We start from the raw sequence: 57,399 nt of genomic DNA, 5'->3' as shown, positions 1-57,399 counted from the left end.
CCCTGTACACCAAATCTGCGCTGATTTTCAGCCACAGCACGCGCTTGAACAGCCGGTCTGGCTATTGGTTTATCGTGACCGGAAAGATGACGTTCGCTTTATGGAAATCAACGCGCCAACGGCGAGACTCTTGCAGTTGATTAATGAGTATCCTGAGGATACCGGTAAAGTGGCAGTGGCGCGCCTTGCCGAAGAAATGCAGTTTGCGGATGTGGCGGCCTTGGAGGTGTTTGCCCGTGATATTCTGCAACAAATGTGCGAGCGGGATATCCTTATAGGAGCTTCATCGAGTCGCCAGTAAAGGGGCCGCTGATGGCGGCTTTTACGGTGCTGAATCAGCCGGCATTACAGGGCTGAGCAAGGATAAGTGTGTAAAATCTGTCGATGTTCAGTAACCCTTTTTCAGGGCCTCTGTTTTGAGCTGCAGGGCACGGCTATACTACGGTAGTCCACTACTTTTTGGGGTGTTTGTGCGTTATCTATTGCTGAGCCTGCTGCTGTGTCTGCCATTGGCTGTTCAGGCGGAAGAAGACTGGGGAGATGGCTCCACCGCATTCGACTCGCCGGATAGCAAGCCCAATTATGAAGACCCTTGGGAAGACATCAATCGCAAGATTTTTGCCTTCAATGAAGCCTTGGATAAATATGGCCTGAAACCCGTCGCCAAAGGTTATAAGAGGGTCACGCCACAGTGGATGAACGACACTATTACCCGCTTCTATGAGAATCTTCGTGATTTCCGTAGCGGCTTGAATAATGTGTTGCAGTGGCGCTGGGGGCACGTGGGACAGAACTGGGGGCGGTTTGCGGTTAATACTACGCTGGGTATTGGTGGTTTGTTTGATGTGGCCAGCAAGGTCGATTTGGAGAAGCACAATAGCGACTTGGGGCTGACGTTAGCACACTGGGGAGTGCCAGAAGGCCCTTATATGGTGCTACCGTTCTTTGGGCCGTCCACAGGGCGGGACACTGCGGCCATCTTGCCGGAAGATTACATGCGCTTGCGACACTACATTTCCCACGATCGCACACGCTACAGTTTCACCGCGGCATATGTGGTGGATTTAAGAGCGGATTTGCTGGATCTGGAACGCAATATTGTTGGCGATCGTTATACCTTTTTGCGCAATGCGTACCTGCAACGTCGGCGCTTCGAAAGCGGTGATCGGCCGTCATTACGATTCCCTGAGATTGAGACCCGAGATTCAGAACTCAATGATGAGTATGAGGAGGACGGCTGGTAGAGGCTTGCCAGCCGCATGTGGTAGATCAAGCCTCGATGCGGGTGGCTTTGAGTTTTGCGCGAATATAATCTCCGTGGGAGACATAGAGCAGATCGCTAACCCGGCGGATCAAGTGCTCCTCGTGAACATCGGCCTTGCCGTCGGCAGCGGCCATGGCCCACATTTCATCGATCAGCGCTACTCGTTGTTCTGGCCCCCAGTGTTCACGTAGCGGCAGAGTGAACTCAAATAGATCGGTGGCTTGATCTACCCGGTTTTCCAGCTCAGAGACGATATCCTGCATTTCTTGGCTATCCAGCTGCCAGCGTTGTTTGACCGCGCTGACCAGACGTTGGGTTTCTGCCTGGTCCACGGTGCCATCGGTGCGCGCTACCTCCAATAGCAAGGCGGCAGCAGCGCGGTGCAAGTCGTGTTCGGAATACTTTGGTGTGTCGCTTTCAGGGCGAAACAATCGGTTCAGCCAGTTCAAATGACCCCCTCTTCAATGAGTAAGGTTTCCAGCGCGTGCTGGTCTTTAGCAAAACGGCGGATTCCGTCGGCGAGCAAGTCGCTGGCCATGGCATCGTCGTTGAGCTGCCAGCGAAATGCGGCTTCGTTCACCGGTACCCAGTCGTCCTGTGGGGCTACCAGTTCGGAGTCCAGTATGCGTTTGAGACCGCCGTTATCCGCTGCTAGTTCCTCAAGTAGGGAAGGGCTGAGTGTAAGCTTGTCGCAGCCGGCCAAGGCTTCGATTTGCCCAGCGTTGCGAAAGCTAGCGCCCATAACAATAGTATCCAGGCCACGTGCCTTGAAGGTTGAGAAAATATCTCGCACCGAGAGCACGCCGGGATCTTGTTCAGGGGTGTCGATGACCATGCCGTTTTTACGGTGCCAGTCGAAAATGCGGCCCACGAAAGGAGAGATTAGTGTGGCGCCAGCTTCGGCTGCTGCCAGTGCCTGGGTTTGGTTGAAGACCAGTGTCACATTACAGCGGATGCCTTCTTCTTCCAGAATCTCAACGGCACGAACCCCTTCCCAGCTGGCGGCGACCTTGATCAGGATGCGACTTGGGTCCACGTTGAGCTCGCGGTAAATCGCGATCAAACGACGCCCTTTTTCCACGGTGGCGCGGGTATCAAAAGAAAGGCGAGCGTCCACTTCACTGGAGACAAGACCCGGCACGCGTTCCAAAATGGCCTGACCGGCCAAGCAGGCATAAGTATCGGTGAGCCAGTCCATTTCACCTTGATGGCCCAAGGCGCGGCTGAGGTCGGCGGCCTGCTGCAACAGGTCACGGTAACGTTCGTCACGGGCGGCAGCGAGTAGCAGGGAAGGGTTGGTGGTGGCGTCTTCGGGCTGCAGTTGGGCGATCATTTCCAAATCGCCGGTGTCGGCAACTAACGAGGTCCATTGAGCGAGTTGTTCGCGTTTGTTCACGGTTTCGTTCCTTTCAGTGTCATGACGGGCGACAGGGTAGAGGCCAATGATGACAGGGAGTTTTCTGTGCCGTAGCGGGCAGCGTTTGAGCCGGGAACCGTTCTAGAAAAGTGTTCGCAGTCCGTTCGTGCTTAAATGCTGTTCTACGGGGATAAAGCGTACTGACAGGCTAAGGCAGTTGCGACAAGGCGTCCATGAGCACTTGCGGGGTTGTGCCTGGCTTGTGCATGTTTTCGCTGAGATGACGGCGGAAACGGCGCGCGCCGGGTTGGCCCTGAAACAGATTGAGGATATGCCGCAGTGAGTGCTTGGGCGCATGGCCAAGCGCATAGCGCCGCTCCACATAAGGTAGAAACTGCTCAGCAATAGTCTGGCGGCTGGGGATGGCGTGATCGTCGCCAAACACAACCCGGTCGGCCTCGGCTAGAAAATAGGGGTTTTGGTAGGCCTCGCGACCAATCATCACGCCATCCACTTCACCCATGTGTTCGTGTACTTCATTCAGGGTCTTTACGCCACCGTTGAGTATGATTTCGATATGTGGGAAAGCGTGTTTGATGGCATAGGCACGTTGGTAGATTAACGGCGGAATATCTCTGTTTTCTTTGGGCGAGAGGCCGCTAAGAATTGCTTTGCGGGCGTGGATGGTCAGGCTAGTGCAGCCTGAGGCTTCCATGCGATCAACAAAGCGGTAGAGAAAATCATAATCATCCTGGTCATCGATACCGATACGGGTCTTCACCGTAACCGGCACAGTAACCTCCGCCTGCATGGCCTCTACACAGCGTGCTACCAGCTCAGGTTCTGCCATAAGAATGGCCCCGATCTTGCCTTGCTGAACCCGGTCTGACGGACACCCCACATTCAGATTGATCTCGTCATAGCCGTAATCCCCGGCAATGCGCGTGGCTTGGGCTAATTGTTGTGGGTCGCTGCCTCCTAGTTGCAGGGCGACGGGGTGCTCTTCGTCGTTGAAATCTAAAAACCGGTCACGGTCACCGTGTAAAATAGCTTGGGCCACCACCATTTCGGTGTAGAGCAACGTATGGCGAGTGATCAGTCGGGCCAGAAAGCGGTAGTCGCGGGTTGTCCAGTCCATCATCGGGGCGACGCTGAGGCGGCGGTCCAATGGCTGGTGCGGTAGCTGAGTGGAGAGTGGGTTGCTCATTAACACGGTGTCGAACGGGTGATTGGGGTTTGCGGCGTGCGGGGGCAAACGAGAGTCCCTATTGTCGCATGTTGCGCGGGTGGCGCGTAGGGGGAAGAGTGGCAGCGCTGTTGCGCGGCAACCGAATAGCCGCTGCCTGTAATTACGGTAGCCGTTCTGTTAGAATCCGCGCCTTTATTTATTATACCGGTGTCTATGATGACCCAAACACGGCTGAGTCCGCCCTAGCAGGCTGTCGATCCCTCCCATGGCTTTGCCGTACGGTGCCTGTCGGTGCCGTTCTCCGTTTTTTACTGCTGCCGCTGCGCAGCGATGGTTTGTTATCTCCAAACACAGGATTGAATCCATGCTTCGAACGATTCAGCAGGACTGGTTCAGTAACGTCCGTGGTGACTTGCTGGCAGGGGCGGTTGTGGCGCTTGCGTTGATTCCGGAGGCGATTGCCTTCTCCATCATAGCCGGCGTGGATCCGAAAGTGGGCTTGTATGCCTCTTTTTGTATCGCAGTGGTGATCGCCTTCGTTGGTGGCCGCCCAGGGATGATCTCTGCGGCCACCGGTGCCATGGCGCTGGTAATGGTGACATTGGTCAAAGACCACGGGCTGCAATACCTGTTGGCGGCTACGGTACTGACCGGGGGGCTGCAGATCATTGCCGGTTTTCTGAAACTGGGGAACCTGATGCGGTTTGTCTCGCGTTCAGTGGTGACCGGTTTTGTGAATGCGCTGGCCATCTTGATCTTCATGGCGCAACTGCCAGAGCTGGTCGATGTGACTTGGCACGTTTATGCCATGGTGGCTGCGGGGCTGGGTATCATTTATTTACTGCCGTTGCTGACCACTGCGGTGCCCTCACCGTTGGTTTGTATCGTTGTGATTACCGGTGTGGCCATGTGGCTGGGGATGGACGTGCCCACTGTGGGTGACAAGGGCGACTTGCCCGATAGCTTGCCCATGTTCCTGCTGCCGGATATTCCGCTGAATCTGGACACCTTGAAAATTATTCTACCGTACTCGCTGGCATTGGCGGTGGTGGGGCTGCTGGAATCGATGATGACCGCCACTATTGTCGATGATCTGACCGACACGGATAGCGACAAGAACCGTGAGTGCAAAGGACAGGGCGTGGCTAATATCGCTTCCGGTTTTCTTGGCGGCATGGCCGGTTGCGCCATGATTGGCCAGTCTGTGATTAACGTGAAATCTGGTGGTCGCAAGCGCCTGTCTACTTTGTTTGCCGGTTGCTTCTTGCTGGTGTTGGTGGTGTTCCTGGGTAAGTGGGTGTCTCAGATTCCCATGGCCGCGCTGGTGGCGGTGATGATCATGGTATCTATTGGTACATTCAGCTGGGAGTCCATCACTAATATGGCAAAACACCCTGCCAGTAGTTCGGTGGTTATGCTGGCCACAGTGATTACTACCGTGGCGACGCATAATTTGGCCATTGGTGTAGGGGTCGGGGTGGTGCTGAGCGCGCTGTTCTATGCCAATAAAGTGGGTCGTATCTTCTACGTGAAAGCCACGCAAAGCCCTGAAGATGGGCATCGAGTTTACGATGTAGTGGGGCAGGTATTTTTCACCTCAGCAGATCAGTTCATCGCTGCGTTTGACTTCAAGGAAGCCATCGATAAAGTCACTATTGATGTTCACCGTGCGCACTTCTGGGACATTACCGCCATTGGCGCCCTGGATAAGGTGGTGATTAAGTTCCGCCGCGAAGGTACAGAAGTGGATCTTGTTGGACTTAATGAAGCCAGCGCGACTCTGGTGGACAAGTTCGGTGTGCATGACAAGCCCGCTGCTGTTGAAAAAATGATGGGTGGCCACTAAGCGTCGCAAACAATTGCCGCATTAAGCGACATAGGAGAACAACAATGACTAACGTCATCGCCTGTATCGACGGCTCTAACGCTGCCTCGGTGGTTTGTGATTATGCTGCCTGGGCCTCACAGCGCTTGGGTGCGCCGCTGACCTTGCTGCACGTGCTGGACCATTCCCGCTACCCGGTGAGTGCTGATTTCAGTGGCAATCTTGCCTTGGGTGGTCGCGAACATTTGATGGAAGAGTTGGCGGACCTGGATGCCAAGCGTAATCGTTTGGCGTTGGAGCAAGGGATGATAATGCTGGACGCGGCCTGCCAACGGGCCACCGCAAATGGCGTCACTGAGCCTCAGCAACGTCAGCGTCACGGTGATCTGGTGGATACCTTGGCTGAGCTTGAAGGCGATATGCGTTTGCTGGTTATTGGTAAGCAGGGCGAAGAACACGACGGTATCGGCGCTCAGGTGGGTGACAACGTGGAGCGTGTTATTCGCGCTCTGCAGCGCCCTATTCTCGTGACCGCCGGTGAGTTTCGTGCGCCGAAAACCATCATGCTGGCATTCGATGGTAGTGCCACCTCACGTAAGGGCGTAGGCATTTTGGCCGGTAGCCCTTTATTTCAAGGGCTGGATTGCCATTTGGTGACCGTTGGCAACAACAATGAAGGCTTGGATGCAGCGGCGCGACAGCTTGAGCAGTCCGGACACAACGTGCACACGGCTATCCTTGAGGGTGAGGTGGAGCCGGCTCTGCACCAGTACCAGCAAAGCCATAGCGTGGATCTGGTGGTGATGGGGGCCTACGGCCATTCCCGCATCCGTGAATTTTTTGTGGGCAGCACCACCAACAAGATGATTCGTGAGGCTAAAGTGCCGCACTTGTTGCTGCGCTAAGAGGTAAACCCCGCTGCACGCTGCACGCTGCACGCCAAAAATAAGGCGGAGATGCTTAGTGGTATTTCCGCCTTTTGCGCATCACAGCGCAATGACCTGATGTTCTCTACGACCTATCAATGCGCCATAAAAAACGCGGGCCTGTCTTTGCCAATCGGCAAAGACAGGCCCGCGTTTCTGGGTGGGGTGTTGTGTGGAATAGTGCGAAGCGTATGTTTTACTGCGCTTTTTATTCCACTGTAATGGTGATTTTTTCTGATGTGACCGGTGGCTGGTGGGGAACGTGGCGGTAATCGCCGAGTAGTAGCTGCAGGGTATGGGTGCCCGGTTCCAGTTCCAGCTCAGTTTCAGTTTGGCCCTTGCCAAAATGCACTACCTGGTCGTTGGCGGGCAGCGGCATGTCCATGTTCGGCATGGTATCCAAGTCGATGAGTAGGTGGTGGTGGCCACTGTTCTTTTGCTCGTTGCCAGCCGGTGCCACCTCCATGCCTTCCAAGCCAAAGACAACCTTCACGGGGCTGCTGACCGTCGCGCCATTGGTGGGACTGACAATTTCAGCAGCGGCGCCTTCCGGGGCCGGGCTGCGTACGATGCCGGTGGCGGCGGGCTTGGTGGCGCTGTCATCGGTGTTCATGTGATTGCTGTGATCGGCGGCGGCAGGAGCGTCTGCAGCAGGCGCTGCGGCCTCTTTGCCGTCGCTGTTGTCGGAGCATGCCTGTAGCAAGCCTGTGCTAGCAATCACCGCGACGAGTAGGGAGCGTTGGAACGGAATACGCATGGTCTTTTCCTTGATCAGTTGAATCCAATGAAGACCTGCTGCCGTGTCTGAGAATGTGGCAGCAGAGTGAACCGGAGTCATGTGGTCATTATAACCATAGCAGAAACCCTTGGCTTGATGTCTAGCGGCTTGTTGAAAAGCCCTCCAAGTTTACAGGTTCATTATTGCCCTTTTTGATGGCCGGACATGGGCCTTCAAAAGAGCGCTCTCTGACCCCCGAATAGGGTATAGATTGCGAACCAGGCTGAAAGCAAAAGTACGCAATGGGCTTTTTGACAGTCTGCTACATGGCAGCGGCTTTGACAGGTATAATCCGCGCCAGTTTGCACTACTGGAGTCAGTATGACTGTTCGTACTCGCGTTGCCCCGTCGCCCACCGGCGATCCCCACGTCGGCACGGCTTATATCGCTTTGTTCAACCGTTGCTTTGCGCAACAACACGGTGGCCAGTTCATTCTGCGCATCGAAGACACGGATCAGACCCGTTCCACTGATCAGTCCGAACAGATGATCCTCGATTCATTGAAGTGGCTGGGGTTGACCTGGGATGAGGGCCCGGACGTGGGCGGACCCCACGGGCCTTACCGCCAGAGTGAGCGCAAAGGCATTTACCGCCAGTACGCGGAACAGTTAATTGAAAAAGGCCATGCGTTCAAGTGCTACCGCACCAGCGAAGAGCTGGATGCATTGCGTGCCGGATTGAAAGAAAGCGGCGAAAATCGTGCGCTTAAACCTTCCGATCTGGAACTACCTGCGGATGAGCAGGCCAAGCGCGAGGCTGATGGCGCACCGTACGTGATCCGTATGCGTGTGCCTACGGAGGGTCGCTGTGAAATTCATGACATGTTGCGCGGACCAGTAGAGCTTGACTGGGCATTAGTGGATGCACAGATTTTGTTAAAATCCGATGGCATGCCCACTTACCACCTGGCCAATATCGTGGATGATCACCTGATGGAGATCACCCACGTTATCCGTGGTGAGGAGTGGCTCAACTCCGCACCCAAGCACAAGCTGCTATATGAATATTTTGGTTGGGAAATGCCGGTGCTGTGCCATATGCCGCTGCTGCGTAATCCGGATAAATCCAAGCTCAGCAAACGCAAAAACCCCACCAGTATCTTGTTCTATCAGCGTATGGGGTACTTGCCAGAAGCGTTGGTGAATTACCTGGGGCGCATGGGCTGGTCCATGCCGGACGAGAGCGAAAAGTTCTCCCTGACTCAGATGCAGGAGGCCTTCGACATTCAGCGTGTGTCCCTCGGTGGGCCGGTTTTCGATGTGGAGAAACTGAGCTGGTTGAACGGTCAGTGGTTGCGTGAACAGAGTGATGAGCAGTTCCTGGACTCGCTGCTCGATTGGGCTTTCAACCGCGATTACGCCATGAAGATAATTCCTCACTTGCGCCAGCGAGTGGAGACGTTGTCGGAAGTGGCGGACAAGGCGGCGTTCTGCTTTAACGGCATGCCTGCTATCTCTGAGGCCAGCTTCGAGCACAAGCAGTACAGTGCGGATGACATCAAGGTATGGCTCCAGTATTTGCTGTGGACTTACGAAGCGCGTAACGACTGGAATCGAGAGGGTTTGTTTGCCGATGCCAAGGCGATTGCCGATGCGCTGGAAGTGAAGATAAAGGATTTCTTGTTCCCGGTGTTTATTGCCATTGCCGGCACCAGTGCCAGCTTTTCGGTGGTGGACTCTATGGAAATCATCGGCTCGGATATCAGCCGTGCACGAATTCGCCATGCCATTGAGGTGCTGGGGGGCGTGTCCAAGAAGCAGATGAAGAAACTGGAGAAGGCATACCGCGATTTGCCGGTGGGTTGATTTGAAAAACACAGGCTGGGCGATCCGTAACTTGGCAAGCCTTGCTTGTGTTTTGGCGTGAATCGCGGCGACAACGCTATGGTTTTTCATTGTGATCGCCGCGTGTAAAGGTAGAACCTGTAACTGGTTTCGCCCAGTTTTTCAGCAACTTGTTCACGATGTAGCCAAATTGACTTCATTCTGAAAAAAACCGCCGGCTGGCGCTTGACAGGGTAGGGGTGGCCGGTAGAATACGCCGCACCAACCGGGATGCACTTTGTCTCGTTTGTGTACTGGGGCTATAGCTCAGCTGGGAGAGCGCAACACTGGCAGTGTTGAGGTCAGCGGTTCGATCCCGCTTAGCTCCACCAAACACGTCCCCTTCGTCTAGTGGCCCAGGACACCGCCCTTTCACGGCGGTAACAGGGGTTCGACTCCCCTAGGGGACGCCAAATAGAAAAGCCTCACTCGAAAGAGTGGGGCTTTTTTATTGCCTGTCTCCCCAGGTTAGTGGCGAGTTAAGGGCTGCTGCGGTCATTTCGGATCCGAAGTCGCAGTGAATGCTCTATTCAGCTTATTACCTGCCGTAAAGCGTCGTTATCTTCATTGGGAGCGTATTGCCTGCCAGCTCATATCCACGGTTAGAACGATGATGAAACTGATCCCGGCTAAAGGAAATAACAGCATCAGGATGGCGGTAATCATTGCCAGGTTTCGTTTCTTTCCTGCTGCCAGTTTCTTGGGGGCTCCCAGGCTCCCTTGCGGCCGTCGTTTCCACCACAGCTTTAGCCCGCTAACAACCAAGATAATGATGGCCAGGCAGGGGAACAACATGAGCAATTGGTTGGCCCGGCCAAAATAATTACCCATGTGCAATGCCACTCCCCATTCCACAATTTTGGCGATGGCGCCGTAGTCATCGAAACCGGCTTTGCCAATAAGTGTTCCGTTATGGGCATCAATATGAAAGGTTTGCTGGCCCTCTGGCTGCGCGGGATAAGTGTAAGCGCTGTAGATGTCTCCGGGTTCTTGGGGCAAGGAGAGTCTGTAGCCCAGAGCAACGCCTTGCTCAACCAGGATTTGATGGACCTGGTTTACGCTGATATTGGAAGCGCCATGGTGGCCGTGAGGGACTGGGGCTGCGTTGAGTGTCCAGGGGGCCTCTCCGTGGGTGTCGACAAGAGTTTTACTGTCGTCGCTGCCATGGTGGCGAAGAAAAGTGGGATAGCCCATTCCCAGTGCATTACTCACGGGGGTGAGAAATTGACCGCCCCAGAGGTTGGCCCAGGGTAAGCCGGTGATGATCAGAAACAGGATCAGGACCGCAGAATACAGGCCGGTGAGGCGGTGCAGTTCCCGCCACAGTTTACGTCCACGTTGTTGGAGGTTTGGGCTGAATCGATGCCGTTGGTCTGTCCGTTTTCGAGGCCACCACAGGTACAAGCCGGTAATGACCAGTACGAATGCCCAGCAAGCGACGAGTTCAACAATGGCATCACCGGTATTACCTAGCAGCAATGAGCCGTGAGCTACATCGGAGAAGCCGACAAGAGTACTGGTGTAGACGTAGCTACCTAGCACAGCGGCATTGCCTGGGTCGACGAAAACACGGCGATCTGGGCCTTGGGCCGGGCTGATGTATATCTGGGCGGTACGCCCGGGTTCGGTGGGCATGTCGATGCGGTTGAGCGTTGCCGCTGGATAGGCGTGTTGAACGGCCTCCAGCAGTGCACCAGGTGCTTGAACCTGGTTGCCGGTGGGAGCAAAGCGAAGGTCCGGGTGTAATAGGTCGTTAATTTCGTCATTAAACAGGTAAATAGCCCCGGTAATGGCGAGAATTAACAAAAACGGGGCGGTGATCAGCCCCGCGTAAAAATGCCAGCGCCAAACGGCTGCATACAGGCGATTGTTCCGTGGCGTTTGTGAGGTTTGCGAATGGGAGGGCGACATCAAAAGTGTCCAGTCCAGCCCAATTCAACCGTGCGAGGAGCACCGACATAAACCTGGGTGGCACTGTAGCCGGACCAGTCTGCGTAAAATTCATCGGTCAGGTTTCGGCCTCGCAGGGTCAGAGTGCCTTTGCCTAATGGGTGGCTGACCCAAGCGTCGAGCAGGGTGCGGCTAGCGACTTTGTAGTCGTTACTGCTGCTGGTATAGAAATCCCCCGTGTGGCGGATGGCTCCGCCAACGGTGAGTGATACAGGGCTAAATGTGTAGGCGCTGGTGGCGGCATAGGTGTCATCGGGCACATTGGTAGGGCGATTGCCGGTGAGATCGTTGCCGCTACCGTCGGTGAGGTCGGTGTATTTTGCGTCTACATGGGCGGCGCTCAGGCGTAACCACCACTGGGGCAATAATTGCAAGGTGAGGTCCAGCTCACCCCCCTGTGAGCGTTGGCTGCCGCCCTGAACGGTTAGGGCTGGGTTGCTTGGGTCGCGTGTGAGTATGTCATCTTGATCAATACGGTAAACGGCGGCGGTGAGGGTGGCACGGCGATCCCAGAAATTTGTCCTCACCCCGGCTTCCATGGAGCGTCCTTCAGACAGATCAAAACCCGCACGGGATTGACTGCTCAATACCAATGAGGTGATGGGAGTGGCAGCGCGGTTATATTGAGCGAACAGTTGAGTGTTGTTGTTCAGGTCGTAAATGGTGCCCAGACGCCAGGAAAATGACTCGTAGGTCTGGCCAAAATCGGTGCGGGTATTGGTGATCAGGTCATCAATGCGGCGATCCAAGTCTGAATAGTCATACCGAGCTCCACCTACCAGCAACCAGTTGGGGGTCAGATTAAGTGCGTCTTCTAAAAAAACACCTTGGGTGGTAACTATGCTGTCGTAATTTACGCGGTAGGGATAATTGCTGGCATTATCGCTTGGCAGTTCACCACGGTTTGGATTAAACGGATCCACGGAGGTAGTAGTGCCGAAGCGCCGTTCGGAAAAGAAATCGGTATAGCGGAAATCGACACCGGCAGTGAAGCGGTGGCGCCGCTCGCCAAGTTTGCCATCATAGACGGCGAAAAAACGCTCGGAAGCAGACTTCTGGCGATGAGTGATAATGGTGGTCAGGCGATCCAGTTGGCCGGTGCCGGTGTTATAGGTGAAATCTTCGGAGTTGGCCCAATTGCGGTCAGCGTTGTAGAAGCCCAATTCATTGGCTAACTTCCAGTTCTCATTGAGCTGATAATCCACGCGAGCTCGGAACCACTGGCTGTCCGATTCCATGATGCCGTTTTCTACATTGTAATTGTTGTCGCGGATGGATTCGTCCAGCACTAGGCCACCAGAAACCACATCACTTGGGTCATGGGCGACGGAGGCGGGGAGTAATGGAGCGCCTTGGTAGGGGGTGCTGTATTTGTCACTGTATAAATCAAGATCAAACGACAGGGTAAGTTTGTCTGTGGGGGTCAACAACAGGCTGGTGGTAAAAGCATCTGTGCGACTATTGGTGTCATCCACGAAACCGTCGCTTTCATCGTGGCTGAAGTCCGCACGCAGGGCAGCGGTGTCAGTGAGTACTTTATTGATGCCTAGACCTAGATTAACCGTATCGTTGCTGCCATAGCTGAGCATGCCATCGTAGGCGTCGGCGCTAACATCTGGGCGCTTGGTGATCAGATTGATACTGCCTGCTAAGGCTCCGGTACCGTTCAATACGGAGGCCGGGCCTTTGAGAATTTCTACTCGCTCCAGGTTCCAGGTATTCATGTTGCGTGACATCAGGCCTGGATCCACGGCGCGGGTACCGTTAAACAAATAACCCACATCGGTGAAGCCGCGCATGCTGACAGAGGCTGGTGAGCCAGGGATGTTGCCCGCACTGACGCCGGGAGCATTGCGGTATAGCTCAATCAGGTTTCGCAGCCCTTCCTGTTCAATTTCATCACGGCCAATGATATCCACTGTGGCGGGGGTTTCACGCATGCTCAGCCCCAGTCGGCTGGCGGTGGCGGCTTCTGGAAGTGGGTCAGTGTTTTGGTCAGGGACGGAGGCATTCACGGAAACAGTGTCCAGTTGGTTGCTTTCGTCGGCTATAGCAAGGGAGGTTGCGCTACAGGCGAGTCCTAGCCACAGGGGGCGTAAAAAACGCAGAGCGGAGTGTGATGCTGGACGTGAGAGGGGATCTGTAAACATGATTTTCCCGAACCGAATTAAATTAGGCTCGCAGCATAGGCATGTGTCAGGGAAGAGGGATGCGGCATATTGCCGCAGAAGGTGCGCGACGGCGGTGTTTCAGTTAAAGCCGCGAATGGTAAGCGTGTGGGCGATTGTTTCGCCGTCCCAAATATATTCGTAGTGAGCACAGGGAGTAATACTGGCGATGACTTGAGGGGTTAGCAGGGCATAACAATAACGCCCGACGGCGCGGACAGATTCGTAATGGATGCCGTTGCGCTGTTGTTCGCGTAATTGCCGACCAAGCTGATGCGCGGCGGTGTAGTCATCGGCTGCGTGCCACTGAGGGTGGTGATCAGCCGGGGTGATGTCTACGAGGGTGGCGGTGAAGTGTACCTTCAGGCCGCGCATCACAATGCGGTCATACTTGAGCCCATCGACTTGCTGAAAATAACGCTGTTGGTGATAGCGGGTCTCTGCAATGGCGGTCGCCATGCGGTCGGCGCAATAGAATACCCCGAAATGGCCATCAGAGAAGCGCGACCCTGCTGGATTGACATGCACAAAGGGCCCCAAGGCGTAGTTGCAGCCGGGAATGCCCCATGGGCGCTGCTCCGGGGGGACCCGATTCAGATCGCCGATATCATTTTGTAGGCGCGGGTTGGTCAGCGCCTGCACGGCGTACAGTGCATCAAAATCCGCTTGGTCGGCCACGTCATCGAAGATCGCGATAGGGGGATATTTTCCGTTGACCAAGCGGTAAGCCGTTTGCTCGGATAAGGATGTGTGCGGCAGTGTATCCGCCCCCTGTGTTTTTAACCCCATTGACCGCCTCGAAGGGTATCGAGCTGGCGGTGCACTTCATAAAGGCTGGCAACCCGGCCGTTGCTCATGATGTCCATAGGGGTGAGGCCATTGAAAAAGGGGTTATGGTTTGCCATGCGGATAAAGCCATACACATTCTCTTTATTGCCAAACAAGGTCCGTAGCGCTTGGTGGATGTTCAGCAGATAGCTGAGGCGTTCCAATAGATCCTGCCCGACCCGGGCGCTTTCTGGTTGGTTCTGGTACTTGTGTAGGGTGGAGCGCCCCACACCCAATAGCGCCATTTTTTCCTTTTCACTGCACTGCCAGTGTTCCAGTAGTTTAAGCACAGCACGTAGAGCTGCGTGGCGTGCGCCGTCGTCCAGAGCTTGTGGGATATAGGCTGTTGCGGGTTCCATGATTGTCTCCTATTAGGGTTAATAGTGAACCATGTGTTAATAATTGTCTATATATAGACATAGTGAAGGCCTAATGATACAAGGTCGCAGCTAGGCGTCAGCTTCAGCGCAAAGGTAAGAAAGTGTCATGTTTCTGAACGTACGGCGGCCACAGGAGTCACTGTCGGGAGTCGTGGCATTTGCGACACCCAACGGTAAAGTGCGGTTGGTTGAGAAATGGATTGGGAGTGCCGGATGGTAAATAGAGTCAAGGTGTTAGGTGCGAGTGTGCTGTTGGCTCTTGTGGCGGGAGGGTGTGCCAGTGCTGCCACTGCCGGCCAGCGGCAGTGGACGGATGCGCACCTGCATTATGTGGATTTCATGCAGGAGAGTGAGGGACCGCAGGCGATGATGGCGGCCATGGATGATGCGGGCGTGGAGCGCGCCTGGGTGTTCGGCTTGCCAGTGATGAAGAAGTGGCAGGCAGAGGCACCGCGTCGCCCGCGATACTACCTGGGCGATGAGGCTCCGCTATATTACTACAGTGCTACCGACGACATTGTGGCCCAGGCGGTGCTTTCATTACCGAAAGATCAGCAGGCTCGGCTGCAGCCGTTTATCAGTGGTTTCAACCCCACGGACATGCACGCCGCCGAGCAGATAGAGCGCTTGATCGAACGTTATCCTGGGTTCTGGCAGGGGGTGGGGGAAATTCTGACCCGTCACGATCAGCTTACCGCCTGGACCGAAGGCGAGACGCCTCGAGCGAATCATCCCGCGCTAATGAGGGTGTATGCGATGGCGGGTCGTTACGACTTGCCCGTATTGCTACACAGCAACCTGACGTCATTGCGCGAAGAGACACCGATCTACCTCGGCGAGTTGGAAGAAGCGTTAGACGCGCACCCTGGGACACGTTTCTTACTGGCCCACGCCGGAACCAGTGGTGGGATTGAAGAGCGGCAGGGGCCGCTGGGTACCTTGCCGCCTATTCTTCGAGCACTGCTAAGCCGTTATGACAATCTGTTTATTGATTTATCTTGGAGCGTTAAAGACCACTATTTGATCGATGACGGTGAGCCCAATGAGGAATGGCTAACGCTCATTCGTGAATTTCCGAACCGCTTTACCCTGGGAACGGATCTGGTGGGCCACTTTGATAGCATGGGAAAGGTGATGGAAGAATACGATCCATTGCTTGATGCGCTGCCCAAAAAAGTGGCGCAGCAGCTTTCTCACGGCACCGCAGATGGTCTTGTGCCCCCAAAAGGGGCAACAAAATCCGCCCCTTAATGGATGGCTTCTTCGCGATGTAAAAATATCGTTTCCTCGTTCTCAGGCTCTTAATGTGTGGAAAATTAGACTCCCATGGTGAAGACGTTAGCGGTTCGAAAACCGTAAGAGGGCAATATTTGCTATTAAGTGGGGATTTTTTGCAGTCGACGGAGTAGCGAAGAGGTGTCCCAGCGGCCGCCGCCCATGGACTGAATCTCACGGTAAAAGTCGTTTATTTGTTCAGTGATGGGCAAGGGTGTGCCGTTTCGAACCGCTTCGCGCAGACAGATATCCAAGTCTTTTCGCATCCAATCCACCGCAAAACCGTGCTCATACTGGTCGTCGATCATGGTCTGGTGGCGGTTCACCATTTGCCAGGAGCCGGCTGCACCCTGGCTGATGGTTTCGAAGACTTTGTTGGCATCAAGGCCCGCATTAAGAGCGAAAGCGAGTCCTTCAGCGAGCCCTTCTACCAGCCCGGCCACGCAAATTTGGTTGACCATCTTGGTTAGCTGGCCACTGCCTGCCGGGCCCATCAGATTGATGGCTTTGCCGTAATGTTGCAGCGTTGGCAGTACCCGCTGATAGGTGGCTTCGTCTCCGCCACACATGATCGATAATTGGCCGTTCTGTGCACCCTGTTGGCCCCCAGACACCGGGGCATCGAGAAAATGACTGCCTTGTTTGCGACTGGCGGCATCAAGTTCGCGGGCCACTTCTGCACTGGCGGTGGTGTGATCCACAAGAACAGCGCCCTTGGCGAGAGTTTGCATAACCCCGTCATCACCAAGGGTGACCTGGCGTAGATCGTTATCGTCTCCGACGCAAATAAAGACCAGATCCGCATGCCGTGCGGCGTCTGCGGGGGAGGGCGCGTGACTGCCTGGGTAATCGCGCGTCCACTGTTGCGCTCGTTGGGCCGTGCGGTTGTAAACGGTCATGGCAATGCCTGCTTCGGCCAGGTGGCCAGCCATGGGGTAGCCCATGGTGCCAAGGCCGATAAAAGCCGCGTTTAGTGTGCTCATTGTTTGTTGGCTCCATCGTGGACTGTTGCTGTTGCTGTTGCTGTTGCTGTTGCTGTGCCGGGCAGGGTGAAAGCGGCGAAGCGAGGTTCGGTGAGGCTGCCCAGGTACAGGGTGTTACCGTGTTGCTCCGCGCTGGTGATGGGAGCGAAAGCGCCGTCGCTGTTATCTTGCAGGTTGTGAGTGACTTGCCCTTGCTCATCAAGGCCGAGTACAAAGCCGTGGGCTACTGTTTGGGGTTGCAGAAAGCTGGGCATGCGCAAGGCGACTTTGCGAAGCAGAGGCTTGTCGGAGAGGCTGTCGAGAATGGCATTGCGGGGGCTGAATAGGGCAAGCCAGAAAGTGCCTTCGCCGTTCGCCGAAATGCCATCAGGGATGCCGGGCAGGTTGTCCATAAAGATATCGTGGCTGCCGGCTTTCTCCCCTTTGAGCCAGTAGCGAACGATGCGGTAGTTGCCTGTTTCGGTAACCAGTACGAAGTCTTCATTCTGGGAAAGGGCGATGCCGTTGGCGAACTGCAGGCCGTCAAGTAACACTTCGGCCTGTTCTGTATTCGGGTCATAACGCAACAGCCGCCCGTGGCCGCCGTGCTCCATGATGTCGTCGCGGGCGTGCATGGCGGGGCCAAATTTGCTGGAGGCATCGGAGAAATAGGCGATACCGTTGCTATCCACGTCCACATCATCGGTGAAGCGGTAGTCCAGACCATTGGCGCTGGTACTCAATATGGTGATGGCGCCACTAGCACTGACACTCAAGAGCCCTTTGTAACCATCGGCAACGATTAGGTCTCCGGAGGGGGAAAAATCCAATCCAAGAGGGCGCCCTTCAGTATTGGCAATCAAGTCAGGGTTTTGGCCGTTTGGGTCGAAACGAACGATGCGGCCATCGTCATACCCCACGTATAGGTAACCATCATCATTGATAGCCACGTCCTCCGGACCAGTGCCCTGATCTTCGCCGATGATTTTGCTGTTGCGAAGGGCGGTGTTAGTGGCGAAGGGACCATCCAGAGCTGGGGCTTTCGGCGCCTGCCAAGCAACAGGCTCTATGCTGACGGGCCAGAATAAAAGGTAGGCGGCCAGGGTAACAATAACGGCAAGGGCGATGATTTTTTTCATTATTAGGTCTGCATTGGTTAGCGAGCGAGGCCCTGATGCTTGCATGCACGGCGCGGCCACGCAAATGCAAGATGTTAATCATTGGCAATAAACGTGGCTAGGATAGTGGGAAAAATCTGTTTCGCTAAAGGACGCTTCATGCACCGTGAGTATTGGGTTTCATGTTCAGTGGCGAATGGATGTTAATGATGGGGTGCAAGGTCGATTAGCGGCAGCGCAAATCATGTAATTTCTATGTTTGTAGGCGCGTTTTTTTAGTGAACTTTGGAAGAATATTTTTCAGGTTGATGTATCTGCAGGCACAAAAAAACCGCCGGAAGGCGGTTTTTTTGTCGGGCGATAACGAAGCGCTTATTTGCGCTCGTTGACCGGAACGAATGAACGTTCGGCTTCGCCGGTGTACAGCTGACGCGGACGACCAATCTTGTACGGGTTGGAGATCATTTCGTTCCAGTGTGCAATCCAGCCAACGGTGCGAGACAGGGCAAAGATTACGGTGAACATGGAAGTGGGAATTCCAATCGCTTTCAAGATGATGCCGGAGTAGAAGTCCACGTTGGGGAACAACTTTTTCTCTTTAAAGTAGGGGTCATTTAGGGCGATCTCTTCCAGCTTCATGGCCAGCGCCAGCTGCGGATCATTTACGCCCAGTTCGGCCAATACTTCGTGGCAAGATTCGCGCATCACGGTGGCACGGGGGTCATAATTTTTGTAAACGCGATGGCCGAAGCCCATCAGCTTGAACGGGTCGTTCTTGTCTTTTGCTTTGGCGATGTAGGCGTCGATGTTATCCAGTGAGCCGATTTCATCAAGCATGTTCAGTACGGCTTCGTTAGCGCCGCCGTGTGCCGGGCCCCACAGGGCAGAAATGCCCGCAGCAATACAGGCGAACGGGTTGGCGCCAGAGGAACCAGCCAAGCGTACGGTGGAGGTGGAGGCGTTCTGCTCGTGATCAGCGTGCAGGATAAAAATACGGTCCATGGCCTTGGCCAGGGTCGGGCTGATCTTGGATTCTTCACAGGGGTTGCCGAACATCATATGCAGAAAGTTTTCCGCATAACCCAAGTCGTTGCGTGGGTACATGAAAGGCTGGCCCAAAGCGTACTTATAGCACATGGCCGCGATGGTAGGCATCTTGGCGATCAGACGGTACGCAGTGATTTCACGGTGCTCAGGATTGTTGATGTCCAGAGAGTCGTGGTAGAAGGCGGACAGGGCGCCCACTACGCCACACATGATGGCCATGGGGTGCGCATCACGGCGGAAACCGTTGAAGAAATTACGAATCTGCTCGTGCACCATGGTGTGGTTTTTCACCGTGCTGACAAACTTTTCTTTCTGTTCTGCGGTGGGCAGTTCGCCGTACAGCAGGGTGTAGCACACTTCCAGATATTCAGACTGACCTGCTAGCTCCTCGATAGAGTAGCCGCGGTGCAGAAGTTTACCCACTTCACCATCGATAAAGGTGATTTTGGATTCACAGGAAGCGGTAGAGGTGAAACCCGGGTCGAAAGTAAAGACGCCGTTGGCTACCAGTTTGGACACGTCGATAACGTCGCGGCCCAGAGTAGGGGTGTAGATCGGCAGGTCCAGGTCCTGACCCTCTACCTTGAGAGTGGCTTTCTTCTCGGTCATGGGAATCTCTCCATTGGCGGACGAGGGAACGTTCCTCAAGGTAAGGAAGGTCCTCCAAAACGCGGGGGAAGGTAAGGTTTTGACACACCTTTGTCAACGCGCAAGGGCGAACCAGTGGCTCAGACTTTTGTAAGGTAAACAGCTTGTTACGCCGCAGTGGCGTTTTTGCTTTAGCATGGTGCAACAGAATTTAATGACGTTCACATCGGGTGCATCATTGTAAATCAAGGCGTTAGCCGGTGCTTGCACAATAATTGTCACCCGCAGCGTTTGTTTTGCGCAAGTCGCGGCGATATACTGCCGCCCGGCAGAAACCTCCTGCTGGGGGTTTCACACGGGCCCACCCCGGCCCGGGCAGATTATTAAGATCAGGCTTCACGTTCTGATCTCAATGACTCTGCTAAGTTCCCGACAACCGCCTCTTAACTGAGGCCCGGCTATAAGTAGGCTACCGTGAACGATAAGCGACCCGTAAACCTCGATCTGAGCACGATCAAGTTCCCGGTCACGGCTATAGCATCTATCACTCACCGCGTAACGGGTGTTGCCATTTTCTTGGCACTACCCATTCTGCTGTGGATGTTGGATCGCTCCCTGACGTCTCCCGAGAGCTTTGCGGACCTGAAAGAACTGATGATGACCTCACTGCTGGTGAAACTGGTGGTATGGGCCATTCTGTCTGTATTGCTGTATCACCTAGTGGCGGGTATTCGTCACCTGATTATGGATGCCGGAGTTGGTGAAAGCTTAGAAGGCGGCCGTCGTGGCGCCAAGCTGACTTTCCTCATTTCTGTGGTATTGATTTTGCTGGTAGGAGGCTGGATATGGTAACCAGTGTAACGAGCCTGGGGCGTAATGGCCTGTATGACTGGCTGATTCAGCGAGTTTCCGCTGTCATCATCGGTGTCTATATGATCGGCATGCTGGGCTACCTGATCACAGTGGGTGACCTTGACTACAGCAGCTGGAAAGCCTTCATGGGATCTATCTGCATGCAGATAGCCAATACCTTGCTGGTAATTTCTGTCGTTGCACATACCTGGGTTGGTGTGTGGGGCGTAACCACTGACTACCTGACTAGCCTGACCTTTGGTAAAGCGGCTACCGGTGTTCGCTTGATTGCCCAGGTGGCAATTGCATTGGCGCTGGTTGTTTACCTGCTGTGGGGTCTTGTTTTGATCTGGGGAGGGGCGTAAGCCATGTCTATTCGCACTATTACGTTTGACGCTATCGTCGTAGGTGGTGGTGGTGCAGGTATGCGCGCCTCACTGCAAATGGCTCAGTCCGGTTTTAAGACTGCGCTGATTTCTAAGGTTTTTCCAACGCGTTCTCACACGGTATCCGCCCAGGGTGGTATTACCTGTGCAATTGCCTCCTCCGATCCTAATGACGATTGGCGCTGGCACATGTACGACACCGTGAAAGGTTCCGACTATATCGGTGACCAAGACGCGATCGAGTACATGTGTAATGTGGGTCCGGAAGCGGTGTATGAGCTGGACCACATGGGCCTGCCATTTTCCCGTACTGAAGAAGGCCGTATTTATCAGCGTCCTTTCGGCGGCCAGTCGAAGAACTTTGGTGAAGGTGGCCAGGCAGCCCGTACCTGTGCGGCCGCTGACCGTACCGGCCATGCGCTGCTGCACACGCTCTACCAGCAGAACCTGAAGAACGGCACCCAGTTCTACAATGAGTGGTATGCGGCTGAGCTGGTAAAAGACGCTGACGGCAATGTTTGTGGCGTGATTGCCATCGACATCGAGTCCGGCGAGACCGTGTTCTTCAAAGCCAAGGCAACGGTATTTGCCACCGGTGGTTCTGGCCGTATCTATGCCTCTACCACCAATGCCTTGATTAACACTGGTGACGGTGTGGGCATGGCCCTACGTGCGGGCTTGCCGGTGCAGGACATCGAAATGTGGCAGTTCCACCCCACCGGCATCGCTGGTGCTGGTGTGCTGGTAACCGAAGGTTGCCGGGGCGAGGGGGGTTACCTGATCAACAAGGATGGCGAACGTTTCATGGAGCGTTATGCTCCAAACGCCAAAGATCTGGCGTCCCGTGACGTTGTTGCGCGTTCCATGATGATGGAAATCTTGGACGGCCGTGGCGATGGCCCGGATGGTGATCACGTTTACCTGAAGCTTGATCATCTTGGCGAAGAAGTGCTGCATAGCCGCCTGCCGGGTATCTGTGAGCTTGCTATTACCTTCGCGCAAACTGATCCGGTGAAAGAGCCGATCCCGGTTGTACCTACCTGTCATTACATGATGGGCGGCATTCCCACCAATGTTCACGGCCAGGCGCTCAAGCTGACCGGTGGCCATGAAGGCGAAGAACAGTTCGTGAACGGTTTGTTCGCAGTGGGTGAAGTGGCCTGTGTATCCGTACATGGCGCCAACCGCTTAGGTGGTAACTCGTTGCTGGATCTGGTGGTCTTTGGTCGTGCGGCGGGTCTGTACATTGAAGATGCTCTGCGTCAGGGCATGACGCAATACGAGCCGCGTGATGCAGACATTGATGAGGCCCTTTCCCGGGTTCGTCGTTGGGATGACTCCAAAGGTGGCGAGTCTGTCTCCGCACTGCGCAAAGAGCTGCAGAGTGTGATGCAGAATCACTTTGGTGTGTTCCGCAAGGGCGACCTGATGGCCGAAGGTGTAGCTAAGCTGGCCGATCTGCGTGAGCGGATTGCCAACGCGCACTTGGATGACAAGAGCAAGCCATTCAACACCGCGCGCATTGAAGCGCTGGAGCTGGATAACTTGCTGGAAGTGGCGGAAGCGACTGCCATCGCCGCGGAAGGCCGCACCGAAAGTCGTGGTGCGCATTCTCGCTACGATTACCCGGATCGCGATGATGAGAACTGGCTTTGCCACTCCATCTTCGACCCCACAGCCAAAAAGCTGGGCAAGCGCGACGTGAACTTCAAACCGAAGACCGTTGATACTTTCCAGCCCAAGGCGCGGACCTACTAAGGGGAGCTAACGATGAAAGTCAGTATCTATCGCTACAATCCGGAAACGGATCGCGAACCGAGTATGAAGGAATACGAGGTCGATACCCAAGGTAAAGACCTCATGGTTCTGGATATCCTTGCTTTGGTAAAAGAGCAGGATGAGTCCATGTCTTACCGTCGCTCCTGTCGTGAAGGGGTATGCGGTTCCGACGGCATGAACATGAACGGCAAGAACGGTTTGGCGTGTATCACTCCGCTGTCTCAGGTGGCGCCAGGTGTTCTGGAAGGTAAGAAGCCATTGATCTTGCGCCCGTTGCCGGGCCTGCCGGTGATTCGCGACTTGGTCGTAGACATGGGCATGTTCTATAGCCAGTACGAAAAAGTGCAGCCGTACCTGCAGAATAGCTCGCCGGCTCCGGCCATTGAGCGCCTGCAGAGCCCGGAAGAGCGTGAAAAGCTGGATGGTCTGTACGAGTGTATTCTCTGTGCGTGCTGTTCAACCAGCTGTCCGAGCTTCTGGTGGAACCCGGATAAGTTCCTGGGGCCGGCTGCCTTGTTGCAAAGCTATCGCTTCTTGGCGGATAGTCGCGACACGGTGACCGAAGAGCGTCTGTCTAAACTGGACGACCCCTTTAGTCTGTTCCGCTGCCACGGCATCATGAACTGCGTCAGCGTTTGTCCGAAAGGATTGAACCCGACCCGGGCCATTGGCCATATCCGCTCAATGTTGTTGGAGCGGGGCATCTGATCCGAACGAAGAAGGCGACCTTACTGGTCGCCTTTTTTGTATCTGGAGCATTTGAAATGTCGTTTTTTTTGTCTATTCGACTTTTCGCCAATTGCAGAAACATTCGGAAAGAGTCATAAGTTAATTTATGAATTCGGTGCCTAACAAAACCGAATTAAAAGGGATACACTAGCTAGCAGTTCGGGGTAATCCCTCGACGAGAGGTAGCAGGCTTCTACCCAGACCCGACTCGGTATGGGTGAGATAGAGTGCTGCATCTTATGGGTGGAACAGGGCTTAAAAGGCGTTGTTCCGAAATACGAGCGTACGGGAACAGGGTCGCCCCCCTGTGGTCGCAGTTACTCATGCCACAGAGTGTGACAACCTCCCGCCGAAGGAACGAGCTAACATGCAAGACAGTTCCATGCAGCGCCAATGGCAGTCCTCCCATATTGGGGGAGCCAACGCTGCCTATGTCGATGAACTGTACGAATCCTACCTGACCGATCCTAATTCCGTGCCGGAAGACTGGCGCGTTTATTTCGAAAAACTCCCCAGTGTTGATGCCGCCGTCGAATCAGACGTGCCCCACGCCGCCGTGCGTGAATACTTCTTGCTGCAGGCGAAGAACCGGTCGCGTGTGCAGAAGTTTGGTGCCGGTGCTGTCAGTACGGAGCACGAGCGTCGTCAGGTCCGCGTGCTGCATTTGATTGCAGCCTACCGAAATCGAGGCCACCAAGTGGCCAAGCTGGATCCGCTGGGCATTATGGAGCGCGAGTCCGTTCCAGATTTGGAGTTGGCGCATCATGGCCTCAGCACGGCTGATCTGGATACGGTATTTCAAACGGGTAACCTTTTTATCGGTAAACCCGAAACCACCCTCCGCGATATTGTCGACTGCCTGACCAGTACTTACTGCTCCAGCGTGGGTGCTGAGTACATGCACATGGTCAACACCGCTGAAAAGCGCTGGCTGCAGCAACGAATGGAAGGGGTGCGTTGTCATCCAGAATATGGCGCTGATATTAAGAAACATATCCTCGAGCGATTGTCTGCCGCTGAGGGCCTGGAAAAATATTTGGGCAGTAAATATCCAGGCACCAAACGTTTCGGTCTTGAAGGTGGTGAATCTCTAATTCCTCTGATGGATGAAATTATCCAGCGAGTGGGTAGTTACGGCGCCAAAGAGCTGGTCATTGGCATGGCCCACCGGGGCCGTTTGAACGTGCTGGTGAATACCCTGGGCAAAAGCCCGAAAGATTTGTTCGAAGAGTTTGATGGCAAGAGCTTTAACGAAAATGGCTCCGGTGATGTGAAATACCATCAGGGCTTCTCGTCCAACGTACAGACGTCTGGCGGTGAAGTGCACTTGGCCATGGCCTTCAATCCCTCTCATTTGGAAATTGTGGCGCCTGTTGTAGAAGGCTCGGTACGGGCTCGTCAGGATCGTCGTGAAGATGAGGGTGGAGAACAGGTGGTGCCGATTCTGTTGCATGGCGATGCGGCATTTGCAGGCCAGGGTGTGGTTATGGAGACATTCCAGATGTCTCAGACCCGCGGTTTTCATACTGGCGGTACTTTGCACGTGATCATCAACAACCAGGTGGGCTTCACCACCAGTCGTCGTGATGATGCCCGTTCTACCGAGTATTGCACCGATGTAGCAAAAATGGTGCAGGCACCCATTTTCCATGTAAATGCAGATGATCCAGAAGCGGTCTACTTCGTCACTCAGCTGGCGGTGGATTACCGCATGCAGTTTAAGAAGGATGTGGTGATTGATTTGTTCTGCTATCGCCGGTCGGGGCATAACGAGGCGGATGAACCGTCCTCTACTCAGCCGATGATGTACAAGAAAATCAAAAGCCATCCGACCACTCGAACTCTGTATGCAGAGAAGCTGATCAACGAAAAAGTGATCAGTGAGCAGGAAGCTCAGAAAACGGTGGATGATTACCGGGATATGCTTGATGCCGGTAATCATGTGGTCAAATCCCTAGTAAGAGAGCCGAACAAGGCTTTATTTGTGGATTGGTCTCCATATATTGGCCACCAGGTTGAGGATGACTGGGACACGACCTATTCATTGAAGAAGCTGCAGGATTTGGCTACACGCCTGGAAACACCGCCTGAAGGCGTTGTGGTTCAGCGTCAGGTGAAAAAAATCCTCGAAGATCGCCGCAAAATGACAGCAGGTGCCTTGCCGCTGAACTGGGGCTACGGCGAAACCATGGCCTATGCGACGTTGCTTGATCAGGGTTTTGCTATTCGCCTAACGGGTCAGGATAGTGGCCGTGGCACTTTTTCCCACCGCCATGCGGTGCTGCATAACCAGAAAAACGGTGAGCAGTATGTACCACTACAGCATCTTTACGACGGGCAACCGCGTTTCGACATTTACGATTCGCTGCTATCTGAAGAAGCGGTGCTGGGTTATGAGTACGGTTACGCTACCACTACGCCTAAGTCATTGGTGATTTGGGAAGCCCAGTTTGGTGATTTCGCCAACGGTGCCCAGGTGGTGATTGACCAGTTCATTTCTTCTGGTGAAGCCAAGTGGGGGCGTTTGTGTGGCTTAACCATGCTGCTTCCTCACGGCTATGAGGGCCAAGGGCCGGAGCATTCCTCCGCACGCCTGGAGCGTTTTCTGCAACTGTGCGCTGAGCACAACATGCAAGTGTGCGTGCCGAGTACTCCCGGCCAAATTTACCACCTATTGCGTCGTCAGGCAGTACGCCCTCTGCGCAAGCCGTTAGTGGTGATGAGTCCGAAGAGTTTGCTGCGTCACAAGAAGGCGACGTCCTCCCTGGAAGATCTGGCCCACGGCACCTTCCATTCGGTGTTGGATGATCTGGCGGATCTGGATAGCAAAAAAATTAAACGAGTGGTGATGTGCTCCGGCAAGGTTTATTACGACTTGCTGGAAAAACGTGATAGTGATGATCTGATTGACACGGCACTGGTGCGTATCGAGCAGCTGTATCCGTTCCCGGAACAGCGCTTGCAGGAAATCCTTGAGGGGTACCCTAACCTGGAACATCTGGTTTGGTGTCAGGAAGAGCCCAAGAATCAGGGCGCCTGGTATTGCTCCCAGCACCATATGTACCGTGTAGCGCAGAAAGCGGGCGTGGGGCCTGTGCATTATGCTGGCCGCGATATGGCGGCCGCCCCAGCGGCGGGTTCAATGTCACTGCACGTGGAACAACAGCAGCGTCTGGTTCAGGACGCCTTCGAGATTAAGTAACAGTAAGGATTAGGCATGGCGACTGATATCAAAGCTCCACAGTTTCCCGAATCAGTAGCAGACGGCACCGTGGCCACCTGGCACAAGCAGGAAGGCGAAGCGGTGAAGCGTGACGAGCTGCTGGTAGATATTGAAACCGACAAAGTTGTGCTGGAAGTAGTCGCACCCGCTGACGGCGTGGTCAGTAAGATCATGGCGGCAGAGGGTGAGACCGTGGAAAGCCAGCAAGTGCTGGGTACCTTCGATGAAGGCGCCAGCGGCAGTGCCGGCAGTAGTAATGACAAGCCCGCAGAAACGGATACTAAAGAAGCATCAGCGGATCATAAAGAGGATGCAAAGTCAGAGAGTGCGGACAATTCTGCCGATGACGATGATAGTTCCGGTGATCAGGCGGGGCCTGCCGCTCGTAAGCTGATGAGCGAGCATGGTATTGCTGCAGACCAAGTTAAAGGCACCGGTCGTGGTGGTCGCATCACCAAAGGGGATGTTGAAAAAGTCATCACCGACAAGGCGCAAAAACGTGCCAATCAGCCCGCCCCGCAACAACCGGCCACCCTTGATGTGCCAGGCGCTCCAGGCGAGCGTGAAGAGCGCAGAGTTCCAATGACTCGCTTGCGTAAGCGTATTGCTGAGCGTTTGGTATCGGCTCAACAGGACTCCGCAATGTTGACCACCTTTAACGAGGTCAACATGAAACCGATCATGGATATGCGTAAGCATTACCAGCCGGAATTCGAGAAAGCCCATAACGTGCGCCTTGGCTTCATGGGCTTCTTTACCCGGGCTTGCGTGGAAGCGCTGAAACGTTTCCCAGCAGTGAATGCGTCTATTGACGGTGAAGATATCGTTTATCACGGCTACTACGACGTGGGCGTGGCGGTTTCTACTGAGCGAGGCTTGGTTGTGCCGGTGCTACGTGACGCAGACCAGAAAGGTCTGGCGGAAGTGGAGTCACAGATCATCGAATATGGTCAGAAGGCCCAAAAGGGCAAGCTATCCATTGAAGAGATGACTGGTGGCACGTTTACCATTTCCAACGGTGGGGTGTTTGGTTCGTTGATTTCCACACCGATTCTTAACCCGCCGCAGACGGCCATTCTGGGGATGCACAAGATCCAGGAAAGGCCTATGGCAGTGGACGGTAAAGTGGAAATCCTGCCGATGATGTATTTGGCCTTATCCTACGATCACCGCCTCATCGATGGTAAGGAAGCGGTGCAATTTCTGGTTGCCGTGAAGAACTTTATCGAGGACCCGGCGCGGCTGTTGCTGGATATCTGAATGTATGCCTGCGTACTTCATGCTGCAGCACACCCCTAAAGCGTGGTGGCTGCGGTATGAAGCTTGACCGCGATAGAAGGAATTAGATTATGGCTGACAACTATGACGTCATCATCATTGGTGGTGGTCCGGGTGGCTATGTGGCTGCGATCCGGTGTGCGCAACTGGGCCTGAATACTGCCTGCATTGAAAAGCGCATTAATAAGCAAGATGAGCCGGCTTTGGGGGGGACCTGTTTGAATGTAGGCTGTATCCCCTCTAAGGCGTTGCTGGATTCTTCTTGGAAGTACCACGAAACCGAGTCCTCACTGGCTGATCACGGTATTAACATCAAGGGTGCAGAGCTGGACCTGGATACCATGCTTAAGCGCAAAGATACCATTGTGAGAAACCTCACTGGCGGTATCGCGCAATTGTTCAAGGCCAACAAGGTGACCTGGTTACAGGGCACAGGCCAGCTGAAAAGTGGAAAGCAGGTTGAGTTTCAACCGTTGGATGGCGATGTCCAAACACTACAGGCAGAGCATGTAATTCTGGCGGCAGGCTCAGTGCCGGTAGATATTCCTGTGGCTCCTGTTGATCAAGAAATCATTGTTGATTCCACTGGTGCGCTGGAATTTGATGCTGTACCGAAACGCCTTGGTGTGATTGGCGCGGGCGTGATTGGTCTTGAGCTGGGAAGCGTTTGGGCTCGACTTGGCAGTGAAGTCGTCGTGCTGGAGGCTGTAGATGCCTTCCTGCCGGCTGTGGATAAACAAATTGCCAAAGATGCCCAAAAGCAGTTTGCCAAGCAGGGTCTAGATATTCGTCTGGGGGCCCGTGTCACTGGTTCTGAGGTGAAAAAGGATCAGGTAGTGGTCCGTTATAGCGACAAGGACGGAGAGAACGAAGAAACCTTCGACCGGTTGATTGTTGCTGTGGGTCGCCGCCCCTATACCGAAGGCCTGCTCAGTCAGGACGCCGGGGTGACCTTGGACGAGCGCAACTATATTTATGTCGATAACCAGTGTCGTACCGACGTTCCCGGGGTTTACGCCATCGGTGATCTGGTGCGAGGCCCTGCCTTGGCTCACAAGGCCATTGAAGAAGGCGTGATGGTGGCTGAAGTGATCATGGGAGAAAGTACCCAAGTGAACTATGACGCTGTCCCCGGTGTGATTTATACCCACCCGGAACTGGCCTGGGTTGGTAAGACCGAAGAGGAAGCGAAGGATTCTGGCGACGCTTACAAGACCGGAGCGGTACCTTTTGCCGCCAATGGGCGCGCCATGGCTGCCGGCGAAACCGGTGGCATGGTGAAGTTTGTGGCGGATGAAAAAACCGACCGCATTCTGGGGATGCACGTGGTAGGCCCGCAGGCGTCCGAACTGATTCAGCAAGGCGTTATAGCCATGGAGTTTGGGGCTACCGTAGAGGACTTGCAGCTGATGGTGTTTGGTCATCCAAGCCTGTCAGAAACCGTTCATGAAGCAGCCTTGGCCACAGACTTTAAAGCAATCCATGTGGCGCAGCGTCGTCGCAAAAAGTAACGATATTTGAATGGCCGCGATAACGGCGCTTGAACAGGGCGCCACTAATTCATTGATGATGGAAGTATTGGCATGAATCTCCATGAATATCAGTCAAAACAGCTTTTTGCTGATTATGGGTTGCCAGTCTCTACCGGCTTTGCCTGTGATACCCCGGAAGAGGTTGCAGCAAAGGCGAAAGAGATCGGCGGTGACAAGTGGGTCGTAAAAGCGCAAGTGCACGCTGGGGGCCGAGGTAAAGCTGGCGGTGTAAAGCTGGTGGATACACCGGAAGACGCCGCTGCCTTTGCAAAGAAGTGGCTGGGCAAGCAGTTAGTGACCTTTCAGACCGACGAACATGGTCAGCCGGTATCAAAGATTCTGGTAGAAACCTGCACGGATATTGCTAAAGAACTGTATCTGAGCGCAGTGCTGGACCGTGCTAGCCGTCGTGTTGTGTTCATGGCTTCCACCGAAGGTGGCGTGGATATCGAAACGGTTGCAGAAGAAACCCCGGAAAAAATCCTCAAGGCAGAGATTGATCCGCTGGTAGGTGCACAGCCCTATCAGGCCCGTGAGATCGCATTTAAGTTGGGTCTAGAAGGCAAACAGGTCAATCAGTTCGCCAAGATCTTCGTGGGTCTGGCAAAGCTGTTTGTTGACAAAGATCTGGCGCTGATCGAAGTGAACCCGCTGGTGATCACTGACACCGGTGACCTGCACTGCTTGGATGCCAAAATCAACGTCGATGGCTCGGCGTTATATCGCCATCCGGACATCAAAGCCCTAGACGATCCCAGCCAGGAAGATGAGCGCGAGCGTCGCGCTGCAGAATGGGATCTGAACTACGTCGCTCTAGAGGGCAACATCGGTTGTATGGTGAACGGTGCAGGTCTAGCCATGGGCACCATGGATTTGGTGAAGTTGAAGGGCGGTGCGCCGGCCAACTTCCTAGACGTGGGCGGTGGCGCCACCAAAGAGCGTGTTACCGAAGCGTTTAAGATCATTCTCTCCGATGATCAAGTAAAGGGCGTTCTGGTGAACATTTTTGGTGGTATCGTTCGTTGCGATTTGATCGCTGAAGGTATTATCGGCGCCGTGGAAGAAGTGGGCGTAACGGTTCCTGTTGTGGTGCGCTTGGAGGGCAACAATGCGGAGCTGGGTTCCCAGAAGCTGGCAGAAAGTGGCATGAACATCATTGCCGCACAAAGTTTTGATGATGCTGCCGAGCAGGTAGTGAAAGCAGTGGGAGGTGCCGCATGAGCGTATTGATCGACAAAAACACCAAGGTTATCTGCCAGGGTTTCACTGGTAGCCAGGGCACGCTTCACTCTGAACAGGCCATTGAATACGGCACCCAGATGGTGGGTGGTGTAACGCCGGGTAAAGGCGGTCAAACGCATTTGGGTTTGCCGGTGTTTAACACTGTGGCAGAAGCCGTTGCCGAAACCGGGGCCACTGCCAGCGTAATTTACGTGCCTGCACCGTTCTGCAAGGACTCCATTCTGGAAGCCGCAGACGCCGGCATCGAGCTGATCGTCTGCATTACCGAAGGGGTTCCTGCTCTGGATATGCTTTTCGTCAAAGAGTATATCTCCCGCAAAGATGGCATTCGTCTGATCGGGCCGAATTGCCCAGGGGTCATTACTCCTGGTGAGTGCAAAATCGGGATTATGCCGGGCCATATTCATACGCCTGGTAAGGTCGGCATTGTGTCCCGTTCCGGCACCCTGACCTATGAAGCAGTCAACCAAACTACCAAGTTGGGCTTTGGTCAATCTTCTTGTATTGGTATTGGCGGTGACCCGATTCCGGGGATGACATTCATTGATGCGCTGGAGTTGTTCCAGAATGATCCGCAGACCGAAGCCATTGTTATGGTGGGTGAAATTGGCGGTACCGCAGAAGATGAAGCGGCGGCCTATATTAAAGAGCATGTGACCAAGCCTGTGGTGAGCTACATTGCGGGTGTTACCGCTCCGGCGGGTAAGCGTATGGGGCATGCTGGGGCGATTATTGCCGGTGGTAAAGGTACCGCTGACGAAAAATTCGCAGTGCTGGAGGCGGCAGGAGTGAAGACTGTGCGTAACCCGGCAGAGATTGGCAAGGCTGTGAAAGAAGCGACTGGCTGGTAAGTTCGTCGCAAGCGTTTTAAAAAAAGCCGGCCTATAGCCGGCTTTTTTTTTATGGGCTTTAGTGGAGGCGATCGTCGTCCAGCTCAAAGGACTCGTACTCATTGAGTTCCTTCTTCAGGCGTCGCTCTTCCAGCCGTTCTTCAATGCGGTGGCGCATGTCCATGTTGACAGAGCGGCTGCGAGCGCTGCGCTCCTCCTGCTCATCCTCTTCAATGTTGTCATCAAGGATATCGAAATCTTCGTTCATCAGCAGATCTTCCGAATCAAGGTCTTGCTCATTACCACGATGGTTACTCATGGTGGCCTCCTTCCTGACCTCCTCAAACAACCTGTTATGCGAATCAATCGGGTCCGGGTCTTCGGTTTCCCAATGTCCTCAGCGCTTGTATATCTCGTGATTTTGGGGCTTACAAGTTTTTTTTCTTTTTCAATGATGAGTGGCGCTGAAAGGATGAGCGGAAGGTCTGTTTGTGGGCGAATAAGTACTTGCAGCGGGTCGTTTCGGAAGGCTAAATGTGATGCATGTCATAGCCCTGAACCTGATAGAAAAAACAATAACTTAAGTGCTGGAATGCCTGCAGAAGGCTTTGTAGAGTGAGAAGATGTTCGCCGCCTATCGATAGCGTGTGGGCTCATGGAGAAAATAATAATATGGCAGAACTGCTGATCATTGTTGGGGTAAGCGCACTTATTATCGCTACGCTAGGTTTGATGCATGAAGCTGGTAGCAGGGGCCACAGCCCGCTTTTTTTTCTGCTGCCTATGGTCAGCTTTGGGCAGGTGCAAAGTCACTGGGAATATTACCGATGGTGGGCGCTGGCTCGTGTGGGTGCGGTGCTAACCACGGCAGTGGGTGTTGGCTTGTTAGTGATGACTGGTGGCCTAGCGGGAGATATCGCAGTCCAGCCGATGTCGAGTCAGAGTGGCCAGGTCTTGCGTGGCGAGAAGAAGGCAAGCAGTACCGCTTTTGTTTCCTCGGAAGAGGCGGCGTTACTGGTTGTTGAGGGCCAGGGCAAGCGCCTCACAGGCCGCCTGCATGGCGAACCTTTTCGCTACGATCGCGTCGCTCTCATTGATGGGGTGTTGACGCTTAGTCAGGGCGAAGGATTTCTTGCGGATTTGGAAGTGCGTGTTCTTCTAGGCTGGAATCCAGAAGATATTACCGAACGCAAGACACTGATCGTTGGTCCATCTGATGAGGGCGCTCCGGTGGCCCATTTGTCTTGGAAACCGCAAGGCAAGGATTACCCTGAAACCCGAATTTTCGAAGGTGGCTACCGCATGGAGTTGGCGCTGGCGCCACTGGATACAGGTCAGCTCTCCGGTTCGATTGTGCTGGTTATGCCGGACAGTTTTAAAAGTTATCTAAGCGGGAATTTTACCGCCCACACTAATCACCTACGTTATCGCAACGGTGAGGTTGATCTGTACTTCGATCATGAAGACACCCTCGCTTATGTAGCGGAGGAGTTTCTGAAAACCCAGTTCCCACAGGGGGCTTTGCTCCATGTTCAGACTAAGCATGCGACCTTGCACCGGGCCGAGAAGGTGGGCCTTGTAATAGCAACGGTGGAATTAAGTAATGGAGAAGTTCAAGAGCGCAAGATTCGTCTTGAAAAAGCCGATGTGGGCTGGGCTGTGGTGCCTGGGTCAATGGACACTCGGGTAACTGTTGCTCCCCAGGATCAAGGCATTAAATTAGTAGAACCTAACATTGAGACGCCAGGGGAGACACATTCAACAGCACCCGAGCCGGTCACTCTGACCTTCCCCGAGCTGGTGGCGTACGTGAACCAATTTGTGTTGCTGGAAACTATCGGTGGCCAAAAACTGGAAGGTGTACTGCGCAAGATTAGTGGCGACCGCCTCTGGCTAGTGATGAGCGTGGGTAGCGGTAATGTGGAGCGTAGCGTTGGGGCGCCGGAATTGAAATCCATGACGCTGTCATCGGGTAAGCAAGTCTTGCTGGAATCCACGGGAAGTAAATTGCCGATTAGCGCGCAGCAACAACCCAAGGTTGAGTCTGCGTCGGTGAAAAGTGTGCAACAGCGTCCAGTGTCACCGGAAACAACTGAACCAGCATCAGAAGGGCACAGTGAACTTAAAACGCTAATAGGAAAAAAAGTGGTTATTGAAGCCAGTGACGGATCGAAACGTACCGGAGTTCTGCAGTCTCTGGTCGATGATCAGCTGACCTTGAGTGTGCCGGTAGGCGCGGGCAGTATGGAGTTTTTCTACGATCTTGACAGTATTCGCCATATTGAGGCTGCGCGTTAAAGGTATTTACTACAGAGGGAAGAGGGGGCTTTGGTCGGGCATGGAACGGCAGGCCTGCATTTTTTCTTTCCTTACGTGAATTCTATGTTTGTCGCACCATACCAAAAGGGACGCTCCGTTACTGGTTACCTGGTTAGCCCCCCCTTGAAAACTATCGATTTGCCCACATTTGTTGGATCAACATTACTCGTAGGTTCAGGAGTCAGCTGTGTCAGCCGAAAAACAAACTCATGGTTTCCAGGCAGAGGTATCCCGTCTTCTGCATTTGATGATTCATTCGCTTTACAGCAATCGTGAAATTTTTTTACGTGAATTGATTTCTAATGCCTCTGATGCATGCGACAAGCTACGCTTTGAGGCACTGGATAACCCGGCTTTGCTGGAGCAGGGTGGTGAGCCCCAGATTACCCTGCGCGTGGATAAAGACGCGGGTACCCTGACGATTGCCGATAATGGTATCGGCATGAGTGAGAACGAAGTGGTAGATAATTTGGGTACCATCGCTCGGTCTGGCACGGAAAAATTCCTGGCAAATCTTAGCGGTGACCAGAAAAAAGACGCCCAGTTAATTGGCCAATTCGGGGTGGGGTTTTACTCTGCGTTTATCGTCGCCGAAACCGTTACGGTAGAAACTCGCAAGGCGGGCGAAGCCGTTAATAACGGCGTGCGCTGGGAAAGTGATGGCAAGGGCGAATTTACTGTAGAAACCGTTCCCCGTGATGAGCAGGGCACAGCGGTGATTTTGCACCTGCGTGATGATGCCAAGGATTTTCTGGATGATTTCAAAATTCGTCAGGTGATCGGCCAGTACTCTGATCATGTGGCTTTCCCTATTGTTCTGGAAACGCCGCAAGAGGGTGACAAAGACACTAAAACCGAAACCCTTAATTCCGCTACGGCTCTGTGGCAGCGGCCGCGAAGTGAGGTGACTGACGAGGAATACCAGAGCTTCTACAAACACATCAGTCATGATTTTCAGGATGCTCTGACCTGGAGCCATAACAAGGTGGAAGGCAAGCTGGAGTACACCAGTCTGCTGTATGTCCCGGCTCAAGCCCCCTTCGATTTGTATCAACGTGAAGCTAATCGTGGCCTAAAGCTATATGTTCAGCGCGTTTTCATTATGGACGATGCAGAACAGTTTCTGCCCCAATATCTGCGCTTCATTAAGGGGGTGATTGATGCACCGGATCTGCCCCTGAACGTAAGCCGCGAGTTGTTGCAGGACTACGGTCCGGTTCAGAAAATTCGGTCCGCTTTGACAAAACGTGTGCTGCAAATGCTGAAAAAACTCAGCAACGATGACAAGCAGTACGCCAAATTCTGGGCGCAGTTTGGTTCTGTAATCAAGGAAGGTGTCGCAGAAGACCGGGATAATCAGCAAAGCATTGCCGCCTTGCTACGTTTTGCCACCAGCAAAACACCAGATTCAGTGAGTACATCTTTGGATCAGTATCTGGAGAGCAAGCCTGCCGATCAGGATTGCATCTATTATCTGCTTGCCGACACTCCGTCGGCTGCACGCCAGAGCCCTCATCTGGAGGTATTCCGCAAGAAAGGCATTGAGGTACTACTGCTCAGCGATCCTGTGGATGAGTGGATGGTGGGGTATCTGGAGAGCTACAAAGAGGTGAAACTGGTCAATGCGGCTCGCGGAGAACTGGACCTTGGGGATGAGAGTGAACAGGCTAATAATGATGATCCCTTGATCCAGCGCCTTGCCGCTAGCTTAACCGAGCAGGTTGAAGCAGTCCGGGCCACTACACGGCTGGTGGATTCCCCTGCGTGCCTGGTGCTAGCAGAAGATCAGCTGGGGCCTCAAATGCGACGTATGTTGGAAGCTGCCGGGCAACCGGTGCCGGAAAATAAGCCGGTACTGGAGGTGAATCTCGATCATACCTTGCTGCAAGCGCTGACCCGCATTGAAGAAGATGAAAAATTCAATGATTTCGCTGCCTTGCTGTTAGATCAAGCAATGCTGGCGGAGGGGCAATTACCGAAAGACCCGGCGGCGACCGCGCGCCGGATGCAAGCGTTGTTATCTCAGTCAGTCTAAAAGTCGTAGCACTGACTGCTTTCGACCGTCCGCTCTACGGGACTTTACGAGGTCACGTAGAGCGGCTGGTGTCAGCTTGATTACTTTCCGGGCCGCTTTGGCTGCGTTAGGCGGGTTTGGGTGCAAGCCCATTCCCATCATTTCTCGCGTTACCTGTTGCGGCGTTCTTCACGCTCCCGTTGTCTCGACTTCCAAGGGCGCCTATGATGCCGGAAAGCCGTAAACAAGGCGTTCCTATGACGCAAGAAAAGCATAATGCCGCCATTCTGGGTGGGGGCAGTTTTGGTACCGCCATGGCCAGCATTCTGGCGGCCAATGGGCACAACGTAAACTTGTGGGTACGTGACCCGGAAACCGCCGCTGCAATCAATATTGATCGCGAAAATACTCGCTACCTCCCCGGTGCAGAATTACCGAAAGAGGTGACTGCCACGGATAGCCTGGAAGAAGCGCTTGGCGGTGCTTCCATGGTATTTGTGGCGATTCCGAGCAAGGCTTTTGCCGAGGTACTGGAACAGGCCCGTCAGTGGGTGCCTGATGAGGCCGTGGTGATCAGTTGTACCAAGGGCATTTATGCGGATGGCTTCTTGTTGATGAGCGAGCTATTGCATCAGTATTGGCCGCATACTCGTATCGGCGTGTTAAGCGGGCCCAACCTGGCCAAGGAAGTGGTTGAACAGAAGTTCACTGGTACAGTAATTGCCAGCCCGGATGAGACGTTACGGCAGACTGTGCAAAACGCCTTGAGCTGCGACTATTTCCGTGTATATGACAATCCGGATATCTATGGCGTTGAACTGGGCGGGGCCCTGAAGAATATTTATGCGGTGGCTTCCGGCATGGCCGCGGCGATTGGTGTTGGTGAAAACAGCCGCAGTTTTTTGATCACTCGAGCGTTGGCTGAAATGAGCCGTTTTGCCGTGAAGCTGGGCGCTAATCCCATGACGTTCTTAGGCTTGTCCGGGGTGGGTGACCTAATTGCCACCTGTACGTCTTCGCTGTCACGCAATTACCAAGTAGGTTTTCAGCTTGGTGAAGGTAAAACCTTGGAACAAGCCATAGAATGCCTAGGCCAGACAGCCGAGGGCATCAACACCATCAAGCTCGTGGCGGATAAAGCGGCAGAGTTGGATGTGTATATGCCGCTTGCCACAGCACTGTACAAAATCGTCTATCACGGTCAACCGCTGGAACTGATGATCCAGAATCTGATGAGCGGCGAATACAAACATGATGTGGAGTTTCAGTTGGGCGCGTTTACGTCATGAAGCTCTATCTTAGTCGGCATGGTCAGGCGGTTGCCCAGGCGGAGACCGATGCCCTGAGACCATTGACAGAAGCTGGACAGGCAGCACTGCTTTCTCACTGGCAATCGCTTCAGGAACGGGGTGTTCAGATTAGCGGATTGATTGTGAGTCCGTATCTGCGCGCTCAGCAGACAGCGGATTGTATTGCGCAGGTATACCCTGGTTTGCCCCGGCAGGAGTGCCCCTATCTAACACCGGATAGCCCCCCCAAAGCGCTGTTTGACTGGTTGCTAGCCAACCCGCCAGCGGCTGACTCGGTGCTGGTTAGCCATATGCCGCTGGTGTCGCAATTGACGGCAAGCTGGACGGGTGTGTCGGAACGGGTGGGCTTCAATGTGGGAACCGTGGCTTGTTTTGATGTGGATGTTACTGCCGCTGACGGCGCGCAATTGCTTTGGTTATGCAGCCCAGGCGAAGAGATCGCCAACCGTTAATCCGCCCTTCAGCACCCTTGGTAGTCCGTTCTGTACCATTCGCCGATGCTTGCTTTGCAGACCGGGCTTACTATCGTAGCCTGAATTCGGTGGCACATAGAACGCATGACAGGCTCCTCAACAGTAAATAGTGCCATCGGAACGACGCCTGAGGGGGGATGCACGGTGTCTCCTTGCACCGTACGGCTTAGGCCGAATTGAGCACCAACTACTGGTTGGTGTTTTTTTTTATGTTCGTTCTATGGCCGCAGAATGCTTGGCTCTGGATGCGCTCACGACTGGGTAATCGATGTGCATTTAGTGCCACGTCAAGAGCAATCCGCTTTTGGGAAACCTATCTGAAGAACCTAGGAATGGGAAAGCTCGAGCCATCATTGCCGGTGGTGTAGGTGCTGTTCCTGTTGGGGTTCGTGTTGCTCGCTTTCTCTATGTTATACGGGTTATAAACTTTTGAGTGATGGGTCTTGCTCTTCCAGTTTCCACTGCTGAACAGCGACCTGATTTTTAACTTGCTCAAGAACGTCTAGCAAAGTGTCGCGAATCAACGCATCCAGCTGTTCGCCCTCGCCGCCCGCAGCGTCAATCAAGTCATGTAATAACTGCTCCAGTTGGGCGCGGTTGGCAGAGGAGGCCAGGTCATCCACCAGCTGATCCACGAAGGCGCTACCCGTTTCGCGTACTGCCTCGCCAAGTAGCGCGATGGCGCGGGGGCCCGCAACGGGAATGCTGGCAAGACGTCGGCCGGCTTGGGTGCGCACTAGGGATTCGTCTGTCAGGTGCGAGAAGTATTCGGCTAATTGATCGCGGTATTGGCCATGACTTTTTTGGGTTGCGTTGGCAATGCGCGCGGCGACAAAACTAACCAGTTGTTCTTTGCGGGGTACTAGGACCTGGGACTCAATACGGTGAAGCAGGGGGCTGCCACCCCCGATTTCACGCTGCGCGCCACTCAGCACGTTGATGACGACACGGTCGGATATTTCCTCCACAACAATACCGTAGTATTTGAGAATAGTTTGCCCCAACCAGGTCTGAGATAGATCCACGATGCCCATACGTTGTAGACGTATTAATAGGCTGATAACGCGCAGAATCCGCAGCCAGCGGAAGCTACCCACGGGAATACAGCCGAGCAGGTCATACCAATGGGCAAACGGATAGAAAAACCAGCGATGGTATGTGTGTCGGGCAATAGCAACAATCCAGCGAATGGTGAATTCCGTTAGGTAGACCGCCACAAAGCAGAGGTCGTAGAACAGAAAATCACTATGAATGGTGTCGCGATAAAAGTTGTGGAAAGCCGGTACCAGCGAAGCAAGAAAATCCTGAACAGGTGGCACCTGAAACAGCCAGTCAAACAGGATTAGGCTCAAATTGGCGATCACCAGCACAATCATGGCCAGGTCGATAATGAAACCGATGGTATCCAGGTTCGCTTTTAACTTTTCCGGGTGCAGCCTGACTTTCATGGAATAACCTGCTCAGCCGTTAAAACGTGCCCAGACCGGACAATGATCCGAGGGCTTTTCCATTGCGCGCATCTGATAATCCACACCGGTGGTGTCCAGCTTGGCCATCAGTGGTTCAGTAGCCAATACGGTATCAATGCGCAGGCCTCGGCGTGGCTCACGATCAAAGCCCTTGGAGCGATAGTCAAACCAGGAGAACACGTCGTCGGTGGTGGGATTCTGGTGTCGGAAGGTGTCAGTCAGGCCCCAGCCTACTAGGCGGTCCCACCATTCCCTTTCTTCAGGCAGGAAGCTGGTTTTGCCTTCGCGCAGCCAGCGCTTGCGGTTCGGCTCGCCAATGCCGATATCCAGATCTGTAGATGAAATATTGAAGTCCCCCATTACCGCCACTTGATCGCTGGGCTGATGGTGGGTGATCAGGTAATGCTGCAGATCTTCGTAGAATTTTTTCTTGGCAGGAAACTTTAACGGGTGGTCGCGGTTTTCCCCTTGAGGGAAGTAGCCGTTGAGTACTGTGATTAGGCTACCATCATTATGTTTCAGTGTGCCGATAATCATGCGCCGCTGCGCGTCTTCGTCGTCGGTGGGGAAACCATACTGCACTGATTCCAGAGGTTCGCGGGTAATCAGGGCCACGCCATAGTGGCCTTTCTGGCCAAAATAATAGGGATGGTAGCCCATATCTCGAACCGCCTGCTCTGGAAAATCCGGGTCGTGAACCTTGGTTTCCTGCAAGCCGATTAATGCGGGTTGGTATTTGTCGATCACCGCCTGGAGCTGATGTAGACGGGCACGAATACCATTGATGTTGAATGAAATCAGGGTCATAGCGCCTCCTTGGTGCCCGCATTGTACACTACCTTAAAAGTCGTTCATCGCGGATTTGATAGAATGATACGATTGGCGTGCCAGCCAGCCCCTTAGGCTTTTGTCCAGAGAGTCTGATGTCTGACAAAATCCTGGCGCTCAAGGTTTCTGCATGCGGTTGCTATTACTTTCTATGCCAAACCATGCCAAGACAGCCGAAAGCTTTAAACGGGCATCCTGTAACGCCTGCATGCATCTGTGCTGTCACGTATGGCGTTATCGGCCATGGTGTGCTTGTTGTTAGTGCCGTTAAGATGTGCCTTTTGCTTGGGCCGGATGCCTTGGCCCATTTGGAGATTTCATGCCTGAACAATCAGGTCGTCAGGTCCTTGCCTTCGCACATGCCAATGGCATACCTGGCCATAGTTACGACACCTTTCTTGCACCGCTGGCTGCTGAATATGAATTGGTAATACTGGACCGTGCCGGGCATGATCCAGCTTTTCCTGTGGATAGTGGCTGGCACAGTCTTAGCCTAGAGTTGGAAGCACAACTGGCACCATTGCCTAAGCCTATTGTGGGGGCTGGGCATTCATTGGGGTCGGTGTTGATGTATCTGGTGGCACAACGTCGCCCAGACTGGTTTTCAAGTTTGATTATGCTGGATCCACCAGTGATGAATGGACTGCCCGGATTACTGATTCACGCAGCGAAACTCACTAGGCAGATTGATAAAGTCACCCCGGCAGGGAAAAGCCTTGGGCGTCTTGATTACTGGCCGGATTGGGATTCTGTGGTGAGCTATTTTTCTTCACGAGGCTTGTTTAAGACATTTGATCCTCGCTGCTTGTCTGATTATTTGAACGCGGGTGTTGAGCCATGGGAAGGGGGATGGCGATTGCGGTTTCGGCCGCAAGTTGAAGTGGATATTTTCCGTCATACCCCCACCAATGTTACTCGCATGCCTCGGTTACAAGTCCCAGGGGCTATCGTCACGGGTAAAGATTCTCCTTCTCCTTTTCATGACTGCGGAAAACGCCATGCGAAGCGTCACGGCATGCTTCATCGTATTGCAGAAGGCTCGCACATGTACCCATTGGAAAAGCCAGAAAAAACGCTGGAGTTGTTCCGTGAGTTACTGAATGAATTGCAATCTAAAAAACGCTGAATCATGGATGCGATAGAAAGAAAGTTCAGTGTCTACGGGCAGACGATTAGCGCGCTGCAATGGCCTGGAGAGGTTGATAGAAATGACGCAGAACCTATCTTGGCCTTGCATGGCTGGTTGGATAATGCCGCGTCATTTGCGCCGTTGTCCCGCTTTATTCAACGACCGTTGCTGGCCATGGATTTTTCCGGCCACGGCCATTCCGACCATCGCCCTTGTGGCGTGGTTACCCATCTGGTGGATCATGTACGGGATGTACTGGCGGTGGTCGACCAATTAGGGTGGAAGCGTTTTACCTTGATGGGACACTCCATGGGCGCAGGGATTGCCTGTCTGTTCGCCGCTGCCTGCCCTGAGCGAGTATCACGGGTAGTGTTGATAGAAGGGTTGGGGCCACCGAGTACTGATGGCAAGGATGTGGCCAGCAATCTTCGTAAAGCCCTGGATGATTCTGCATCCTTGGCTGGAAAGCGTAAACCGATTTACGCCCATGTAGAGGATGCGATTGATGCACGTACAAAAGGGTTTGGTGGGTTGAACCATAAAGCCTCCGCGCTTTTGAGCGATCGAGGCTTAATGCCCGTGGAAGGTGGCTGGACCTGGCGCGCAGACAGCCGCTTACGGCTGACCTCGTTTCTACGCCTTACTGAAGAACAGGTGGAAGGCTTTGTCCGTGCGATAAAGGCTCCGGTATGCCTTATTATTGGTGAGCAGGGCATGGGCGGTAACGGTATGTTCGACCATCGACTGGGCTGGCTGAGTGGCGCCACCATTGTACGTTTGCCTGGGCGCCATCATTTGCACATGGAGGAGCCGCAAAGTGTTGCAGCCAGCATAAATACGTTTCTGGGTGAGACCGATGACCTTCTTTCAAGGGCTGGCGATGACTGACCAAAACCACCAGTACATGTATGCATATGGTTTTAATCGGTCATGGTGCTGGGGGGCTGTGTCGTTATCCTCAAAAGAAAACGGTGACAGCCCCAGGAGAGCGGTGCCATGAAAGTGATCGAAGCTACATCATTAGTGGATTATGTCGGCAAGGAATTGGGTGCGTCGGATTGGTTTCAGATCGATCAGGAGCGGATTAATGCATTCGCGGATGCGACTTTAGATCATCAGTTCATTCATGTTGATGCGGAGCAGGCCAAGAATACTCCCTTCGGTACCACTATTGCTCATGGCTACCTGACTCTGTCTTTATTGCCCTACTTGCAAGCGTCCATTGACGATTTTCTAATGCCCAAGGGCATGAAAATGGGCATGAATTATGGCTTCGACAAGCTACGCTTTATGGCGCCCGTGAAAGAGGGTAAGCGGATTCGTGCCTTGGCAACCTTGCTGGACGTCTCTGAGAAACGCGAAGGGCAGTGGTTGCTCAAGTTTGCGTTTACCGTTGAAATTGAAGGCGAAGAAAAACCAGCGCTGGCCGCAGAGTGGTTGCTGATGTATTTCGTCTAGTCTAGTTGTCATGGTATTCGCTTTGGGTTACTTGATTTCAAATCTCTTGCGGTCTGGTTTACGCCTGACCGCAACGCTTCTTTTTGTGAGTGTGTCGCCTCAATAACGTGCCTTTGATATTTTCCTGCTATTGTTGCTGCAAACTAGCAAGGCTGATGACCCGTAAATTCATCAGCCGTCGCATGCTAATGAGCCTTAGATTATGTGCTGTTCGGGAAAGCTATTGCCGCTGTTTTGGTATTAATGACAGGGCGTTTTGCATGGCGGTTCGACCTAAGCACTTACTGAAAAAACACTATTTACCTACCATTATGCGCGTGGGTTTTGCCAGCGTCGGTCTTGGCTTTGTGACTAAATGCTTGGATGTGCCCTGAGCACAGGTGCGCTGGGGCTTCTGGGAAAGGAATAGGTCATAATGGATAAGGCGTCCAAACCCTCACTGTTGTTTGTGGATGATTCTAAGGTAATGCGCCTTGCGGCTGACAAGATGCTCGGTAGAGAGTTTCGAGTCGAGGTGGCAGAAAATGGTCTCCAAGCTTGGACCATGGTATGTCACAACCCGTCCATCAGCGTGGTTTTTTCTGATCTGGCCATGCCGGAAATGGATGGTTTCGCGTTGCTGAAAAAAATCCGCACCAGCGAGGATGAAGGCGTTGCTGGATTGCCGGTTATTATTGTTACCGGTGCAGAGAATGATGATGAAGCTCGGGCTGAAGCCCTACGGCTGGGCGGCACGGATTTCATCAGTAAACCGTTTAATTCCACTGACTTGTTAGCTCGTGCCAGAGCCCACGCCAACTACCAAAATGAGCGCAAGGAATTCGCCAAACAGGCGATGATTGACCCGCTAACCCGGTTGGGCAATCGCCGTTACCTATTACATCGACTGCGCCAGGAGCTGGCATTGGCTGCCCGCCAGCAGTACAGGCTGTCAGTCGTGCAGCTGGAGATTTGCCAATTCAATCAACTTTTCGTTCAGCTGGGTAAAAAGCGCACGGATATGGTGCTTTTGAAGTTGGCTCAGTCCCTGCGTGGGGTGATTCGTAAGGAAGACTCTCTGGCACGTAGCAGCGTGGCGCAATTTACCGTGTTGTTACCCAGCGCTGGGCCAAATGGCGCCAAGCGATTTGTGGAGCGAGCATTGAAAGTCAGCGAGAGGCTGGCCTTCCAGTTTCGGGGCAAGGTGCAGCGGTTGCCGCTGACGGTCATTATCCATACCCCGGCTGTGCATGCGGGATTGGCGCCGCGTCAGGTACAACTGGCGTTGGAGGAGCAGTTAAAGCAGGCTAGAAAGTTGGGGCCAGGTACCGTATTAAGTGATGATGCAGATACTACCTTGTCGGTAGATGAATCTGCACCCATATTAACGATTGAGCAGGCACTGGTGCTGCTACGTGCCGGGAAACCTCGGGCAGTGGTTAGCGCATTGCCGGACTTGGAACGTCAGTTGGCACCGTTACTAGAACTGATGAAGCGCTCAGCGTCAGATCAGGAGGCAGTATGAAAGTTATGGTTGATCGCCAGTATCCCATCAGTGTGAATCGGCTTTATGAAGTACTGACAAGCAAGGCGTTCTACGAAACCCGCTATGAATGGAGCAAGGTGGATAATTATCGTTTTGGCGCCTTTGAAGACACATCACGGGGAATGTTGATTCAATTAATACAGCCAATTGCTATCAGCACTGACAAAGTGCCATCCATGGCCCGTCGTTTCTTACCAGAAAGCGCTGATTTGCTGACAGAATTTTTGTGGACGCCCCCTCCCATAGCAGGGCGATATCAGGCCCAATACCGGTTTGAGTTAGGCAATGTGCCCATAAAAATTGGCGGTGTTATGGTGCTGACCGGAGATGAAAACGAAGCGATTCAACACACGGAGGTGGAGATCAGCAGTTCCGTGCCGTTGGTTGGAAAAAAATTAGTGTCATTGGTGGCACCCAAAATTGATAATGCTCTGGCGAGTGATTACCGCGATACACTACGCTATGTAGAAACGTTCTGCTGAGTGTTGTAATTTTAAGCGATAGTTACCTTAGCGGCTTAGCAGGCTTCCAAGGGTCTGCTAAGAAGACTCCCCGGTTCCCTTACGGCGGTAGCGACGTCCTCGTTGCTGCATTTTTTTGTCCCATCGCTTTGTGAACCAACGCTTCAATCTCCATTGTGCCCGTGTGGATGCGCAGGGCGTATGCAGGGCGGTGGCCTCAGGTGTTTTTAGCATAGCCAGAATATCACCGCTCAGTGAAGCCGCAGTATTTAAACTGTCACGGGTTTTACGTTTGAAGCGGGCTTGGCTGAGCGGATCGGTAGCATCCAATTGTTCAGCTTGTTCCTGGTAGAGTGGTAGGGCAACTGCCCGGGCGTTCACTGGGCTGTTGGCCAGCTCGCTATTTAGGCTTTCGGTCAGGGCGATGATGGCCGCATAGGTCGCACTGCTTGCGGAGGTGAGTGGCCCGGGGAGTAGGCCGCAATCGGGCACCACATTAATAATGCTCCCATATCCTTGTTTTTTCATAGCAGTTAGCGCGCTCTGACTGCTGTTTACTACTTGCATCAACTGTTGGCTGGCCAGCGTTTGCCATTGCTGAGTCTGCGCCGCTTCAAAAGGCCCCACCAGCATATTTCCGGGTAAATTAACCACCACATCCAGCTGCTGCCAGCGACTTAGAACCCGGTTGACGGCTCGCTGAATGTCCCTCACTTCACCCGCTATTGTCTCGATAAATAGAGCTTCATGACCGTCTTCATGCAAGCGGCGGCACAGTGCGTTACCGGTATGGGTATCGTCGCTGGCGATCGCAATCCGATAGTGCCCGGCAGCAGCCTGTGCTAGAGCCAGACCTAACGGTGTGCAGCCTCGGGTAATCAGCAGGGTTGGGGATTGTTTCAACGTGACTCCAAATGTAATAACGGTAGAAAAAATATCCTTGTGAACAAGTGTTGACTTTCAGGAATGAAAAGTTAACATGTGTTCACTAAAGGAATTTGAGGGAGCAATTGTTATGACTTTATTCTCGCGTTTGTTTAAGGATATCCTGGCTTTGATTGTTGCTGTAGCGGTAACGATTCTCATCGTGGTGGCCGTGGAAAATAATGGCGACAACCTGTTCTGGGCTTTGTTGGCGTTTGTCTGCATGGTGCCTGTTATCGCCAGCGCAGCCGTTACCATTAAGCGCGATTGGGAGAGTAGCGGCGCTCCCGACGCATTCTAAGAGTGTTCGTTAACAGTTGCATCACCAGTTCAATGTACGTCTGTTGTCGTTACCTTCTCCATCTTGGAAACCGGTAGCGACAACACCGTTTCTTCCCCCTCGCTACGGGCGAGCACCACGGTTACCACACTATCTCCCCAGACGTTGACGGCGGTGCGGCACATATCCAGCACACGATCCGTTACCAGAATCAGTCCGATGGCTTCGGCTGGCAGGCCGATAGCGCCAAGGATCACGGTGATGGCCACTAAGGAGGCAGCTGGAATACTGGCTACGCCGATTGATGTAAGCAGGGCGGTAATCACGATCATGAACTGGGTGGCCAGAGACAGATCCATACCGTAAGCCTGGGCAATAAACATGGCTGCTACACATTCATATAGGGCGGTGCCATCCATATTGACGGTGGCCCCCAGAGGCAGCACGAAGCTGCTGGTGCGGGTTGATACGCCGGAGCGTTTCTGTACACATTCCATAGACAGCGGCAACGTTGCTGCTGAACTGGCCGAGGAGAATGCCGTGAGCAGCGCTGGCGTCATGGCTTGAATATGGCGAAGAGGGGAGCGTTTCGCGGCTAGCACGATCAGCAGCGGCATGAACACGAAAGCATGCAGAGCCAGGGCTACCAGTACCGTAAGAAAGAACCAGGCAAGCGGTTCGATGGCATCCATGCCAGTGCGAGTCACGGTGGCGGCAATAAGAGCGAATATTCCTAGCGGGGTAAAACGGATCACCAGCATGGTGATTTTCATGACCACCTGGTAGATCCCGTCGATGATATTGCGCAGACTCTGGCCAGACGATGAGCGCTCGGTGCGCAGAAAAAACCCAAACAGCAGCGAAAAGACGATCAGCCCGAGCATTTGCCCGTTGGCGGCAGCGGCGATCAGATTGGGGGGAAGCATCTGGAGTAGGATCTCGGTGAAATCACCGACGCCTCGGCCGTCGATTTTAGCTAGGGCGTCCTGGGTTTCTGTGGCCAAGCCCAGTAGATCTCGGGCGGGCTGACCATTGATGATTCCGGGAGTGAATAGATTCACTGCGACCAGCCCGATTAGCACCGCCACCAGGGTTGTGCTCATGTATAGGACGACGGTTTTCAAACCCATTCGTCCCAGGTTTTCGTCATCGCCAACGCCCACCATGCCGTTGATAATGGCGGTAACGATTAACGGAATGACCACCATCTTCAGTGCATTGATGAACAGGCTGCCCACCAGATCGTAACCGCTGATAATCGGCATTCCCAAGAGGGTGCTGGATTCCGCAGTAAAACTGCCGGCCAGAGTGCCGGCCAGCATGGCAAAAAATATCTGGTGATGTAATTTCATCATTTCCCCTGTGGTGCGAACCTCGGTCTCTTCAACTTCTGAGAGTACCTGATCCTGTGCTGTGTAACAGAGAGTAAGTCTACATCAGTGCCTGCAGCCCTTCGGGGTTATCAAGCTGGAGTAAGGTTGTCTGGTAGGCGCCCTTGAGCTGACGGTCAGCCTCCACTGGCCCCAGCCGCTGGCATAGCAGTACGTAGGTACGATTCAATTGATCGCGCAGGCTGGGCAGTGGCAGGGGGCTTAGCGGTTTGTCCGGTGCTTGTAGCCAGTATTCCATAGTGAGCCGAGTTTCTGTGCTAACACTGGCCTGTCGCAATTGCGTCCCTTGATCCACCTTCAATTGGCGGGCTGTCGGTTTGCCAAGTCTCAGCCAAAGCGCTTGAAGCAGAAGCTGGAAGGCATAAGTATAAGGATGAGTGTCGGTGAGATTCTTGTCACTAATGGCCAGAGGGTCAGCGGCCAGTTCACTGTCGGAAAGCGTCATGGCTTGTACCAAACTCATATGAATGTGATGCCTACGCTCATTGAGATCGAACAGGCGGCATAGATCACTCACAAACCCTTGCAGTGAAAAACTTGGGCGCTGCGAATAATGCTGTTGCCAGTGGCTAATCGCTTCCCGTAACACGGGTTCATTCATATATGGTGTTAGGCCAGTAATGACGGCTCGCCGTCGACGCTGAACACTTTGCTCTATGGGCACGAAGTTCATGGCCGCGGCTCCTGACGGCTTGCCTTCTCTGCGCTATAATTTTCGCTGCTGTATAGGGTGTTTTGGGGGAATTCAGGATAGCCGATTTCAGCATGTTCGCTGAGATCTAGCCCTCGCTGTTCGTGCAGTGCGGGCGCCCTCAGCCCGGCTAAAATAGACACCAGCATGTACATGATTAATGCGGTAAAGAATGCCCAGCCAAATGCCACGACCACTCCCAGTAGTTGCACCATCACACGCTGGCTATTGAACAGATCGCCGTCGTAAAACAGTCCGGCGGCCAGGGTGCCCCACGCACCGGCAAAGGCGTGAACGGGTACCGCGCCCACTACATCATCCAGTCGAAAGGCGAGCAGAATGCGAGCCCCGAAGGCGGCTAGTGCGCCGGCAACCACGCCGGTGACAATGGCAAAGCTAGGGGTCATGACGGCACAGCCGGCGGTGACGGCGACCAGTCCGGCCAAGCTGCCATTCACTGTTTCCGTGAGCAAGATCGGGTGACGCTTGGCCATACGGAAGATAACACTGCCGACGGCTCCGGCGGCCGCGGCAAGTTGGGTGTTCAGGTTCACTTTGGCAATGTCCACGCTGGCCGACAGGGTTGAGCCGCCATTAAAGCCAAACCAGCCGAACCAAAGAATGAAGCCACCCAGTGCTACGTAGGAAAGGTTGTGTCCAGGGATGCTGCGTGGGGTACCTTGGCTATCGAAACGGCCCAGGCGGGGGCCGACTACCATGATGCCGGCCAAGGCGCACCAGCCGCCAATACTATGAACCACAGTAGAGCCAGCGAAATCAATAAAGCCCATTTGTGCCAACCAGCCATTATCGTTCCATGCCCAGTTGCCAAACAATGGATAGATAACCCCAGTAATGAACACCGCGCCACACAGGTAACCTGCGTAGCGTGTTCGTTCTGCCATTGCGCCGGAGGCGATAGTAGCGGCCGTGGCCGCAAACATAATCTGGAACAGGAGCATAGCCCAGGTGCTGCTATCTGCGTGGTTCAGCATGAACTGATCCTGTCCGAACCAGCCATTGCTGCTGGTGCCGAACATCAACCCAAAACCGACGGCCCAGAAAACCAGAGTGCCGACGCACAGATCCATATAGTTTTTCATCACTACATTCAGGGAGTTTTTCGCTCGGCTCAAGCCGCTTTCGAGCAGTGCAAACCCCGCCTGCATGAAAAAAACCAGCGCCGCGGCGATGGCAATCCACACAGTATCAGTAGCGGTGAGAGTGTCCGCATTGGCAAACTGGGGAATAAACAGCAGAGAAGCCCAGTGGTGGCGTCGCAGAGGCATGGTTATGAACCCTATTCATTATTGGTTAATGAAGCAGGTATGCAATCTCTGCGCCAGAATGTCGGGCGGTTGGGGGTGGCTCTTCTACTTCTTTATCATTAGTTTGTGCGCCATTTTGGTGCGCGCAAATGGAGGTGGTGCGCTCCGCGTTCTATGCGGTGGCGCTAACGAGCTGGCACATCTGTCGAATCAACTGGAGCTGGCGTTCGGAGACTTTTTGCACCGATAGGCGAGGCCGCACAACCAGTTCCATGTCCGCAAACTCTGGATGGTGCTGTATCTGTTTGAGTGTCAGGGGGTGCGGGTAGTGGCAGACATACTGTACGTCAGCCTGGTACCAGCGGGGATGATCCTGGCGGCTACGTGCATCATAGCCATCGCTAGCAGGGTCAAATTGGGTTGGATCTGGGTAAGGGTCGCTGGTAACGACGGCTTCACCAACAATGGCCGGGACTGCGCAACTGGAGTGATAGATCAGCACGGTATCGCCGGCCTTCATCTCATCGCGTAGGCGGTTACGGGCCTGATAGTTGCGTACCCCGTCCCAGCCGCTAGTGGCGTTTTTGCTGTCGCGCAGATCATCGATGCTGAACGCGTCAGGTTCTGTTTTTAATAGCCAGATGGGGCTCACTCCTGTAGGTGCTGTTTAAGCAGGCACTCCTTGGCCTGGGCTATGGTGTCGCAAATGTAAACCGAGAAGGTCGGTTTGTTAAGCTTTAGTAGCCATATTGTGAAAGGTTCGGTTGAGTGTGCTTCCAGCACAATGGCTTTGATTTGAGTGATTTGGGCGAAACCTTCACGGCAGGACGAAGTAAAGGGGGGCATACAACATTATCGTAGTCACGCTGGTGGCGGTCTTTTTGCTGTAAGCGTGGCAGGCTTTTATAAGTGATTCTGTGCTAATCTTCAGCGCTTCTTTTTATTGGCGGCCGATAAGCATTAACCAGATAATCGGCTGGCCTGCCGGTGGAGATGGATGCGTGATCAGTTCGCAGCAACAGAATGAAGCGATTGCCACCCTGCAAACCGTGCGCGATTGCCTGCGTTTCGGGGAAAGCATGTTGCGCAGCGGGGAGGTGTTCTTCGGTCACGGTAATGATGATCCTTGGGATGAGGCGCTCGCCTTGTTGATGCACCAGCTGGCGCTACCGCTGAACAGTGACCCTCGGGTGCTTGATGCCCGTTTATTGCCCTTAGAAGTCAGTGGCTATGTGAGCCAGTTGGTGCAGCGTGTCAATCATCGGGTTCCTGTGCCATATCTGACCCACGAAGCTTGGTTCTGTGGCCTGCCGTTTTATGTGGATGAGCGTGTGCTGATTCCGCGCTCGCCCCTGGCCGAGCTGATCGAGCAGTCCTTTGCTCCTTGGGTGGATCCGGAGCAGGTGCATCGGGTGTTGGATTTGTGCACCGGCAGTGGTTGCATTGCCATTGCCTGTGCTTACGCCTTTGAGCATGCACGGGTGGATGGCAGTGATATCTGTGCGGATGCGCTAGCTGTCTGCAAAGAGAACATCGAGCGTCATGGTCTCGGTGAGCAGGTCAGGGCACTACAGTCCGATGGCCTGGCCGCCGTTGATGGGCCTTATGACTTGATCGTTTCTAACCCACCCTACGTGGACGCACAGGATATGGCGAGCCTGCCGGACGAGTACCGCCATGAGCCGGAGCTGGCACTGGCCTCGGGCAATGATGGGCTCGACTTCACTCGCCGGCTGTTGCTGGATGCGCCTGATCAGCTCAGCGAAGAGGGCGTGCTGATTGTGGAAGTGGGCAATAGCTGGGAGGCCATGTTGCAGGAATGGCCTCAGGTGCCGTTTTTCTGGTTCGAGTTTGAGCGGGGCGGGCACGGGGTATTCATGCTTAGCCGCCAACAGCTGCTAGAATACCGCGAACATTTTTAAGAACCCTTGCCCCCCGCGATGATCACAGTTGGGTATTGTCGGGACGTTAGGGCGCAGAGTCACAGCGGAGATACCGATATTTCCGCCCTACAGCAGAGCATTTGAGGAGCCCATGGCAGGCAATAGTTTCGGCGAGCGTTTCAAAATCACCACCTTTGGTGAAAGTCATGGCCCGGCCCTGGGTGCCATCGTGGACGGCTGCCCCCCCGGCCTGGAAATTAGTGAGGAAGACTTGCAGGTGGAGCTGGATCGGCGCAAACCCGGTACCAGCCGCTATACCACCCAGCGCCGTGAGCCGGATCAGGTGAAGATTCTCTCCGGGGTATTTGAAGGCAAAACCACCGGCACCACTATCGGCCTGCTGATTGAGAATACCGACCAGAAGTCCAAGGATTACTCCAATATTGCTGGCACTTTCCGCCCCGGGCATGCGGATTACACCTACACCCAGAAATACGGTTTCCGTGATTACCGAGGTGGTGGGCGCTCTTCTGCTCGGGAAACCGCCATGCGTGTGGCGGGCGGCGCTATTGCACGAAAGTTTCTGGAACAGAGGCTGGGAATTCGGATTTATGGCGGCTGCACCCAGATCGGTGATGTGAAAGCGGAGTCTCTTGACTGGTCGACGGTAAATAATAATCCGTTCTTTTTTCCGGATGAAAGCAAGGTGCCGGCGCTGGAAGATCTGATTAATGCCCTGCGCAAGGACGGCTCTTCCATTGGTGCGCGGGTGGAAGTGTTTGCCGACGGCGTTCCCCCAGGCTGGGGTGAGCCGGTGTTCGACCGTATTGATGCGGATCTGGCCAAGGCGATGATGTCCATTAACGCGGTGAAAGGCGTGGAAATCGGTGATGGCTTTGCTGTTGTGAACCAGCGCGGCGAGCAGCACCGTGATGAGATGACACCGCAAGGCTTTCTAAGTAATCATTCCGGTGGCGTGCTGGGCGGGATTAGCTCCGGGCAGACGATGCGTGTCGCTATGGCTCTCAAACCGACCTCCAGTATTCTAATTGCGGGCAAGAGTATCGGTTTGAATGGTGAAGCGGCCGAGGTGGTAACCAAAGGGCGCCATGATCCTTGTGTGGGTGTGCGAGCAACGCCCATTGCTGAGGCCATGCTGGCCATCGTGCTGTTGGACCATTACCTGCGCCACCGTGGCCAGAATGCCGACGTAGTGCCCCCTTTCCCGCCGATTCCAGGGTGAAGAACGTTTAACGGAGGCCAGACGCCAGACAAGGAAAATCAGCAAAAGCGCCTGAGGTAGAACGCTGTTTACACTGCACCGGCATTGGGCGCTTTCTGCAAGACAAGGTTTATCGTTCATGCCCTATTACTGGCGACTGTCAGGCTTCTATTTTTTCTATTTCGGGCTGCTCGGCACGCTGGTGCCGTACTGGTCCCTGTATCTGAAAGATCTTGGCTTCAGTGCCGTCGCCATTGGCGGCCTGATGGCCATTCCTCAACTGACCAAAATTGGCGCCCCGAACCTGTGGGGTTGGCTGGCAGATCGCAGCGGGCAACGGCTGCGCATTATTCGTGCCGGTAACCTGCTGGCTGCCATCGTATTTCTGCCAGTGTTCTGGGTAGACACCTTTTGGGGCATGGCAACTTTACTGGTGTCCTTCAGTTTCTTCTGGAATGCGGTGCTGGCCCAGTTCGAGGTGCTTACCCTGCAGTCACTGGGCAGCCAATCACATCGTTACAGTCACGTTCGGCTGTGGGGCTCGGTGGGGTTTATTCTCGCCGTTTTGGTGCTGGGGGAGGTGCTCGATCGGGCCGGGACGGCTGTGTTGCCCTGGGTGCTCAGTGGTCTGCTCTGGTTGCTGTGGTTAGGCACGCTGACGCTGCCGGCGGGCAACGCACCGCGGAGTCGGGCTTCCGGGGCAGGGGTGTCGGCTTGGCAGGTGTTACGGCGCCCGGCAGTCAGCCTTTTTTTAATCGCCTCGTTTCTGATGCAGATGTCCCACGGCCCGTATTACACCTTCTATAGCATTTATTTGGAAGAGCTGGGTTTGAGCAAATTCGTTGTTGGTTTGTTGTGGTCTTTGGGCGTGCTGGCCGAGGTGGGCTTGTTTGTGGTGATGCACCGGCTGCTATCGCGCTTTTATATCCCCTGGATTCTGGTGGCGAGCCTGCTGTTAGCCGCGTTGCGTTGGTTGATGATTGCTATGGCGGGGGATTCGCTATGGTTGTTGGCATTGGCTCAGCTGCTCCATGCGGCTAGCTTTGGCAGCTTCCATGCCGCCAGCATTGCCTGGGTGCACCGTCAGTTCGGTGAGGCACTGGGTGGCCAGGGGCAAGCACTGTATTCCAGTCTGGGCTTTGGTGCTGGGTGGGCGGCCGGAGCCGGCTTGTCCGGTGTGCTGTGGCAGCAATGGGGCGTAAATTTGTTTTTCGCCGCGACGCTTGTCGCGGTGCTGGCTGCGGGGTTGTTGGTGGCGGGCGGGGTGACTCGCTCAGCGCACCGTGGACAGATCAGGTGATCTGCCCACGCAGGGCGCGCAGGAATGCCTGGGCCGCGTTGGATTGGCTTCGTGCCGGGTGAGTCACTACGCCGAGCTGACGTTCGGGTAGTGGCACATTCACCGGCAGCTGAATCATGCCTCTGTCGACCATGGTGGCGGGAAGAACACTCCAGCCCAGGCCAATGGACGCCATCATATGGATGGTTTCCAGATAATTGGTGGACATGGCGATATCCAGCTTCAGGTTATGCTCGTCGAACAGTCGCTCCACGATGCCGCGCGTAAAGGTGACCGGTGAGGGCAGAATGGCACTGTGACCGGTAAAGGATTCCAGCGTCAGATTGTCCTGTTTCGCTAAAGGATGCTCCGGTGCACACATGAATACGAGTGGGTCGTTCCAAATGACCTCGCTATTCAGGCGTTCATCCGGTTGCGGCGGTAAGGTGACAACCCCCATCTCTAGCTCGCCGTGCAGCACACCTTCCCAGGCTTCTTCCGAATCAATGAAGTGAATATCCAGTTTTACCTGCGGGTAATCTCGGGAGAACTGGCGCAGAACCGGTGGCAATCTATGCAGTCCAATATGATGGCTGGTGCCGATGCGCAACTTGCCAGTGACTTCACCGGACAGGTCGTGTATTGCACGGGCGATATCTTCCACGTCCATCAGTACCTGGCGGGCGCGAGGCAGCAATGAGCGCCCAGCTTCTGTCAGTTGAATCTGGCGTCCTACGCGGTCAAACAAACGGGCTTCAAGCTGTTGTTCCAGTAGCGCAATGCGCTTGCTAATGGCCGGTTGCGTGATGTACAGGCGTTCTGCGGCAGCAGAAAATGAGCCTGTTTCGGCGACGGCCATAAAGGCGGTTAGCGTTGGGGTATCGATCATTCCCGGGGCATCCACAGTGTCAGTACGGGGATAATAATTGGTTATCTTAAAAATGAAAAATATGAATTGGATTTATTGATGGCGTAGTTCTACATTAATTAACAGTGATAAACCAGCCGAATTTATGGTCTCAGTCAGTGACCTCAGGCGGCTCAGGGAGATAGACATGGCCGGCAAGACCCTCTACGACAAATTGTGGGACGCTCATCTCGTCGCTGAACGCGAGGACGGTTCCGCATTAATCTACATCGATCGCCAAATTATTCATGAGGTCACATCGCCTCAGGCGTTTGAGGGGCTGCGCCTGGCGGGGCGCCAACCTTGGCGGACCAGCGCCAGCGTGGCAACCATTGATCACAATGTTCCGACGACACCGTTTAACAGTGCCGCTGATATTACTGATGAGACGTCCCGTATTCAGGTGCAGACACTGGAAAACAACACGCGCGAATTCGGCATTACCGAATTCGGTATTGGTGATGTGCGCCAGGGTATTGTTCATGTGATGGCCCCGGAGCAGGGTGCGGTAGTGCCGGGCATGACCGTGGTCTGCGGCGATTCCCACACCTCCACTAATGGCGCGTTGGCCTGCCTGGCCCACGGTATTGGCACCAGTGAGGTTGAGCACGTTTTGGCGACCCAAACTCTGGTAGCCAAAAAAATGAACAACATGCGGGTGTCTGTTGAAGGTGAGCTTGGCCCAGGTGTTACCGCGAAAGATGTAGTGTTGCACATTATCGGTGTTATCGGCACCGCAGGTGGCACCGGCTATGCGCTTGAGTTTGCCGGCAGTGCCATGCGCAGCCTGAGCATGGAAGGCCGTATGACGGTCTGCAATATGGCCATTGAAGCCGGTGCCCGCGCTGGCATGGTGGCGGTAGACGACGTCACCATCGATTACGTTAAAGGGCGCCCCTTTGCTCCCAAGGGTGCGGATTGGGATAAGGCTGAAGCCTACTGGCGCACGCTGGTGTCCGACGCTGATGCACAATTCGATCAGCAGGTGGACATTGATGCAGCGGATATCAAACCGCAGGTGTCCTGGGGGACCAGCCCGGAAATGGTGGTGCCTGTGGATGCCCACCTTCCCGATCCGGCTGCAGAGACGGATGAGGTTAAACGCTCGGGTATGACCCGTGCTTATGAATACATGGGCCTGACCCCTGGGATGCCTGTTACCGAGATCAAGGTGGATCGCGTCTTTATCGGCTCGTGCACAAACTCCCGTATCGAGGATTTACGCGCGGCGGCAGAGGTGGCTAAAGGCCGCCAGAAAGCCGGTAGCGTTAAACAGGTGCTAGTGGTGCCAGGATCCGGGTTGGTCAAGCAACAGGCAGAGAAAGAGGGATTAGATAAGATATTTGTTGAGGCTGGTTTTGAATGGCGTGAGCCTGGTTGTTCCATGTGTCTGGCGATGAATCCGGACCGTCTGGAAGCCGGAGAGCATTGTGCCTCTACCTCGAACCGCAATTTCGAGGGGCGTCAAGGCAATGGCGGGCGTACGCATCTGGTTAGCCCTGCCATGGCAGCCGCCGCTGCGGTGGCGGGCCATTTTGTGGATATTCGCGAGCTGGATCAGGCATAAGGAGTAACACCATGGAAAAATTCGTACGTCACGATGGTCTGGTGGCTCCGCTTGATCGTGCCAATGTGGATACCGATCAGATCATCCCCAAGCAGTTCCTCAAGTCCATTAAGCGGACCGGTTTTGGTCCTAACTTGTTTGATGAATGGCGTTATTTGGACGAAGGTTTTCCGGGACAGGACAACGCTGCGCGCCTGGTAAACAACGATTTTGTATTGAATCAACCAGACTATCAGGGCGCCAGCATTCTGTTGACGCGTCGCAACTTCGGTTGTGGTTCCAGTCGTGAGCATGCGCCCTGGGCGCTAATGGATTTTGGCTTTAAGGCAATCATCGCGCCGAGTTTTGCGGATATCTTCTACAACAACTGCTTCAAAAATGGTTTGTTGCCCATTGTGTTATCCGAAGATAACGTGGAAGCCCTGTTTCAAGTGGTTAGCAGCAAGGGCGGATACCGGATTACGATCGATCTGGAGGGCCAGCAGGTGATTCCCGAAAGCGGAGAACCGCTACCATTCGAAATTGATGAATTTCGCAAACATTGCTTGCTCAACGGTTTGGATGAGATTGGTTTAACCCTGAACGAGGCGGATGCGATCCGGGCCTATGAAAGAAGCCGAATAGAGCGTGAACCTTGGGTTTTTGCCGACCATTAAAAGAATAGCCAAGGAGGTTGTATGTTGCGTTTACTGTCTCTGTCGTTGATGTCGGTTCTGATGTTAGCAGGCTGTGCCTCTACGGGTATGTACCATGCCCCTACCGGGGAGCAAGCCGCTACATTAACGGTGGACAATCAACTCGAATCGCCGGTGCAGCAAGACCAAGGGGCGGGCTGGAAAATGCCCACCAGCAGTGAGGCTAAGGCCTCACTGTTCAAAGTGGATGGTGATCGGATTACCGAGCAAGCGGGTTCTCAGAGCGTACAGCTTGAAGCGGGCAAACACTCGGTAGAAGTTTTCGCTGATCAGGGCGGCATCCTTCGTTTTGGCAAATTCCGTTATACCTTCTTAGAAGGTGGAATCTATCAGGTTCGCATCCGAGCAGCAGAGGGCAGCAAAGAATATTCTCTTGAGTTGGTAAAGGCCTCTGCCCCAGATGATGTGCTGGTAGCGAAAAACTTTTAATGCCCGATAGGGCTGCAGTAGACAGGAAGCAGTAATGAGCAAAGTATTGGTGTTAGCGGGCGACGGAATTGGTCCTGAAATCGTCCGTGAGGCGGTTAAAGTGCTGGACGTAGCCAAGCAGAAATTTGCTTTGGATGTGGAGCTGGATGAAGCCTTGGTGGGTGGGGCTGCGGTGGATGCGGAAAATGATCCATTGCCGCAAACCACATTGGAAAAAGCGCGCGCCGCCGACGCCATTCTTTTCGGTTCTATTGGTGGTCCAAAATGGGATGCCATAGAACGGGACAAGCGTCCGGAGCGCGGTCTGCTGCGCTTGCGCTCGACGCTGGGTTTGTTTGCGAATCTGCGCCCGGCTATTTTGTTTCCGCAATTGGCAGATGCCTCCAGCCTGAAACCGGAAGTAGTGTCCGGGCTGGATATCCTGATCGTGCGTGAGTTAACCGGTGGTATTTACTTCGGTCAGCCCCGCGGCATCAAGGAAGAAAATGGCGAACGTGTAGGCTTCAACACCTATGTCTATACCGAGTCGGAAATGCGCCGTATCGCT

The 57,399-nt window shown here is 54.0% G+C and carries 52 protein-coding genes, 2 tRNA genes and 1 pseudogene (2 of these 55 only partly in view); 35 read left to right on the top strand and 20 right to left on the bottom strand.

The window, feature by feature from the left end; genetic code table 11:
* A protein-coding gene (locus ABO_RS07870) for an HvfC family RiPP maturation protein (RefSeq protein ID WP_011588798.1) crosses the window boundary here: on the top strand, positions 1–301 show its final stretch. 470 nt of this gene lie to the left of the window's left edge; 301 of the gene's 771 nt are visible here — the last part of the coding sequence; the start codon falls outside the window, past its left edge; the stop codon is at positions 299–301.
* Between the two features lie 169 nt (positions 302–470).
* Positions 471–1,244: an MlaA family lipoprotein gene (locus ABO_RS07865; RefSeq protein ID WP_101235010.1), complete on the top strand. Its 774-nt coding sequence runs from the start codon at positions 471–473 to the stop codon at positions 1,242–1,244.
* Positions 1,245–1,269: 25 nt separating this feature from the next.
* On the opposite strand, the gene ABO_RS07860 is transcribed toward ABO_RS07865, so the two are convergent.
* From ABO_RS07860 to dusA, 3 genes are all read right to left on the bottom strand, one after another.
* The gene (locus ABO_RS07860) at positions 1,270–1,713 is read right to left on the bottom strand and encodes a TerB family tellurite resistance protein (protein WP_011588796.1); all 444 of its coding nucleotides are present in this window, start codon (positions 1,711–1,713) and stop codon (positions 1,270–1,272) included.
* Positions 1,710–2,660, bottom strand: coding sequence for a transaldolase (locus ABO_RS07855; RefSeq protein WP_011588795.1), 951 nt, complete (start codon positions 2,658–2,660; stop codon positions 1,710–1,712). The genes ABO_RS07860 and ABO_RS07855 overlap by 4 nt, the downstream gene beginning before the upstream one ends.
* A gap of 169 nt (positions 2,661–2,829) precedes the next feature.
* Complete coding sequence (gene dusA, locus ABO_RS07850; RefSeq protein WP_046962311.1) at positions 2,830–3,828, bottom strand: tRNA dihydrouridine(20/20a) synthase DusA; 999 nt, start codon at positions 3,826–3,828, stop codon at positions 2,830–2,832.
* A gap of 346 nt (positions 3,829–4,174) precedes the next feature.
* Here dusA and ABO_RS07845 point away from each other — a divergent pair, with 346 nt between their 5' ends.
* Entirely contained in the window at positions 4,175–5,656 is a 1,482-nt protein-coding gene (locus tag ABO_RS07845) for a SulP family inorganic anion transporter (protein ID WP_011588793.1), read from the top strand.
* Between the two features lie 44 nt (positions 5,657–5,700).
* Positions 5,701–6,540, top strand: coding sequence for a universal stress protein (locus tag ABO_RS07840; RefSeq protein WP_011588792.1), 840 nt, complete (start codon positions 5,701–5,703; stop codon positions 6,538–6,540).
* Between the two features lie 229 nt (positions 6,541–6,769).
* Here the strand turns inward: ABO_RS07840 and ABO_RS07835 are convergent, their stop codons facing one another.
* Positions 6,770–7,318, bottom strand: a complete 549-nt coding sequence (locus ABO_RS07835) for a DUF4399 domain-containing protein (protein ID WP_035460319.1) — start codon at positions 7,316–7,318, stop codon at positions 6,770–6,772.
* 342 nt (positions 7,319–7,660) lie between these two features.
* On the opposite strand from ABO_RS07835, the gene gltX reads away from it, so the two are divergent.
* From gltX to ABO_RS07820, 3 genes are all read left to right on the top strand, one after another.
* The gene (gene gltX, locus ABO_RS07830; RefSeq protein WP_011588790.1) at positions 7,661–9,145 is read left to right on the top strand and encodes a glutamate--tRNA ligase; all 1,485 of its coding nucleotides are present in this window, start codon (positions 7,661–7,663) and stop codon (positions 9,143–9,145) included.
* 274 nt (positions 9,146–9,419) lie between these two features.
* A tRNA-Ala gene (locus tag ABO_RS07825) sits at positions 9,420–9,495 on the top strand.
* Positions 9,496–9,500: 5 nt separating this feature from the next.
* Positions 9,501–9,576, top strand: a tRNA-Glu gene (locus ABO_RS07820).
* A gap of 151 nt (positions 9,577–9,727) precedes the next feature.
* On the opposite strand, the gene ABO_RS07815 is transcribed toward ABO_RS07820, so the two are convergent.
* The gene (locus tag ABO_RS07815; protein ID WP_035460419.1) at positions 9,728–11,026 is read right to left on the bottom strand and encodes a PepSY-associated TM helix domain-containing protein; all 1,299 of its coding nucleotides are present in this window, start codon (positions 11,024–11,026) and stop codon (positions 9,728–9,730) included.
* 4 nt (positions 11,027–11,030) lie between these two features.
* Here ABO_RS07815 and ABO_RS14705 point away from each other — a divergent pair.
* Positions 11,031–11,081 (top strand): annotated as a pseudogene (locus ABO_RS14705) (hypothetical protein); the annotation flags it as partial.
* Here ABO_RS14705 and ABO_RS07810 read toward each other — a convergent pair.
* From ABO_RS07810 to ABO_RS07800, 3 genes are all read right to left on the bottom strand, one after another.
* Entirely contained in the window at positions 11,074–13,263 is a 2,190-nt protein-coding gene (locus ABO_RS07810) for a TonB-dependent receptor (RefSeq protein ID WP_011588788.1), read from the bottom strand. The pseudogene ABO_RS14705 and the gene ABO_RS07810 sit on opposite strands and share 8 nt — an antisense overlap.
* Positions 13,264–13,362: 99 nt before the next feature.
* Complete coding sequence (locus ABO_RS07805; protein WP_011588787.1) at positions 13,363–14,070, bottom strand: RES family NAD+ phosphorylase; 708 nt, start codon at positions 14,068–14,070, stop codon at positions 13,363–13,365.
* Complete coding sequence (locus ABO_RS07800; RefSeq protein WP_011588786.1) at positions 14,061–14,468, bottom strand: MbcA/ParS/Xre antitoxin family protein; 408 nt, start codon at positions 14,466–14,468, stop codon at positions 14,061–14,063. Before ABO_RS07800 ends, ABO_RS07805 begins: the two co-directional genes overlap by 10 nt.
* 234 nt (positions 14,469–14,702) lie before the next feature.
* On the opposite strand from ABO_RS07800, the gene ABO_RS07795 reads away from it, so the two are divergent.
* Positions 14,703–15,740 (top strand): amidohydrolase family protein, encoded by a 1,038-nt coding sequence (locus tag ABO_RS07795; RefSeq protein WP_148201439.1) that lies wholly within the window; start codon positions 14,703–14,705, stop codon positions 15,738–15,740.
* Between the two features lie 125 nt (positions 15,741–15,865).
* Here the strand turns inward: ABO_RS07795 and ABO_RS07790 are convergent, their stop codons facing one another.
* The 3 genes from ABO_RS07790 to gltA form a co-directional block, all read right to left on the bottom strand.
* Positions 15,866–16,747 (bottom strand): NAD(P)-dependent oxidoreductase, encoded by an 882-nt coding sequence (locus ABO_RS07790; protein WP_011588784.1) that lies wholly within the window; start codon positions 16,745–16,747, stop codon positions 15,866–15,868.
* The gene (locus ABO_RS07785; protein WP_050731509.1) at positions 16,744–17,865 is read right to left on the bottom strand and encodes an SMP-30/gluconolactonase/LRE family protein; all 1,122 of its coding nucleotides are present in this window, start codon (positions 17,863–17,865) and stop codon (positions 16,744–16,746) included. Before ABO_RS07785 ends, ABO_RS07790 begins: the two co-directional genes overlap by 4 nt.
* Positions 17,866–18,216: 351 nt before the next feature.
* Positions 18,217–19,500: a citrate synthase gene (gltA, locus tag ABO_RS07780; RefSeq protein WP_011588782.1), complete on the bottom strand. Its 1,284-nt coding sequence runs from the start codon at positions 19,498–19,500 to the stop codon at positions 18,217–18,219.
* Between the two features lie 453 nt (positions 19,501–19,953).
* Between gltA and sdhC the strand changes: the two genes are divergently transcribed.
* The 9 genes from sdhC to sucD all read left to right on the top strand — a co-directional run bounded on the left by sdhC (position 19,954) and on the right by sucD (position 31,351).
* Complete coding sequence (gene sdhC / locus ABO_RS07775) at positions 19,954–20,331, top strand: succinate dehydrogenase, cytochrome b556 subunit (RefSeq protein WP_011588781.1); 378 nt, start codon at positions 19,954–19,956, stop codon at positions 20,329–20,331.
* Positions 20,325–20,696 (top strand): succinate dehydrogenase, hydrophobic membrane anchor protein, encoded by a 372-nt coding sequence (sdhD, locus tag ABO_RS07770; protein WP_011588780.1) that lies wholly within the window; start codon positions 20,325–20,327, stop codon positions 20,694–20,696. Before sdhC ends, sdhD begins: the two co-directional genes overlap by 7 nt.
* A 3-nt stretch (positions 20,697–20,699) precedes the next feature.
* A complete protein-coding gene (gene sdhA / locus ABO_RS07765; protein ID WP_035460325.1) occupies positions 20,700–22,475 on the top strand; it encodes a succinate dehydrogenase flavoprotein subunit in 1,776 nt (591 codons plus the stop codon).
* Between the two features lie 12 nt (positions 22,476–22,487).
* Positions 22,488–23,204: a succinate dehydrogenase iron-sulfur subunit gene (locus tag ABO_RS07760; RefSeq protein WP_011588778.1), complete on the top strand. Its 717-nt coding sequence runs from the start codon at positions 22,488–22,490 to the stop codon at positions 23,202–23,204.
* A gap of 388 nt (positions 23,205–23,592) precedes the next feature.
* Positions 23,593–26,427: a 2-oxoglutarate dehydrogenase E1 component gene (locus ABO_RS07755; protein WP_011588777.1), complete on the top strand. Its 2,835-nt coding sequence runs from the start codon at positions 23,593–23,595 to the stop codon at positions 26,425–26,427.
* Between the two features lie 15 nt (positions 26,428–26,442).
* The gene (gene odhB, locus ABO_RS07750) at positions 26,443–27,708 is read left to right on the top strand and encodes a 2-oxoglutarate dehydrogenase complex dihydrolipoyllysine-residue succinyltransferase (RefSeq protein WP_011588776.1); all 1,266 of its coding nucleotides are present in this window, start codon (positions 26,443–26,445) and stop codon (positions 27,706–27,708) included.
* An 89-nt stretch (positions 27,709–27,797) separates the two neighbouring features.
* Positions 27,798–29,237, top strand: coding sequence for a dihydrolipoyl dehydrogenase (lpdA, locus tag ABO_RS07745; protein WP_011588775.1), 1,440 nt, complete (start codon positions 27,798–27,800; stop codon positions 29,235–29,237).
* Positions 29,238–29,309: 72 nt separating this feature from the next.
* Complete coding sequence (gene sucC / locus ABO_RS07740; protein ID WP_011588774.1) at positions 29,310–30,479, top strand: ADP-forming succinate--CoA ligase subunit beta; 1,170 nt, start codon at positions 29,310–29,312, stop codon at positions 30,477–30,479.
* Positions 30,476–31,351 (top strand): succinate--CoA ligase subunit alpha, encoded by an 876-nt coding sequence (sucD, locus tag ABO_RS07735; protein WP_011588773.1) that lies wholly within the window; start codon positions 30,476–30,478, stop codon positions 31,349–31,351. The genes sucC and sucD overlap by 4 nt, the downstream gene beginning before the upstream one ends.
* A 58-nt stretch (positions 31,352–31,409) precedes the next feature.
* Here the strand turns inward: sucD and ABO_RS07730 are convergent, their stop codons facing one another.
* Complete coding sequence (locus ABO_RS07730; protein ID WP_011588772.1) at positions 31,410–31,649, bottom strand: PA3496 family putative envelope integrity protein; 240 nt, start codon at positions 31,647–31,649, stop codon at positions 31,410–31,412.
* A gap of 353 nt (positions 31,650–32,002) precedes the next feature.
* On the opposite strand from ABO_RS07730, the gene ABO_RS07725 reads away from it, so the two are divergent.
* From ABO_RS07725 to ABO_RS07710, 4 genes are all read left to right on the top strand, one after another.
* Positions 32,003–33,628, top strand: a complete 1,626-nt coding sequence (locus tag ABO_RS07725) for a hypothetical protein (protein WP_041704957.1) — start codon at positions 32,003–32,005, stop codon at positions 33,626–33,628.
* Between the two features lie 208 nt (positions 33,629–33,836).
* Positions 33,837–35,684: a molecular chaperone HtpG gene (htpG, locus tag ABO_RS07720; RefSeq protein ID WP_011588770.1), complete on the top strand. Its 1,848-nt coding sequence runs from the start codon at positions 33,837–33,839 to the stop codon at positions 35,682–35,684.
* A gap of 236 nt (positions 35,685–35,920) precedes the next feature.
* Entirely contained in the window at positions 35,921–36,952 is a 1,032-nt protein-coding gene (locus ABO_RS07715) for an NAD(P)H-dependent glycerol-3-phosphate dehydrogenase (RefSeq protein WP_011588769.1), read from the top strand.
* Positions 36,949–37,425 carry a SixA phosphatase family protein gene (locus ABO_RS07710; RefSeq protein WP_011588768.1) on the top strand — a complete coding sequence of 159 codons (477 nt, stop codon included), beginning with the start codon at positions 36,949–36,951 and terminating at the stop codon, positions 37,423–37,425. The genes ABO_RS07715 and ABO_RS07710 overlap by 4 nt, the downstream gene beginning before the upstream one ends.
* 440 nt (positions 37,426–37,865) lie before the next feature.
* Here ABO_RS07710 and ABO_RS07705 read toward each other — a convergent pair whose 3' ends face one another.
* Both ABO_RS07705 and xthA read right to left on the bottom strand, forming a co-directional pair.
* A complete protein-coding gene (locus ABO_RS07705) occupies positions 37,866–38,894 on the bottom strand; it encodes an ion transporter (RefSeq protein WP_011588767.1) in 1,029 nt (342 codons plus the stop codon).
* Positions 38,895–38,906: 12 nt separating this feature from the next.
* Complete coding sequence (gene xthA / locus ABO_RS07700) at positions 38,907–39,722, bottom strand: exodeoxyribonuclease III (RefSeq protein WP_011588766.1); 816 nt, start codon at positions 39,720–39,722, stop codon at positions 38,907–38,909.
* Positions 39,723–40,062: 340 nt separating this feature from the next.
* Here xthA and ABO_RS07695 point away from each other — a divergent pair, with 340 nt between their 5' ends.
* The 5 genes from ABO_RS07695 (at position 40,063) to ABO_RS07675 (ending at position 44,337) form a co-directional block, all read left to right on the top strand.
* Positions 40,063–40,869, top strand: coding sequence for an alpha/beta fold hydrolase (locus ABO_RS07695; protein ID WP_035460332.1), 807 nt, complete (start codon positions 40,063–40,065; stop codon positions 40,867–40,869).
* Between the two features lie 3 nt (positions 40,870–40,872).
* Positions 40,873–41,760: an alpha/beta fold hydrolase gene (locus ABO_RS07690; RefSeq protein WP_011588764.1), complete on the top strand. Its 888-nt coding sequence runs from the start codon at positions 40,873–40,875 to the stop codon at positions 41,758–41,760.
* Between the two features lie 108 nt (positions 41,761–41,868).
* Positions 41,869–42,330, top strand: coding sequence for a MaoC family dehydratase (locus ABO_RS07685; protein ID WP_011588763.1), 462 nt, complete (start codon positions 41,869–41,871; stop codon positions 42,328–42,330).
* Positions 42,331–42,745: 415 nt separating this feature from the next.
* The gene (locus ABO_RS07680) at positions 42,746–43,834 is read left to right on the top strand and encodes a diguanylate cyclase domain-containing protein (RefSeq protein ID WP_011588762.1); all 1,089 of its coding nucleotides are present in this window, start codon (positions 42,746–42,748) and stop codon (positions 43,832–43,834) included.
* A complete protein-coding gene (locus tag ABO_RS07675) occupies positions 43,831–44,337 on the top strand; it encodes a DUF2505 domain-containing protein (protein WP_011588761.1) in 507 nt (168 codons plus the stop codon). Before ABO_RS07680 ends, ABO_RS07675 begins: the two co-directional genes overlap by 4 nt.
* A 57-nt stretch (positions 44,338–44,394) precedes the next feature.
* On the opposite strand, the gene ABO_RS07670 is transcribed toward ABO_RS07675, so the two are convergent.
* Entirely contained in the window at positions 44,395–45,219 is an 825-nt protein-coding gene (locus ABO_RS07670) for an SDR family NAD(P)-dependent oxidoreductase (RefSeq protein ID WP_011588760.1), read from the bottom strand.
* 112 nt (positions 45,220–45,331) lie between these two features.
* On the opposite strand from ABO_RS07670, the gene ABO_RS07665 reads away from it, so the two are divergent.
* Positions 45,332–45,541: a hypothetical protein gene (locus ABO_RS07665; protein ID WP_041704956.1), complete on the top strand. Its 210-nt coding sequence runs from the start codon at positions 45,332–45,334 to the stop codon at positions 45,539–45,541.
* A gap of 29 nt (positions 45,542–45,570) precedes the next feature.
* Here the strand turns inward: ABO_RS07665 and ABO_RS07660 are convergent, their stop codons facing one another.
* From ABO_RS07660 to ABO_RS07645, 4 genes are all read right to left on the bottom strand, one after another.
* A complete protein-coding gene (locus ABO_RS07660; protein WP_041704955.1) occupies positions 45,571–46,872 on the bottom strand; it encodes a dicarboxylate/amino acid:cation symporter in 1,302 nt (433 codons plus the stop codon).
* 79 nt (positions 46,873–46,951) lie between these two features.
* Positions 46,952–47,584, bottom strand: a complete 633-nt coding sequence (locus ABO_RS07655) for a hypothetical protein (protein ID WP_011588758.1) — start codon at positions 47,582–47,584, stop codon at positions 46,952–46,954.
* On the bottom strand, positions 47,581–48,891 hold the full coding sequence (locus ABO_RS07650) for an ammonium transporter (RefSeq protein WP_011588757.1): 1,311 nt from the start codon (positions 48,889–48,891) through the stop codon (positions 47,581–47,583). The genes ABO_RS07655 and ABO_RS07650 overlap by 4 nt, the downstream gene beginning before the upstream one ends.
* A gap of 151 nt (positions 48,892–49,042) precedes the next feature.
* The gene (locus tag ABO_RS07645) at positions 49,043–49,522 is read right to left on the bottom strand and encodes an EVE domain-containing protein (protein ID WP_011588756.1); all 480 of its coding nucleotides are present in this window, start codon (positions 49,520–49,522) and stop codon (positions 49,043–49,045) included.
* Positions 49,523–49,871: 349 nt separating this feature from the next.
* On the opposite strand from ABO_RS07645, the gene prmB reads away from it, so the two are divergent.
* From prmB to ABO_RS07625, 3 genes are all read left to right on the top strand, one after another.
* Positions 49,872–50,792, top strand: a complete 921-nt coding sequence (gene prmB / locus ABO_RS07635) for a 50S ribosomal protein L3 N(5)-glutamine methyltransferase (protein WP_011588755.1) — start codon at positions 49,872–49,874, stop codon at positions 50,790–50,792.
* A 112-nt stretch (positions 50,793–50,904) separates the two neighbouring features.
* Positions 50,905–51,996 (top strand): chorismate synthase, encoded by a 1,092-nt coding sequence (gene aroC / locus ABO_RS07630; protein WP_011588754.1) that lies wholly within the window; start codon positions 50,905–50,907, stop codon positions 51,994–51,996.
* Positions 51,997–52,114: 118 nt separating this feature from the next.
* Positions 52,115–53,275 (top strand): MFS transporter, encoded by a 1,161-nt coding sequence (locus ABO_RS07625; protein ID WP_011588753.1) that lies wholly within the window; start codon positions 52,115–52,117, stop codon positions 53,273–53,275.
* On the opposite strand, the gene ABO_RS07620 is transcribed toward ABO_RS07625, so the two are convergent.
* A complete protein-coding gene (locus ABO_RS07620; RefSeq protein ID WP_081424059.1) occupies positions 53,268–54,143 on the bottom strand; it encodes a LysR family transcriptional regulator in 876 nt (291 codons plus the stop codon). The genes ABO_RS07625 and ABO_RS07620 overlap by 8 nt on opposite strands.
* Positions 54,144–54,309: 166 nt before the next feature.
* On the opposite strand from ABO_RS07620, the gene leuC reads away from it, so the two are divergent.
* The 4 genes in view from leuC to leuB are tightly spaced (at most 34 nt apart) and all read left to right on the top strand, a layout consistent with a single transcriptional unit that may run on beyond the window.
* Positions 54,310–55,728, top strand: coding sequence for a 3-isopropylmalate dehydratase large subunit (gene leuC / locus ABO_RS07615; protein WP_035460343.1), 1,419 nt, complete (start codon positions 54,310–54,312; stop codon positions 55,726–55,728).
* 11 nt (positions 55,729–55,739) lie between these two features.
* Positions 55,740–56,384, top strand: coding sequence for a 3-isopropylmalate dehydratase small subunit (gene leuD, locus ABO_RS07610; RefSeq protein WP_011588750.1), 645 nt, complete (start codon positions 55,740–55,742; stop codon positions 56,382–56,384).
* 21 nt (positions 56,385–56,405) lie between these two features.
* Positions 56,406–56,852 (top strand): hypothetical protein, encoded by a 447-nt coding sequence (locus ABO_RS07605; protein WP_011588749.1) that lies wholly within the window; start codon positions 56,406–56,408, stop codon positions 56,850–56,852.
* A gap of 34 nt (positions 56,853–56,886) precedes the next feature.
* Positions 56,887–57,399, top strand: partial view of a 3-isopropylmalate dehydrogenase gene (leuB, locus tag ABO_RS07600; RefSeq protein ID WP_011588748.1) — the 5' portion only. 564 nt of this gene lie beyond the right edge of the window; the window shows 513 of its 1,077 coding nt (coding positions 1–513); it begins with the start codon at positions 56,887–56,889; its stop codon lies beyond the right edge, outside the window.

Source organism: Alcanivorax borkumensis SK2 (assembly GCF_000009365.1).
Lineage (GTDB): Bacteria > Pseudomonadota > Gammaproteobacteria > Pseudomonadales > Alcanivoracaceae > Alcanivorax > Alcanivorax borkumensis.
This window is presented reverse-complemented; position numbering and strand designations above follow the sequence as displayed.

Bases quoted from the DNA above. Each gene is read 5' to 3' on its own strand.
- dusA (WP_046962311.1), bottom strand. From the start codon at position 3,828: ATGAGCAACCCACTCTCCACTCAGCTACCGCACCAGCCATTGGACCGC.
- ABO_RS07845 (WP_011588793.1), top strand. From the start codon at position 4,175: ATGCTTCGAACGATTCAGCAGGACTGGTTCAGTAACGTCCGTGGTGAC.
- ABO_RS07840 (WP_011588792.1), top strand. From the start codon at position 5,701: ATGACTAACGTCATCGCCTGTATCGACGGCTCTAACGCTGCCTCGGTG.
- ABO_RS07835 (WP_035460319.1), bottom strand. From the start codon at position 7,318: ATGCGTATTCCGTTCCAACGCTCCCTACTCGTCGCGGTGATTGCTAGC.
- gltX (WP_011588790.1), top strand. From the start codon at position 7,661: ATGACTGTTCGTACTCGCGTTGCCCCGTCGCCCACCGGCGATCCCCAC.
- ABO_RS07810 (WP_011588788.1), bottom strand. From the start codon at position 13,263: ATGTTTACAGATCCCCTCTCACGTCCAGCATCACACTCCGCTCTGCGT.
- ABO_RS07805 (WP_011588787.1), bottom strand. From the start codon at position 14,070: ATGGGGTTAAAAACACAGGGGGCGGATACACTGCCGCACACATCCTTA.
- ABO_RS07800 (WP_011588786.1), bottom strand. From the start codon at position 14,468: ATGGAACCCGCAACAGCCTATATCCCACAAGCTCTGGACGACGGCGCA.
- ABO_RS07795 (WP_148201439.1), top strand. From the start codon at position 14,703: ATGGTAAATAGAGTCAAGGTGTTAGGTGCGAGTGTGCTGTTGGCTCTT.
- ABO_RS07790 (WP_011588784.1), bottom strand. From the start codon at position 16,747: ATGAGCACACTAAACGCGGCTTTTATCGGCCTTGGCACCATGGGCTAC.
- ABO_RS07785 (WP_050731509.1), bottom strand. From the start codon at position 17,865: ATGAAAAAAATCATCGCCCTTGCCGTTATTGTTACCCTGGCCGCCTAC.
- gltA (WP_011588782.1), bottom strand. From the start codon at position 19,500: ATGACCGAGAAGAAAGCCACTCTCAAGGTAGAGGGTCAGGACCTGGAC.
- sdhD (WP_011588780.1), top strand. From the start codon at position 20,325: ATGGTAACCAGTGTAACGAGCCTGGGGCGTAATGGCCTGTATGACTGG.
- sdhA (WP_035460325.1), top strand. From the start codon at position 20,700: ATGTCTATTCGCACTATTACGTTTGACGCTATCGTCGTAGGTGGTGGT.
- ABO_RS07760 (WP_011588778.1), top strand. From the start codon at position 22,488: ATGAAAGTCAGTATCTATCGCTACAATCCGGAAACGGATCGCGAACCG.
- ABO_RS07755 (WP_011588777.1), top strand. From the start codon at position 23,593: ATGCAAGACAGTTCCATGCAGCGCCAATGGCAGTCCTCCCATATTGGG.
- odhB (WP_011588776.1), top strand. From the start codon at position 26,443: ATGGCGACTGATATCAAAGCTCCACAGTTTCCCGAATCAGTAGCAGAC.
- lpdA (WP_011588775.1), top strand. From the start codon at position 27,798: ATGGCTGACAACTATGACGTCATCATCATTGGTGGTGGTCCGGGTGGC.
- sucC (WP_011588774.1), top strand. From the start codon at position 29,310: ATGAATCTCCATGAATATCAGTCAAAACAGCTTTTTGCTGATTATGGG.
- sucD (WP_011588773.1), top strand. From the start codon at position 30,476: ATGAGCGTATTGATCGACAAAAACACCAAGGTTATCTGCCAGGGTTTC.
- ABO_RS07730 (WP_011588772.1), bottom strand. From the start codon at position 31,649: ATGAGTAACCATCGTGGTAATGAGCAAGACCTTGATTCGGAAGATCTG.
- ABO_RS07725 (WP_041704957.1), top strand. From the start codon at position 32,003: ATGGCAGAACTGCTGATCATTGTTGGGGTAAGCGCACTTATTATCGCT.
- ABO_RS07715 (WP_011588769.1), top strand. From the start codon at position 35,921: ATGACGCAAGAAAAGCATAATGCCGCCATTCTGGGTGGGGGCAGTTTT.
- ABO_RS07710 (WP_011588768.1), top strand. From the start codon at position 36,949: ATGAAGCTCTATCTTAGTCGGCATGGTCAGGCGGTTGCCCAGGCGGAG.
- ABO_RS07705 (WP_011588767.1), bottom strand. From the start codon at position 38,894: ATGAAAGTCAGGCTGCACCCGGAAAAGTTAAAAGCGAACCTGGATACC.
- xthA (WP_011588766.1), bottom strand. From the start codon at position 39,722: ATGACCCTGATTTCATTCAACATCAATGGTATTCGTGCCCGTCTACAT.
- ABO_RS07695 (WP_035460332.1), top strand. From the start codon at position 40,063: ATGCCTGAACAATCAGGTCGTCAGGTCCTTGCCTTCGCACATGCCAAT.
- ABO_RS07690 (WP_011588764.1), top strand. From the start codon at position 40,873: ATGGATGCGATAGAAAGAAAGTTCAGTGTCTACGGGCAGACGATTAGC.
- ABO_RS07685 (WP_011588763.1), top strand. From the start codon at position 41,869: ATGAAAGTGATCGAAGCTACATCATTAGTGGATTATGTCGGCAAGGAA.
- ABO_RS07680 (WP_011588762.1), top strand. From the start codon at position 42,746: ATGGATAAGGCGTCCAAACCCTCACTGTTGTTTGTGGATGATTCTAAG.
- ABO_RS07675 (WP_011588761.1), top strand. From the start codon at position 43,831: ATGAAAGTTATGGTTGATCGCCAGTATCCCATCAGTGTGAATCGGCTT.
- ABO_RS07665 (WP_041704956.1), top strand. From the start codon at position 45,332: ATGACTTTATTCTCGCGTTTGTTTAAGGATATCCTGGCTTTGATTGTT.
- ABO_RS07660 (WP_041704955.1), bottom strand. From the start codon at position 46,872: ATGAAATTACATCACCAGATATTTTTTGCCATGCTGGCCGGCACTCTG.
- ABO_RS07655 (WP_011588758.1), bottom strand. From the start codon at position 47,584: ATGAACTTCGTGCCCATAGAGCAAAGTGTTCAGCGTCGACGGCGAGCC.
- ABO_RS07650 (WP_011588757.1), bottom strand. From the start codon at position 48,891: ATGCCTCTGCGACGCCACCACTGGGCTTCTCTGCTGTTTATTCCCCAG.
- aroC (WP_011588754.1), top strand. From the start codon at position 50,905: ATGGCAGGCAATAGTTTCGGCGAGCGTTTCAAAATCACCACCTTTGGT.
- ABO_RS07625 (WP_011588753.1), top strand. From the start codon at position 52,115: ATGCCCTATTACTGGCGACTGTCAGGCTTCTATTTTTTCTATTTCGGG.
- ABO_RS07620 (WP_081424059.1), bottom strand. From the start codon at position 54,143: ATGATCGATACCCCAACGCTAACCGCCTTTATGGCCGTCGCCGAAACA.
- leuC (WP_035460343.1), top strand. From the start codon at position 54,310: ATGGCCGGCAAGACCCTCTACGACAAATTGTGGGACGCTCATCTCGTC.
- leuD (WP_011588750.1), top strand. From the start codon at position 55,740: ATGGAAAAATTCGTACGTCACGATGGTCTGGTGGCTCCGCTTGATCGT.
- ABO_RS07605 (WP_011588749.1), top strand. From the start codon at position 56,406: ATGTTGCGTTTACTGTCTCTGTCGTTGATGTCGGTTCTGATGTTAGCA.